54 protein-coding genes and 2 pseudogenes (2 of these 56 running past the window's edge) are annotated in these 57671 nt (G+C 46.7%); 21 read left to right on the top strand and 35 right to left on the bottom strand.

All coding sequences use genetic code 11. The features are described 5' to 3' along the window. The 3 genes in view from ICN49_RS03980 to mpl are tightly spaced (at most 2 nt apart) and all read right to left on the bottom strand, a layout consistent with a single transcriptional unit that may run on beyond the window. On the bottom strand, nucleotides 1–1470 hold the 5' portion of the coding sequence (locus ICN49_RS03980; protein WP_216166022.1) for a ribonuclease catalytic domain-containing protein. 555 nt of this gene lie to the left of the window's left edge; only the first 1470 of its 2025 coding nucleotides appear in the window; its start codon is at nucleotides 1468–1470; its stop codon lies beyond the left edge, outside the window. A 2-nt stretch (nucleotides 1471–1472) separates the two neighbouring features. Further along, on the bottom strand, nucleotides 1473–2207 hold the full coding sequence (gene fabG, locus ICN49_RS03985; protein WP_216166024.1) for a 3-oxoacyl-ACP reductase FabG: 735 nt from the start codon (nucleotides 2205–2207) through the stop codon (nucleotides 1473–1475). Beyond that, entirely contained in the window at nucleotides 2204–3607 is a 1404-nt protein-coding gene (gene mpl / locus ICN49_RS03990) for a UDP-N-acetylmuramate:L-alanyl-gamma-D-glutamyl-meso-diaminopimelate ligase (protein WP_216166026.1), read from the bottom strand. Before mpl ends, fabG begins: the two co-directional genes overlap by 4 nt. Nucleotides 3608–3633: 26 nt before the next feature. Here mpl and ICN49_RS03995 point away from each other — a divergent pair, with 26 nt between their 5' ends. From ICN49_RS03995 to ICN49_RS04020, 7 genes and pseudogenes are all read left to right on the top strand, one after another. Further along, a complete protein-coding gene (locus tag ICN49_RS03995) occupies nucleotides 3634–4161 on the top strand; it encodes a TlpA family protein disulfide reductase (protein WP_216166028.1) in 528 nt (175 codons plus the stop codon). Between the two features lie 270 nt (nucleotides 4162–4431). Beyond that, nucleotides 4432–4881 carry a type II 3-dehydroquinate dehydratase gene (gene aroQ / locus ICN49_RS04000; RefSeq protein ID WP_216166030.1) on the top strand — a complete coding sequence of 150 codons (450 nt, stop codon included), beginning with the start codon at nucleotides 4432–4434 and terminating at the stop codon, nucleotides 4879–4881. A gap of 30 nt (nucleotides 4882–4911) precedes the next feature. Beyond that, the gene (gene accB / locus ICN49_RS04005) at nucleotides 4912–5379 is read left to right on the top strand and encodes an acetyl-CoA carboxylase biotin carboxyl carrier protein (protein WP_216166032.1); all 468 of its coding nucleotides are present in this window, start codon (nucleotides 4912–4914) and stop codon (nucleotides 5377–5379) included. Nucleotides 5380–5429: 50 nt separating this feature from the next. Beyond that, entirely contained in the window at nucleotides 5430–6794 is a 1365-nt protein-coding gene (accC, locus tag ICN49_RS04010; protein ID WP_216166034.1) for an acetyl-CoA carboxylase biotin carboxylase subunit, read from the top strand. A 27-nt stretch (nucleotides 6795–6821) separates the two neighbouring features. After that, a pseudogene (gene prmA, locus ICN49_RS11640) lies at nucleotides 6822–7742 on the top strand (50S ribosomal protein L11 methyltransferase); the annotation flags it as partial. Between the two features lie 258 nt (nucleotides 7743–8000). Further along, nucleotides 8001–8390, top strand: coding sequence for a DUF3426 domain-containing protein (locus ICN49_RS11645; protein WP_500797041.1), 390 nt, complete (start codon nucleotides 8001–8003; stop codon nucleotides 8388–8390). A 3-nt stretch (nucleotides 8391–8393) separates the two neighbouring features. Beyond that, nucleotides 8394–9353, top strand: a complete 960-nt coding sequence (locus tag ICN49_RS04020) for a carbohydrate kinase family protein (RefSeq protein ID WP_216166037.1) — start codon at nucleotides 8394–8396, stop codon at nucleotides 9351–9353. Nucleotides 9354–9573: 220 nt separating this feature from the next. Here the strand turns inward: ICN49_RS04020 and ICN49_RS04025 are convergent, their stop codons facing one another. The 6 genes from ICN49_RS04025 to ICN49_RS04050 form a co-directional block, all read right to left on the bottom strand. After that, entirely contained in the window at nucleotides 9574–9852 is a 279-nt protein-coding gene (locus ICN49_RS04025) for a histone H1-like repetitive region-containing protein (RefSeq protein ID WP_304610256.1), read from the bottom strand. 23 nt (nucleotides 9853–9875) lie between these two features. Beyond that, the gene (locus ICN49_RS04030) at nucleotides 9876–10139 is read right to left on the bottom strand and encodes a hypothetical protein (RefSeq protein WP_216166039.1); all 264 of its coding nucleotides are present in this window, start codon (nucleotides 10137–10139) and stop codon (nucleotides 9876–9878) included. 46 nt (nucleotides 10140–10185) lie between these two features. Further along, nucleotides 10186–11370, bottom strand: coding sequence for a ribonucleotide-diphosphate reductase subunit beta (locus ICN49_RS04035; protein ID WP_216166041.1), 1185 nt, complete (start codon nucleotides 11368–11370; stop codon nucleotides 10186–10188). A gap of 44 nt (nucleotides 11371–11414) precedes the next feature. Next, on the bottom strand, nucleotides 11415–14381 hold the full coding sequence (locus ICN49_RS04040) for a ribonucleoside-diphosphate reductase subunit alpha (RefSeq protein ID WP_216166043.1): 2967 nt from the start codon (nucleotides 14379–14381) through the stop codon (nucleotides 11415–11417). 277 nt (nucleotides 14382–14658) lie between these two features. Continuing rightward, the gene (gene ampD, locus ICN49_RS04045) at nucleotides 14659–15453 is read right to left on the bottom strand and encodes a 1,6-anhydro-N-acetylmuramyl-L-alanine amidase AmpD (protein WP_369411501.1); all 795 of its coding nucleotides are present in this window, start codon (nucleotides 15451–15453) and stop codon (nucleotides 14659–14661) included. A gap of 28 nt (nucleotides 15454–15481) precedes the next feature. After that, entirely contained in the window at nucleotides 15482–16330 is an 849-nt protein-coding gene (locus ICN49_RS04050; protein WP_216166045.1) for a cytochrome C assembly family protein, read from the bottom strand. Between the two features lie 20 nt (nucleotides 16331–16350). On the opposite strand from ICN49_RS04050, the gene ffh reads away from it, so the two are divergent. Then, the gene (gene ffh / locus ICN49_RS04055) at nucleotides 16351–17733 is read left to right on the top strand and encodes a signal recognition particle protein (protein ID WP_216166047.1); all 1383 of its coding nucleotides are present in this window, start codon (nucleotides 16351–16353) and stop codon (nucleotides 17731–17733) included. Between the two features lie 12 nt (nucleotides 17734–17745). Here the strand turns inward: ffh and ICN49_RS04060 are convergent, their stop codons facing one another. Then, on the bottom strand, nucleotides 17746–19488 hold the full coding sequence (locus tag ICN49_RS04060) for a proline--tRNA ligase (protein WP_216166049.1): 1743 nt from the start codon (nucleotides 19486–19488) through the stop codon (nucleotides 17746–17748). 48 nt (nucleotides 19489–19536) lie between these two features. Between ICN49_RS04060 and ICN49_RS04065 the strand changes: the two genes are divergently transcribed. Further along, nucleotides 19537–20136 (top strand): RNA pyrophosphohydrolase, encoded by a 600-nt coding sequence (locus tag ICN49_RS04065; protein WP_216166051.1) that lies wholly within the window; start codon nucleotides 19537–19539, stop codon nucleotides 20134–20136. An 80-nt stretch (nucleotides 20137–20216) separates the two neighbouring features. After that, nucleotides 20217–20696 carry a CNP1-like family protein gene (locus ICN49_RS04070; RefSeq protein WP_255535392.1) on the top strand — a complete coding sequence of 160 codons (480 nt, stop codon included), beginning with the start codon at nucleotides 20217–20219 and terminating at the stop codon, nucleotides 20694–20696. Between the two features lie 24 nt (nucleotides 20697–20720). On the opposite strand, the pseudogene proB reads toward ICN49_RS04070, so the two are convergent. The 4 genes and pseudogenes from proB to rplU all read right to left on the bottom strand — a co-directional run. Then, nucleotides 20721–21503 (bottom strand): annotated as a pseudogene (gene proB / locus ICN49_RS04075) (glutamate 5-kinase); the annotation flags it as partial. A 26-nt stretch (nucleotides 21504–21529) separates the two neighbouring features. After that, nucleotides 21530–22618: a GTPase ObgE gene (gene obgE / locus ICN49_RS04080; RefSeq protein ID WP_216166057.1), complete on the bottom strand. Its 1089-nt coding sequence runs from the start codon at nucleotides 22616–22618 to the stop codon at nucleotides 21530–21532. 88 nt (nucleotides 22619–22706) lie between these two features. Next, nucleotides 22707–22967, bottom strand: coding sequence for a 50S ribosomal protein L27 (gene rpmA, locus ICN49_RS04085; protein ID WP_087908492.1), 261 nt, complete (start codon nucleotides 22965–22967; stop codon nucleotides 22707–22709). 30 nt (nucleotides 22968–22997) lie between these two features. Continuing rightward, nucleotides 22998–23309: a 50S ribosomal protein L21 gene (gene rplU, locus ICN49_RS04090; protein WP_216166058.1), complete on the bottom strand. Its 312-nt coding sequence runs from the start codon at nucleotides 23307–23309 to the stop codon at nucleotides 22998–23000. 75 nt (nucleotides 23310–23384) lie between these two features. On the opposite strand from rplU, the gene ICN49_RS04095 reads away from it, so the two are divergent. After that, complete coding sequence (locus tag ICN49_RS04095) at nucleotides 23385–24389, top strand: polyprenyl synthetase family protein (RefSeq protein ID WP_216166060.1); 1005 nt, start codon at nucleotides 23385–23387, stop codon at nucleotides 24387–24389. A gap of 7 nt (nucleotides 24390–24396) precedes the next feature. On the opposite strand, the gene ICN49_RS04100 is transcribed toward ICN49_RS04095, so the two are convergent. Then, nucleotides 24397–25332, bottom strand: a complete 936-nt coding sequence (locus ICN49_RS04100) for a reductase (RefSeq protein WP_216166062.1) — start codon at nucleotides 25330–25332, stop codon at nucleotides 24397–24399. A gap of 59 nt (nucleotides 25333–25391) precedes the next feature. Between ICN49_RS04100 and ICN49_RS04105 the strand changes: the two genes are divergently transcribed. Continuing rightward, entirely contained in the window at nucleotides 25392–26159 is a 768-nt protein-coding gene (locus ICN49_RS04105) for a fumarylacetoacetate hydrolase family protein (protein ID WP_216166064.1), read from the top strand. 86 nt (nucleotides 26160–26245) lie between these two features. Here the strand turns inward: ICN49_RS04105 and ICN49_RS04110 are convergent, their stop codons facing one another. Together ICN49_RS04110 and ICN49_RS04115 are read right to left on the bottom strand one after the other, a co-directional pair. Beyond that, nucleotides 26246–27265: a 2-dehydropantoate 2-reductase gene (locus tag ICN49_RS04110; RefSeq protein ID WP_216166065.1), complete on the bottom strand. Its 1020-nt coding sequence runs from the start codon at nucleotides 27263–27265 to the stop codon at nucleotides 26246–26248. Nucleotides 27266–27367: 102 nt separating this feature from the next. Beyond that, nucleotides 27368–28780, bottom strand: coding sequence for a high affinity choline transporter 1 (locus ICN49_RS04115; RefSeq protein ID WP_216166067.1), 1413 nt, complete (start codon nucleotides 28778–28780; stop codon nucleotides 27368–27370). A gap of 108 nt (nucleotides 28781–28888) precedes the next feature. Here ICN49_RS04115 and ICN49_RS04120 point away from each other — a divergent pair, with 108 nt between their 5' ends. Then, nucleotides 28889–29866 carry a squalene/phytoene synthase family protein gene (locus tag ICN49_RS04120; RefSeq protein WP_216166069.1) on the top strand — a complete coding sequence of 326 codons (978 nt, stop codon included), beginning with the start codon at nucleotides 28889–28891 and terminating at the stop codon, nucleotides 29864–29866. A 7-nt stretch (nucleotides 29867–29873) separates the two neighbouring features. Here the strand turns inward: ICN49_RS04120 and ICN49_RS04125 are convergent, their stop codons facing one another. After that, on the bottom strand, nucleotides 29874–30386 hold the full coding sequence (locus ICN49_RS04125; RefSeq protein WP_216166071.1) for a methylated-DNA--[protein]-cysteine S-methyltransferase: 513 nt from the start codon (nucleotides 30384–30386) through the stop codon (nucleotides 29874–29876). A 118-nt stretch (nucleotides 30387–30504) separates the two neighbouring features. Here ICN49_RS04125 and ICN49_RS04130 point away from each other — a divergent pair, with 118 nt between their 5' ends. From ICN49_RS04130 to zapD, 6 genes are read left to right on the top strand one after another with little or no spacing between them, the layout of a single operon-like run. After that, nucleotides 30505–31794: an HlyC/CorC family transporter gene (locus ICN49_RS04130; RefSeq protein WP_216166073.1), complete on the top strand. Its 1290-nt coding sequence runs from the start codon at nucleotides 30505–30507 to the stop codon at nucleotides 31792–31794. Beyond that, nucleotides 31791–32864 carry a GspE/PulE family protein gene (locus ICN49_RS04135; protein ID WP_216166075.1) on the top strand — a complete coding sequence of 358 codons (1074 nt, stop codon included), beginning with the start codon at nucleotides 31791–31793 and terminating at the stop codon, nucleotides 32862–32864. The genes ICN49_RS04130 and ICN49_RS04135 overlap by 4 nt, the downstream gene beginning before the upstream one ends. After that, on the top strand, nucleotides 32855–33931 hold the full coding sequence (locus ICN49_RS04140) for a type II secretion system F family protein (RefSeq protein WP_216166077.1): 1077 nt from the start codon (nucleotides 32855–32857) through the stop codon (nucleotides 33929–33931). Before ICN49_RS04135 ends, ICN49_RS04140 begins: the two co-directional genes overlap by 10 nt. Further along, on the top strand, nucleotides 33931–34428 hold the full coding sequence (locus ICN49_RS04145; RefSeq protein ID WP_216166078.1) for a prepilin peptidase: 498 nt from the start codon (nucleotides 33931–33933) through the stop codon (nucleotides 34426–34428). Before ICN49_RS04140 ends, ICN49_RS04145 begins: the two co-directional genes overlap by 1 nt. Next, entirely contained in the window at nucleotides 34383–35069 is a 687-nt protein-coding gene (gene coaE, locus ICN49_RS04150) for a dephospho-CoA kinase (RefSeq protein ID WP_216861111.1), read from the top strand. The genes ICN49_RS04145 and coaE overlap by 46 nt, the downstream gene beginning before the upstream one ends. Nucleotides 35070–35080: 11 nt before the next feature. Further along, entirely contained in the window at nucleotides 35081–35833 is a 753-nt protein-coding gene (gene zapD / locus ICN49_RS04155) for a cell division protein ZapD (RefSeq protein WP_216166081.1), read from the top strand. On the opposite strand, the gene ICN49_RS04160 is transcribed toward zapD, so the two are convergent. The 5 genes from ICN49_RS04160 to exaC all read right to left on the bottom strand — a co-directional run bounded on the left by ICN49_RS04160 (nucleotide 35830) and on the right by exaC (nucleotide 40421). After that, nucleotides 35830–36246: an NUDIX domain-containing protein gene (locus ICN49_RS04160; RefSeq protein WP_216166083.1), complete on the bottom strand. Its 417-nt coding sequence runs from the start codon at nucleotides 36244–36246 to the stop codon at nucleotides 35830–35832. The two genes, zapD and ICN49_RS04160, sit on opposite strands and share 4 nt — an antisense overlap. Before the next feature lie 11 nt (nucleotides 36247–36257). Beyond that, nucleotides 36258–37115, bottom strand: coding sequence for an ATP-binding protein (locus ICN49_RS04165; RefSeq protein ID WP_216166085.1), 858 nt, complete (start codon nucleotides 37113–37115; stop codon nucleotides 36258–36260). Nucleotides 37116–37141: 26 nt separating this feature from the next. Continuing rightward, complete coding sequence (gene argJ, locus ICN49_RS04170) at nucleotides 37142–38377, bottom strand: bifunctional glutamate N-acetyltransferase/amino-acid acetyltransferase ArgJ (RefSeq protein WP_216166087.1); 1236 nt, start codon at nucleotides 38375–38377, stop codon at nucleotides 37142–37144. 68 nt (nucleotides 38378–38445) lie between these two features. After that, the gene (locus tag ICN49_RS04175; protein WP_216166089.1) at nucleotides 38446–38823 is read right to left on the bottom strand and encodes a DUF779 domain-containing protein; all 378 of its coding nucleotides are present in this window, start codon (nucleotides 38821–38823) and stop codon (nucleotides 38446–38448) included. Between the two features lie 77 nt (nucleotides 38824–38900). Beyond that, a complete protein-coding gene (exaC, locus tag ICN49_RS04180; RefSeq protein WP_216166091.1) occupies nucleotides 38901–40421 on the bottom strand; it encodes an acetaldehyde dehydrogenase ExaC in 1521 nt (506 codons plus the stop codon). A 244-nt stretch (nucleotides 40422–40665) separates the two neighbouring features. Here exaC and ICN49_RS04185 point away from each other — a divergent pair, with 244 nt between their 5' ends. Beyond that, a complete protein-coding gene (locus ICN49_RS04185) occupies nucleotides 40666–41814 on the top strand; it encodes a sigma-54-dependent Fis family transcriptional regulator (protein WP_216166093.1) in 1149 nt (382 codons plus the stop codon). Between the two features lie 31 nt (nucleotides 41815–41845). Here ICN49_RS04185 and secA read toward each other — a convergent pair whose 3' ends face one another. Beyond that, nucleotides 41846–44611 (bottom strand): preprotein translocase subunit SecA, encoded by a 2766-nt coding sequence (gene secA / locus ICN49_RS04190; protein ID WP_216166095.1) that lies wholly within the window; start codon nucleotides 44609–44611, stop codon nucleotides 41846–41848. Nucleotides 44612–44665: 54 nt separating this feature from the next. On the opposite strand from secA, the gene ICN49_RS04195 reads away from it, so the two are divergent. Next, nucleotides 44666–45169, top strand: a complete 504-nt coding sequence (locus ICN49_RS04195; RefSeq protein WP_216166097.1) for a hypothetical protein — start codon at nucleotides 44666–44668, stop codon at nucleotides 45167–45169. 12 nt (nucleotides 45170–45181) lie between these two features. Here ICN49_RS04195 and lpxC read toward each other — a convergent pair whose 3' ends face one another. The 11 genes from lpxC to mraY all read right to left on the bottom strand — a co-directional run. Continuing rightward, entirely contained in the window at nucleotides 45182–46096 is a 915-nt protein-coding gene (lpxC, locus tag ICN49_RS04200) for a UDP-3-O-acyl-N-acetylglucosamine deacetylase (protein WP_216166099.1), read from the bottom strand. 24 nt (nucleotides 46097–46120) lie between these two features. Beyond that, nucleotides 46121–46621 carry a peroxiredoxin gene (locus ICN49_RS04205; protein WP_216166100.1) on the bottom strand — a complete coding sequence of 167 codons (501 nt, stop codon included), beginning with the start codon at nucleotides 46619–46621 and terminating at the stop codon, nucleotides 46121–46123. A 113-nt stretch (nucleotides 46622–46734) separates the two neighbouring features. Beyond that, nucleotides 46735–48075, bottom strand: coding sequence for a cell division protein FtsZ (gene ftsZ, locus ICN49_RS04210; RefSeq protein WP_216166102.1), 1341 nt, complete (start codon nucleotides 48073–48075; stop codon nucleotides 46735–46737). A gap of 49 nt (nucleotides 48076–48124) precedes the next feature. Further along, a complete protein-coding gene (ftsA, locus tag ICN49_RS04215; protein ID WP_216166104.1) occupies nucleotides 48125–49354 on the bottom strand; it encodes a cell division protein FtsA in 1230 nt (409 codons plus the stop codon). Beyond that, nucleotides 49351–50217 (bottom strand): cell division protein FtsQ/DivIB, encoded by an 867-nt coding sequence (locus ICN49_RS04220; protein ID WP_216861113.1) that lies wholly within the window; start codon nucleotides 50215–50217, stop codon nucleotides 49351–49353. Before ICN49_RS04220 ends, ftsA begins: the two co-directional genes overlap by 4 nt. Nucleotide 50218: 1 nt before the next feature. Next, nucleotides 50219–51217, bottom strand: coding sequence for a D-alanine--D-alanine ligase (locus ICN49_RS04225; RefSeq protein WP_216166105.1), 999 nt, complete (start codon nucleotides 51215–51217; stop codon nucleotides 50219–50221). Further along, complete coding sequence (murC, locus tag ICN49_RS04230) at nucleotides 51210–52646, bottom strand: UDP-N-acetylmuramate--L-alanine ligase (protein ID WP_216166106.1); 1437 nt, start codon at nucleotides 52644–52646, stop codon at nucleotides 51210–51212. Before murC ends, ICN49_RS04225 begins: the two co-directional genes overlap by 8 nt. After that, entirely contained in the window at nucleotides 52643–53716 is a 1074-nt protein-coding gene (gene murG, locus ICN49_RS04235) for an undecaprenyldiphospho-muramoylpentapeptide beta-N-acetylglucosaminyltransferase (protein WP_216166107.1), read from the bottom strand. Before murG ends, murC begins: the two co-directional genes overlap by 4 nt. Continuing rightward, nucleotides 53713–54984 carry a putative lipid II flippase FtsW gene (ftsW, locus tag ICN49_RS04240; RefSeq protein WP_216166108.1) on the bottom strand — a complete coding sequence of 424 codons (1272 nt, stop codon included), beginning with the start codon at nucleotides 54982–54984 and terminating at the stop codon, nucleotides 53713–53715. Before ftsW ends, murG begins: the two co-directional genes overlap by 4 nt. Continuing rightward, nucleotides 54981–56603, bottom strand: a complete 1623-nt coding sequence (gene murD, locus ICN49_RS04245; RefSeq protein ID WP_216166109.1) for a UDP-N-acetylmuramoyl-L-alanine--D-glutamate ligase — start codon at nucleotides 56601–56603, stop codon at nucleotides 54981–54983. Before murD ends, ftsW begins: the two co-directional genes overlap by 4 nt. Nucleotides 56604–56617: 14 nt before the next feature. After that, nucleotides 56618–57671, bottom strand: the 3' portion of a protein-coding gene (gene mraY / locus ICN49_RS04250) for a phospho-N-acetylmuramoyl-pentapeptide-transferase (protein ID WP_216166110.1). 116 nt of this gene lie beyond the right edge of the window; only the last 1054 of its 1170 coding nucleotides appear in the window; the start codon falls outside the window, past its right edge — the gene reads right to left on this strand; the stop codon is at nucleotides 56618–56620.

A 57671-nucleotide genomic window follows, 5' to 3' on the forward strand; every position in this document is an offset into this window, starting at 1 on the left:
TTTTTGGGTCCGAAACAGTGCAGGCAAGCCATGGTCCGCCAATAAGCGTCCCGAAGCGCTGTTGCAATAAATCATCCACTCAGCAACGATGGTGTCCAAGATCGAACCGCGTTGTCGTGGCGTAATTTGTACCCGCTCCACGCCATCGACCTCTTTAATCTGAAAATGAAAATCTCTTGCCAAAGCATTGGGATCAATCACCCCCAACTGCTCAGCACGCAAGCCATTAGCAATGCGCTTCTCTTGACGTTGTGCGTGCAGATGTTTTGCAGCGCCCCACAAGATCGCTAATTCTTGGCGATAGGGATAGTTGCTTGACTCATCCCTCAAGCTAGCTTCGCTAACCTTGTCTTCAAGATTCTCGAGGCGCAAGTTGGCTCCAATCGGCACCAACTCAGCACGCATCTGGAGTGAACCTTGAAGAATCTGACCTTGTGCATCAATATCCACATAAATCGATAAGGCCGGGCAAGGCTTACCCTCATCCAAAGAGAATTGAGCAATCACCGAATCCGGTAGCATTGTGATCTTATCGCCAGGAAAATACACGGTAGACATGCGGTTACGCGCAAGCTGATCTAAAGCATCATCTCGATTAATGACCAGACCCGGAGCGGCGATGTGCACACCAATACGGTGAACTCCATCAGAAAGCGCCGTTACTGATAAAGCATCATCGATTTCTGTCGTACCAGAATCGTCAATGGAAAAAGCGCTCACCTCAGCCAATGGCAATTCAGCAACGACTGCATCATAAGCAGCGGTATCGACCACATGGCTTTCATGGTGAGCGGCGCCACTAGGGAAATGCGCCTTGAGGAACATGCCTTGGTAATAATCCAAAGGTGAGCTAATTGCTCCACAGCGGATCATCAACTGAGCTGGCGATTCACCCGTTTGCGTACAAGCTGCAATCAAGGCTTTGTAAGCAGAAGTATTTTTATCTGGGGAGAACAGTAATTGCTTCGCTTGAGACTTTAGGGCTTCAGGAAATGCGCCGGCGATTAATTCTTGTTGCCAGATACCCTGTTGATCGAGTTCTTTTTGCTTACGCTCTAAAGCGGCCAATCCAGCTTGTAATTGTTCCAGAGGCGCTCTCTGAAAACGGCCGCGGCCTTTACGCCGAAAAAAGACGGGGGCGCTTTGCAAAGCAATCGCTAGAGATACTTGCTGAGGAATCGCCGCTTGATCTCCAAAATATTCTTTCGAAACATCTACAAGACCAAACTCTTCTTCTGGGGCGCAATCCCATAGGAATTGCAAATCAATTTCCTTAGATAAGGCAGAAGCTTGATCCATTACAGCTTGAGCTTCGGGCTTTTCAAAACGCAACCAAACCTCTTTGGCTTTTAGCTTGATCTTTTTTCCAGACAGGCTAGTTGCCTGCCATGACTCAGCATCCCCTGCACCAGATGCAGACTGGACCGTGGCAATCTTAATGTCGCCACCTTCCTCATATAAAAGATACATGCTTACAGTGAAATCCCGCCGCTGGCCTCAAGTGCAACACCATTGATATAGCTTGCTTCATCGCTCGCCAAGAATAAATACACATTTGCCATCTCTTCTGGCGTACCTAGACGACCAAGCCAACAACGTCTTTCAATATCTTGCAGAATATTTTCCGGCATGGCCTTGACCATTTCGGTGGCAATAAATCCTGGACATACCGCATTGACACGAATGCCTTTCGGGCCCAGTTCACGCGCCCAAGTCTTGGTAAATCCAATCACCCCAAATTTGGTTGCAGAATAATTTGTTTGACCAAAATTACCATACAGACCGACCACACTTGAAGCATTCACAATCGCTCCAGAGCCAGCTTCAAGCATATGCGGCACCACGAGTTGTGTACAGTTGAAAACACCTTTGAGATTCACCTCAATCACTGAATCGAATTGCGCTTCGGTCATTTTGACTAAACGCGCATCTTGTGTAATGCCAGCGTTATTCACCAAAATATCAATACGGCCATGCTGCTGCATGATGTGATCTACCACCGCCTGAATGCTGGCACGGTCGGTGACATTCATAGCATAGGCCTCAGCGCCTGCTATCTGCGCAGCCGCAGCTTTGACAGCATCTAGATTGATATCAGCAATGATCACCTTAGCGCCCTCTTGTGCAAAGCGCTGTGCTGTTGCAAAACCAATGCCTTTAGCCGCACCCGTAATGATGGCTACTTTATCTTGTAATCTCTTGCTCATTTTTTACCTTCTAGTGCTTTTAATATTTTTTGATGGACACCGCCGAAACCACCATTACTCATCACGAGTATGTGGTCGCCTGGTTTAGCTTCTTCAGCAACAGCAAGAACCAAAGCATCTAACTCATCAAATGCTTTTGCCTTATTAAGCTCTTTAGCATTCAGGGGAGACAGTACCTCATTGAGATCCCAGCCCAAAGATTCTTTGCCAGAGCTGGCGCCAAAGGCAAAAACTTTGTCAGCCGCTTGCAAGCTATTTGGTAACTGAGCCTTCATCACACCGAGCTTCATCGTGTTAGAACGTGGCTCCAAGACAGCCAGAATACGAGCCGTCCCCACCCGACGACGTAAACCATCCACCGTAGTAGTGATAGCGGTTGGGTGATGTGCAAAGTCGTCGTAAACAGTGATGTCATTTGCCATACCGATTGTTTCTAGGCGACGCTTCACATTCTTAAATTCCGCCAAGGCGCGTGCTGCATCCACCGGAGCTATACCAACGTGATGTGCTGATGCAATTGCTGCCAAGGCATTGAGTTGATTGTGTGTGCCCATCACGCCTGAGTCAGGAGCCCAGGTGACAGTCGCTACTTCTTTGCCACTCTTAACCACCACAAAACCATCAGCTGCTTGAGAAATAAAAGACCATTCATTTTTAGCGTCTTGGCCAAAGCGCTCTATTGGGGCCCAAGCACCACGAGTGATCACCGTCTCTAGCGCAGGCTCCTCGCCATTCACCACTAATAGACCATCGTTAGGAACGGTACGCACGAGATGGTGGAACTGGGTTTCAATGGCCGCAAGATCGGCAAAAATATCTGCGTGATCAAATTCCAAATTATTTAATAAGGCAGTGCGCGGTCGGTAATGAACAAACTTACTGCGCTTATCAAAAAAAGCTGTGTCATATTCATCTGCCTCGATTACAAAATATTGGCTCTCACCTAAACGGGCTGACACCGTGAAATTGAGTGGCACTCCACCAATTAAATACCCAGGCTTATAGCCATTGAATTCTAAAATCCAAGTAAGCATCGCAGAGGTAGTTGTCTTGCCATGCGTTCCTGCTACCGCCAAAACATGTCTGCCAAATAAGACTTGCTCACCCAACCATTGGGGACCAGATGTATATGGCAAGCCTTGATTCAGAATGGCTTCCATTAATGGATTCCCGCGAGAAACCACATTGCCGATCACAAATAAATCAGGCATGGACTCAAGCTGTAATAATTGATCGGGCGAATACCCCTCGATGAGCTCAATCCCTTGAGATTCAAGCTGCGTGCTCATTGGTGGATACACGTTGGCGTCGCAACCAGTAACGCGATGTCCAGCCTGACGAGCGATTGCGGCAATGCCGCCCATGAATGTGCCGCAAATGCCTAAGATATGAATATGCATTGGCGAATTTTAGCGAAGGACTTGCAGTGAACCGAAGACAATGGATTGTGATCAGCGGAATTAGCCTCTTAGCGCTTCTAGCAGGTATGTTTAGTTCGCCCTGGATTTCCAAAACAGGGTTGGTAAGCGAGCCCGCAGTAAAGGCTTTTTTTGCTAACGAATGGCAATCACCAGACGGAAAAGTGCTCGATAGCAAAGATTGGCAAGGAAAAGTCCTTGTGGTGAACTTTTGGGGGTCCTGGTGCCCCCCTTGCGTTGAAGAAATGCCTGAATTAGAGAAACTTCAATGGGAATTTTCTAATAAAAATGTCTTATTTGTCGGCATCGCCATCGATTCTCCATCTAACGTACGCGAATTTCTGAAAAAGACCCCCGTTTCTTACCCTATTGCCATGGGCGGAATGAATGGCAGTCAAATGTATAAAGCCCTGGGCAATACTCAGTCTGCCCTGCCTTACACAGTTTTGCTATCACCCTCTGGCAAAGTGCTATTTAGTAAATTAGGCAGAATTAACGAAGAAGAGCTCAGAAATAGCATTAAATCTGCTTTATAAGAACTTTTATCATCATTTAATAAAAGATAGTGGGTATTGGAATCCTCCAATCTGCTTAAAAATGAAGCAGATTTTTTACCAAGCTCAGCTTTTGAGGCTACTAATTTCCTTAAATTAGGGTATTTAATCATCCCTTTCGGACTTTTTAAGCTCCCAGAAAGGTATACTTCCCTTGTGCTTGATGAGGTGCAATTGTCATCGAGCAAGCAGTTGTAGCCCAAAAAGCCTAATTCACTTACTGAACCTAACTGCCTCTAAAAATATCGATCTATGTCGAAAAATACTTCAATTCTCGTAATTCAAGGTCCTAATCTCAATCTCTTGGGAAGTCGTGAGCCAGAGGTTTATGGCAAAACAACCATGGATGACATCCACCAAAAGCTTCGTGAGATCGCCAAAGCTCACGCAGTCGACCTGAATACCTATCAAAGCAACCATGAAGGCGAGTTAATTGACCGCATTCAGAAGGCTAAACAGGATGGGGTTGATTTCATCATCATTAACCCAGGCGCCTTTACCCACACCAGCGTTGCCCTGCGCGACGTACTTGCTGGCGTAGCAATTCCCTTTATGGAAGTGCACTTGTCCAACATTCACCAACGTGAAGAGTTCCGTAAGCACTCCTATTTGTCAGACATAGCGACCGGCGTCATTTGCGGTCTTGGTGCTATCGGCTATGAATTAGCCCTGCAAGCAGCTATTACACGTTTACAAAAATAATTTCAGCATCATAAGAGAGGAAGTACTTCCATGGATCTTAGAAAACTCAAAACCCTGATTGATCTCGTTTCTGAATCAGGCATTTCTGAACTCGAAGTCAATGAAGGCGAAGATCGTGTTCGCATCGTGAACGCTGGCTCAGGCGCTCAAGGCATGGGTCAAGTTGTTTACGCGAATCCAACTCACAGCATTCAGGCTGCAGCTCCAGCTAGCGCCGCTCCAGCACAAGCCGCCTCTGTTCCCGACGCGCCGCCTGCTGAAACCGGTTTTGTGGCGCGCTCACCTATGGTGGGCACCTTCTATCGTGCGCCCAACCCAGAATCCCCAGACTTTGTAAAAATTGGCGACACCGTTGCTGTGGGACAAACACTTTGCATTATTGAGGCGATGAAACTTCTCAATGAAATCGAAGCTGAACAAGCGGGTGTCATTAAACAAATTCTGTGTGAAAACGGTCAAGGTATTGAATTTGATCAACCACTTTTCATCATTGCGTAATGCTGACTCCACGCATTCACCCATTTACCTTTACCTAACTCAGAGCCGATATGTTCGATAAGATTCTGATTGCCAATCGGGGAGAAATTGCTCTCCGCATCCAACGAGCGTGCCGCGAGTTGGGGATTAAAACCGTTGTGGTGTATTCGACAGCAGATAAGGAAGCCAAATACGTCAAGCTGGCTGATGAAGCTGTTTGCATCGGGCCAGCTCCTTCTCCACTGAGTTATTTGAATATGCCCGCCATTATTTCAGCGGCTGAAGTCACTGATGCTGAAGCCATCCATCCTGGTTATGGCTTCCTCTCTGAAAATGCTGACTTTGCTGAACGCGTAGAAAAATCAGGTTTCGCATTCATTGGACCTACGGCAGCATCCATTCGAATCATGGGCGATAAAGTTTCAGCGAAACGCGCCATGATTAAAGCTGGGGTGCCTTGTGTTCCAGGATCTGAAGGTGCTTTACCGGATGATCCAAAAGAAATTATTGCCACCGCCAAGAAGGTTGGTTATCCAGTCATCATCAAAGCTGCAGGTGGTGGTGGTGGACGCGGTATGCGCGTTGTCCACACTGAAGCGGCTTTAATTAACGCCGTCAACATGACCAAGGAAGAAGCTGGTCGCGCCTTTGGTAATCCAGAGGTGTACATGGAGAAGTTTCTTGAAAAACCTCGCCACGTAGAGATTCAAATCTTAGCTGACACCCATGGCAATGCGATTTGGTTAGGTGAGCGCGACTGCTCTATGCAGCGTCGTCACCAAAAAGTGATTGAGGAAGCACCAGCCCCTGGCATTGATCGTCGCTTGATCGCCAAAATTGGTGAGCGTTGTGCGGAAGCCTGTAGAAAAATTGGCTATCGCGGCGCCGGTACATTCGAATTTCTATATGAAAACGGTGAGTTCTTTTTCATTGAAATGAATACTCGCGTACAGGTTGAGCATCCCGTCACCGAAATGATCACTGGGGTAGATATCGTTCAAGAACAAATTCGCATTGCTGCAGGCCTCAAGCTGGCATACCGACAAAAAGACATCGTCTTCCGCGGTCACGCCATTGAATGTCGTCTGAATGCTGAAGATCCATTCAAGTTCACTCCTAGCCCTGGCCGAATTGGTTCATGGCATATGCCTGGTGGCCCCGGTATCCGTGTTGATTCGCATGCCTACAGTGGCTATATGGTTCCACCAAACTATGATTCTATGATCGGAAAGTTGATTGCTTACGGCAATACTCGCGAACAAGCGATTCGCCGGATGCAAATTGCCCTTTCTGAGATGGTGATTGATGGCATCACAACCAATGTACCTCTACACCGCGAACTCATGTTCGATCCAAACTTCATAGAAGGCGGCACCAACATTCATTACCTAGAGCATCGCCTAGAAGAACAAGCCGCCAGTCGCGGCAAGTCTTAAGGCACCTCAGATCCATATGGGATGCACATGTCTTACCGTGAACTAGTTTTCACGGTCCCTGCTGAAATTGCAGAACCCTTGGGTGATGTACTGCTCGAGCTCGGCGCGCTTTCCGTAACCGTTGAGGATGATGCTGCTGGTGGCTATGATGAGAACCCGCTTTACGGCGAACCCGGCCTATCTCCAGAAGTACAAGCCTGGGATCGCTCGTCTGTAACAGCCTTGTTCAATCCAGAGATTGATGATTCAGGCGCTACAGAATTCATTCCCAATCTGCTTGCATCTCTGGAGGATGCTGGCTTCAAACTTGCCATTCCTCAAGAAAAGCAGGTTGAAGATCAAGATTGGGTGCGCTTAACGCAAAGTCAATTTGCGCCAATACAGATTGGCAAACGCATTTGGGTGGTGCCCTCTTGGCATGATGCTCCGAGCGACCCCAATGCAATCTGCTTAGCAGTAGACCCAGGATTAGCATTTGGCACCGGCAGCCATCCAACGACGCATCTTTGTTTGCTCTGGTTAGAAGAACACAAAAATCTTCAGAGCCAAAGCTTGCTCGATTACGGGTGTGGATCAGGTATTTTGGCCATTGCTGCTGCAAAACTCGGTTGTGCTCCCGTTGTTGGCACAGATATTGATCCTCAAGCGATGGTAGCTGCCCGCAGTAATGCCGAAATTAATCACACTGTCATCAGCTTCGTTTTGCCCAACGAAAATGCGACGGAACTAGCGGCAGAAGCTAAATACGACATCGTGATGGCGAATATTTTAGCCAATCCACTACAAGTTCTTGCACCTGCACTGGTAAATAAGATGCGTCCAGGCGGTCAAATTGTTTTATCTGGCGTATTGGCTCGGCAAGCGGAAGAGGTGATCGCAACCTATAGCCAGTGGTTAACACTTTCTGTTTGGAAAGAAAGTGAAGGCTGGGTTTGCTTGCACGGAACCCTGAATGCCGACAGCAAGAGCAGCATTTCTGGGCAGGCTCAAAAAAAAAGTTCTAAGCTAAGCCTAAAAGCTATCCTTCTTGGGCTGTTTTTCTTGTTGTTAGTCGCTTTTGGTGAGCACATCTCAAGAAATTCATTGCTACCTATACTTGCACCTCGTGTTGATGGCACATCTAATGCCGTTGCAGTAACCACATTTTCTCTGCTGCAGCAATTTGATGAAAAATTATGTCGTTCACTGGGGTGCATTAATCGGCCTGTGAGCGATTTTGCTGCGTGGAAAATAATCTCGGCCAACCTTGCACTAGAAAACTCGCCAGAGGCGCTTAAAACGCCCGCAAATCAATCCACGCTGCAAGTTGAAATACAAAATCGACTTGCAATCAATATTTTGTGGCCGTATTTGGAAATTTCTCTGACGGATGCAGATGAATCTGAGCTGAAATCGATTCAATTCTCACCAAAAGAGTGGCTGCCAGCAAATTGGCAAGAGTCACATCCCGATTTTTTACGTGAAGGTGCCCCTGCAGGTGAAATCATTCACTCAGATCTACCTATTGCCTTGTCGCAAAATACTGCTGGCTATCGTGTCAGAGTTTTTTATCCTCAATCTACAACCCCATCACCTCATCTCACCAACGGAAACTAATTTATGGCTAGCTTGATCTGTGGCTCTATCGCCTACGACACCATCATGAACTTTGAAGGCAAATTTGCCGATCAAATCCTGCCTGAACAAATTCATATTCTGAATGTGGCCTTCTTAGTCCCCACAATGCGCCGTGAATTCGGTGGCTGCGCTGGCAACATTGCTTATAACCTGAGTCTCTTAGGCGGCGACCCTATCATCATGGCGACTGTCGGTGGTGATGCCGCGCCCTACCTGGATCGTCTACAGCAATTACAGATCGATGCAAGTCATATTCGGCAAATTGAGCAAGCGTTTACTGCGCAAGCAATGATCACAACAGATCAAGCGAATAATCAAATTACTGCTTTTCATCCAGGCGCAATGGGTGAATCGCACCTTAACCAAGTCACGGCAGTGGTTGCAGAGCGTAACAAAAACTCTAAAGGCGCGGCAAAGTTCGGCATTGTGGCACCAGATGGTCGCCAAGGAATGTGGGAGCACTGCCATCAGCTAGCTGAAGCAGGCATTCCATTTGTATTTGACCCAGGCCAAGGTTTGCCAATGTTTAACGGGCCTGAACTGTTGGAATTAATCAATCTCGCCAGCTATTTAGCAGTCAATGATTACGAAGGTGAAATGCTTTCACAAAGAACTGGTCTTGATTTAGCCAAAGTAGCAGAACGTGTCGAGGCATTAATCGTCACCAAGGGTGCCGAAGGGGCAGATATCTACTCAAAAGGTAAATGCCTAGCGATTCCGCCAGTACCAGCCTCAAAAGTGGTTGATCCCACTGGTTGTGGCGACGCATTTCGGGGTGGATTACTGTTTGGTTTGGAAAATGGCATGGATTGGGAGACAACAGGTCGGCTAGCCAGTCTCATGGGTTCAATCAAGATTACCCATCAAGGGCCACAAAATCACCAAATCAGCCAAGATGAAATCGCTGCTCAGTTCAAAACAGCCTTTGGCTTTAGTTTTTAAGTTCTTTAGCCTCCTAAGCTAACTCAATCTGCAACCAGCAATAGAAAAGGGGTCTCGTGAGAGACCCCTTTAAACTTCACCCGTCTATAAGTCGAAACTTAAGGACGTGTGCCAGTTGGGAAGGGCCAGGCAGCAGCTGGATTCAACGTAGTTGAAGTAGCGGCTTTCTTAGCCACGGGCTTTTTTACAGCTTTGCCCGCTTTCTTCGCAGCAGGCTTACTTACTTTTTTTTTGCTACGCGCTTTTTTGCTACTTTTTTAGCAGCTGGCTTCTTTTTAGCTACTTTTTTAGCAGCTGGCTTTTTAGCAGCAGCTTTTTTAGCAGCAGGACGCTTCTTAGCTACTTTTTTAGCAGCTGGCTTTTTAGCAGCAGCTTTTTTAGCAGCAGGACGCTTCTTAGCTACTTTTTTAGCAGCTGGCTTTTTAGCAGCAGGACGCTTCTTAGCTACTTTTTTAGCAGCAGGTTTCTTTGCAGCAGGTTTCTTTTTGGCGATTGCCATAGTAATGCTCCTTCACGTGAAGATTAGTACAAACTACCGATTAAGAAGACCCGACCATTCATTTCCGCCTTGCCTTGCGGCATATTGGAGTAGACGAGCGAGCCATTCATCGGCGCGCGGCTTGATGCTAAGTGCTGCACGCTAATGAATCTTGGAAAAAAAGCCGTGGCCCCAAAGGACAACGGCTTTTTGAATTTGCTGGAAAAAATAGAGAGAGTAGTCCAGAAACCCTTGAGCAAGGGTTTTCGGATTTGCGCCTGGTTTTGCTGACCTTTAAAACTATCCAACCGTCTAATCTCCTATTAAGCCGGCGATACGCTTTTGATTACTGTACTACTCCCAACTTAGCGCACCACCAGTTTGATACTCAATAACGCGTGTCTCAAAAAAGTTTCGTTCTTTTTTCAGATCAATCATTTCTGACATCCATGGGAATGGATTCTCTTCATTTGGGAACATGGCGTCAAGTCCTATTTGCAAACATCTGCGATTACAGATGTATCTTAGGTAGCCTTTGAACATCGGAGCGTTCAATCCGAGCACTCCACGAGGCATCGTATCTTCGGCATAACGGTACTCTAATTCGACTGCTTTTTCGAAGATCGCTTTGATCTCATCTTTGAACGCGGAAGTCCATAACTGCGGGTTCTCCAGCTTAATTTGATTAATCAAATCGATACCAAAATTGCAGTGCATTGACTCATCACGAAGGATGTATTGATACTGCTCAGCAGCACCCGTCATTTTGTTTTGACGACCCATTGCAAGTATTTGCGTAAAACCAACATAAAAGAATAATCCTTCCATTACGCAGGCAAAAACAATGAGCGAACGCAGTAATGTTTGATCCGTTTCTAATGTGCCAGTCTTGAAATTTGGATTGGTCAGCACGTCAATATACGGAATTAAGAACTCATCTTTAGCGCGAATTGAATCAATCTCGTGATACGCATTGAAGATTTCGCTCTGGTCTAAACCCAAAGATTCCACAATATATTGATAGGCATGAGTATGAATCGCCTCCTCAAAAGCCTGACGCAATAGGTATTGGCGGCATTCTGGGGCGGTAATGTGGCGGTAAGTACCCAGAACAATATTGTTTGCAGCCAAAGAATCCGCTGTAGTGAAGAAACCGAGATTACGCTTAATAATCCTGCGTTCATCTTCCGTTAAACCATTTGGATCTTTCCAAAGCGCGATATCGCGATTCATATTGATCTCTTGTGGCATCCAATGGTTTGCACAACCAGCTAAATATTTTTCCCAAGCCCACTTATATTTAAATGGAACCAGTTGATTAACGTCTGTCTTGGCATTAATCACGCGCTTATCAGCAGCATTCACGCGATGTGCAACACCACCTGACAGTGACGCAGCCTCTAATGCTGCAGGTGCAGCAACTTGGGGCGCCATTGCAACTTGGTCTGGCTGTGGACGTTGTGGCTCCGCTGCTACCGGTTGCGGTGCAAGCCCAGCTTTCGCTAACGCTGGAGCAACTTCCTCTTCCCAATTCAACATAACTTTCTCCTAATTCTTCTATTTCAAATCAGTAAGCAAATGGCTTACTGACATGCTTCACATTCTTCAAATCCAGCATCACCTGGACGCATTGTGCAAACTGGGCCATCTGCCTCTTGAGCTGCCGCTGCATCTGTTCCATTGACACCGCCACCACTGGAAACTGAATTCAACTGACCACTAGCAACTGTTGATTTCTCAACGTGCGTTGCAGCCATGGTGCGGAGGTAATAAGTTGTCTTTAAGCCGCGTAACCACGCCAACTTATAGGTGTCATCTAATTTCTTGCCAGATGCACCACCCATGTAGATATTCAGTGACTGCGCTTGGTCAATCCACTTCTGACGACGTGAAGCGGCCTCAACTAACCAACTTGGCTCAACTTCAAATGCAGTTGCATACAAATCGCGTAAATCTTGTGGAATACGATCGATTTTGGATAAGGTGCCATCAAAGTACTTCAAGTCGGCAATCATGACTTCATCCCAGAGGCCGCGATCCTTCAGATCACGCACCAAGTACTCGTTTACTACTGTGAACTCACCAGAAAGGTTGGATTTCACAAACAAGTTCTGGAATGTAGGCTCGATACAAGCAGATACACCAATAATGTTAGAAATCGTTGCAGTTGGCGCAATGGCGACGCAATTGGAGTTGCGCATACCGTGTTGCTTAATGCGCGCCCGCAAACCATCCCAATTCATGGTGGAAGAGCTATCCACCTCAAGATAACCACCGCGCTCTTGCGCTAGCAAAGCAACCGAATCCTGTGGCAGGATGCCACGATCCCACAATGAACCCTTATAAGTGCTGTACACGCCACGCTCTTCAGCCAACTCGTTAGACGCTTGATAAGCGTAGTAGCACACTGCTTCCATGGAAGAATCAGCAAACTTCACAGCCTCATCACTTGCATAAGGAATCCGTTGCATATGCAAGCAATCCTGGAAGCCCATGATGCCCATACCAACTGGGCGGTGCTTCAAGTTTGAATTACGCGCCTTAGCTACTGCATAGTAATTAATATCAATCACGTTATCCAACATGCGCATTGCAGTACGAATGGTTTTTTGGAGCTTCTCGTGATCCAAAATCATCTTGCCTGAAGCATCGGTAGTCATGTGAGCAGTTAAGTTCACAGAACCCAAGTTACATACGGCAATTTCGCTCTCGTTGGTATTGAGGGTGATCTCAGTACATAAGTTAGATGAGTGAACAACGCCAATATGCTGCTGTGGGCTACGAATGTTGCAAGGATCTTTGAAAGTAATCCATGGATGACCAGTTTCAAACAACATTCCCAACATCTTGCGCCACAATTGTTGCGCTGGAATTCTGCGGAAAGGCTTCAATTCACCACGATCAGCTTTTTGCTCATAAGCAACGTAAGCCTCTTCAAATGCTTTGCCGTATTTGTCATGCAAATCAGGCGTGTTGGATGGCGAGAACAAAGTCCAATCGCCATTCTCCATCACGCGCTTCATGAACAGGTCAGGAATCCAGTTGGAGGTATTCATGTCATGCGTACGGCGACGATCATCACCAGTGTTCTTACGCAATTCCAAGAACTCTTCAATATCTAAATGCCATGTTTCTAAATAGGCACAAACAGCGCCTTTACGCTTACCGCCCTGGTTCACCGCAACTGCTGTGTCATTCACCACCTTCAAGAACGGCACAACACCTTGTGACTTGCCGTTAGTGCCCTTGATATGACTTCCCAAGGCGCGAACGTTTGTCCAGTCATTACCTAAACCGCCGGCAAACTTAGACAGCAATGCATTCTCTTTCAATGCTTCGTAGATGCCATCAAGATCGTCATCAACAGTAGTCAAGTAGCAGCTTGAGAGTTGTGGACGAGTAGTTGCTGAGTTGAACAAAGTAGGCGTACTGGACATGAAATCAAATGTAGATAGAATTTCATAAAACTCAATCGCACGGCGTTCACGATCTAACTCATTCAAAGACAAGCCCATCGCGACGCGCATAAAGAAAGCCTGTGGCATTTCAATACGACGCTCTTCGATGTGCAAGAAATAACGGTCATACAAAGTTTGCAAACCGAGGTAGTTGAACTGCAAGTCGCGGCTAGCATTCAATGCTGCAGCCAGTCTTGGCAGGTCAAACTCGCGCATACGTGGATCTAGCAACTCTGCAGCAATACCTTCGTTAATGTATTTCGCAAAATAAGTGCCATACTCCGCCTGCATATCGCCCTGCAATACTTCGTGACCCAAAATCTCTTTACGAATCACGTGCATCAAAATGCGAGCAGTTACTTGGCTATAAGCCGGATCGTTTTCGATTAAAGTACGTGAAGCCAAAATGGCTGAGTCATAAACCTGCGCGATTGGTACACCGTCGTACAAATTCTTAATCGTCTCAGTGATGATTGGAGTTGCATCAATTTGGTTGCCCAAACCTTCGCACGCAGCCTCAATAATGGTACGCAAAGCAGCCATATCAAGCCACTTCTCAACGCCGTTATCCGTCACCTTGATGCCGGACTCACCAGCTTGGTTCGCAGCTTGAGCATCTTGTGTGACTTCTTGCTGAGCAGCGCGCTCTTGATTGCGCTTTTCGCGATAAAGAACGTAAGCACGGGCTACGTTGTGCTCACCACTACGCATCAAGGCCAATTCGACTTGATCTTGGATATCTTCAATATGGAAAGTGCCACCATTTGGTCGGCTACGCAATAAAGCGCGGACAACTGCATGGGTTAATTGTTCAACTTGCTCACGCACACGGGCAGAGGCGGCGCCCTGACCACCATTTACTGCCAAAAATGCTTTCGTTACGGCAATAGCAATTTTTGATGGCTCGAAAGCTACGACAGAACCGTTACGGCGAATAATTTTGTAATCGGACAACTGGGTTGCCTGGCTGCCTCCAACACCTCCGGCAACAAATCCTGCCGAGGGGGTTTGGCTCAATGCCCCAGCAGGGTTCAAACCGGGATTATTCGTTCCAGCCGGTTGGCCTGCTGTTTGTGGATTGGCGTATGTCATGTAGCTCCTGCTTATATATATAGTTATTTGGTCAAAAAAATCGTTAAAAAACAATGGGGTACTGCTGTATTCAAACACTACATCTAGTGTTTTGAAGTGCATTTGGTACTAAGTATAGGGAATTATTCCTACTTTAGTAATACTTTTTTAATAAATTCTTATAAGTATTTTTACTAAGTTTTATGCTGAATTTAGTGCCATCTTGGTGCTAAATTTCGAGCCCTTTTTAGATAAAGGGTATAAAAGTGAGCGTGTGCTCACATACTAAAAATGAACCCTAGCGGGAATGTAAGCCGTAGGGAAATTTTTCATCTGAAATACCAGCCTTCAACTGCATTTTTTTCCAGTCAAATTGGACTCCAGGGTCAGTTTTACGTTCTGGGGCGATGTCGCTATGCCCAGCAAATTGGAGATCTGGAAAAGTCAGTTGTAAATCTGCCACTAATCTTGAAAGTGCACTGTATTGCACTTCTTCAAACGCAGTCTCCCCATCTCCTTCTAATTCGATGCCAATCGAAAAATCGTTGCATCTCTCCCTACCTAAAAATGAAGAAACGCCAGCATGCCAAGCCTTACTCTTGGTGGAAACGAACTGAAAGACTTCTCCAGCTCGAGAAATCAAGAAATGGCTAGATACTTTTTGGTTGGCAATCTCTGCAAAGTAAGGATGCAAAGAAAAATTGAGTCTATTTTGGAAAAAATCCACAATGAATTGAGTGGAAGAGCGATTCTTGAACTCTCCAGGCGGCAAGCTAATGTGATGAATGACTGCTAAGTCAGGCACACACGCTTCTGGCCTTAAGTCATGATTAGGCGAAGCGCGCCAAGCAGCGTAACCGAGCCAGCCTTCGGAATCCAAGGCATTGAGATGGTCTCCAGAGCAATAAAAACGATCCTCTAGAGCAATTGCATCTGCCTGCGGAAGATGAACTTTGCAACATTGGCACTGAACCATCGCTTGAGGCTTTAGGGTCTCAGCTTTTTTTTGGGCGCCCGTTTTGAGGTTTTCAGTGGCGCGGAGCTCGGCCTGTTTTTTACCTTTAAGCCACAGATAAAAAAGGCTTGCGCCCACAAATAGGAGTAACCACTTGATCAAAACATCACGCTCTCTGGAGAATGACTTCCATTACAAAACGACTGCCGATATAGGCTAGCAGCAAAGCAGTATATGCACTCAGGACCCAACGTACTGCCGCCCTTCCGCGTAGGCCGACTCTCCAGCGCGCCACTATTAGCCCACCAAATAAAAACCAAGAGACAAGTGCAAAGATAGTTTTGTGGTCAAAAACCAAAGGTTTTCCAAATAAGGTCTGGGAAAAAAGTAGGCCTGAGAAGACGGTTAAGCTCAGGAGAGCAAAGCCTACATATAGCAGGTTGAAGAGCAAGCCTTCCATCATCATCAAGGGTGGAAGGTCTTCAAGCCAATGGCCCACCCGACTATTAGGGGAAACGGCTAGCTCACGATGCAAGGCGCGATCTTGCACGCTCATCAACATGGCGTGCATTGCCGCCAGGCTGAGAAGGCCGACTGAAATCGTCGCCACAATGAAGTGCCCCTTAAACCAAGGGTCCGAGACTGCACGAGGCGAAATTAAGGTCCCCGGAAAAATCGACGGCAGAAATGCATAAATCATGGCAAATAAGATTGCCATCCAACGCAAACTAGCAATAGGCGTGAACCAAGACTGGAACCAATAAAAAGCCAAGCCCACCCAAGCAATTAAAGATAAATCTTGGGCAAAGCCAAATACAAAACCTTCTGGGGTGAATACCGAATCATGCAGTTCAATTCCATGAATCAACAAAATCACAAAAATTGCAGCCTGCACCAGACCAGAAAACAGAGGAGAATCCGCTGCAGCCTTTGATCTAAAGCTTAAAACAAGCAAAAGAATCAAATAAAGCGCAGATGGGAGACATCCGTAACTTGAGTAACCTAAAATATCCATCTGGAAAGTCTAATCGATAAATGCTAGAAAACCTCACCGATCGTCTATCACGCGTTGTTAAAACAATGCGGGGGCAAGCGCGCCTCACCGAAAGCAACACTACTGACATGCTGCGGGAGATCCGCCTGGCCTTGTTGGAGGCTGACGTAGCCCTGCCAGTCGTCAAGTCCTTGCTAGAGCAAATTAAATTTAAAGCCCTTGGGGAAGAAGTGGTTGGTAGCCTGAGTCCTGGACAAGCCTTAGTCGGGGTAGTACAGCGCGAGCTTGCCCAAGTCATGATGGGTGACACCAATCAAAGCGGCGAACTCAATTTAGCCACCCAACCACCCGCCGTGATTCTGATGGCCGGATTACAAGGTGCCGGTAAAACCACTTCCGTTGGGAAGCTTGCTAAGTATCTGCAAGAAAAGAAGAAAAAGAAGGTTCTGACCGTTTCTTGCGACGTTTATCGCCCTGCTGCGATCGAGCAATTAGAAACTGTGACCAAGCAAGTGGGTGCCGAGTTCTTCCCCAGCAGCGTAGATCAAAAGCCAAACGATATTGCCATCGCTGCTCTGGACTGGGCGCGTCGTCATTACTTTGATGTCTTACTGGTGGATACCGCCGGTCGATTGGGTATTGATGAAGCGCTCATGCAAGAGATTAAAGCCTTGCACGCCACCCTTAACCCGATTGAAACACTCTTCGTGGTTGATGCGATGTTAGGCCAAGATGCTGTTAATACTGCCAAGGCTTTCCATGAGGCACTCCCACTAACGGGTGTCATCCTCACTAAGCTTGATGGTGATTCTCGTGGTGGTGCCGCCCTATCTGTTCGTCAAGTCACTGGTGTGCCACTAAAGTTCATTGGCGTGGCTGAAAAAATGGATGGCCTGGAAGCCTTCGATGCCGAACGTATGGCCAGCCGCATTTTGGGTATGGGCGACATTCTTGCCTTAGTTGAACAAGCACAGCAAAACGTTGACGTTGCTAAAGCAGAAAAGTTAGCAAGCAAGATTTCTAAAGGCGGCTTTGATCTTGGTGATTTCAGAGATCAACTCGCACAGATGCAGCAAATGGGTGGCATGGCCAGTCTAATGGATAAATTACCGAGTCATATGGCGCAAGCGGCATCCAAAACAAATATGAGTGCTGCCGATAAACAAACCAAGCGCATGCGCGGCATCATTGATAGCATGACGCCAAAAGAGCGTGCCAAACCTGAATTACTTAAAGCGACTCGTAAGCGCCGCATTGCAGCCGGCGCAGGCGTTGAAGTTCAAGAAGTCAATCGTCTGCTTGCACAGTTCGATCAAATGCAAACCATGATGAAGCAATTCAAGGGTGGCAAGATGGCGCGTACGATGGCAACCATGGCTGCAAAAGGAGCCGCCAAAGGTATTGGCGGACTCTTTAAAAAATAAACAGTTACAAGCTTAAGAAATGAATTGTTTAGCTGCTTGCACAGCTGCAATGACTTTTTCTTTAATCTCAGTTAGTGGAATATTTTGGGACTCAGCATCCGTGCGGCCTTTAAATTCCACTTGAGCATCAGCAAGCCCACGATCGCCGATCACAATGCGGAAAGGCGCACCAATCAATTCCCAATCTGCAAACATTGCCCCTGGACGTTCACCACGATCATCTAGGATGACATCAATACCAGCAGACATGAGTTCATCATGCAATTGATCTGCGGCGACTTTAACCCCTTCAGATCTGTCGTAATTCATAGGGCAAATGACCACCTCAAATGGCGCCATAGAAATCGGCCAAATAATGCCGCGTTCATCGTGACCCTGCTCAATTGCTGCACCAAGTAAACGCGTAACGCCAATGCCGTAACAACCCATCACCATCGGCTGTGCCTTACCTTGTTGATCAAGATAGGTGCAACCCATCGCTTCAGAGTAGCGTGTACCCAATTGGAATACATGACCCACCTCGATGCCTCGACAAATATCCACTACGCCTTTGCCATCGGGCGAAGGATCACCAACCACTGCATTGCGAATATCTAAAACGAGTGGCTCTGGTAGATCACGCGCCCAGTTCACGCCAACCAAATGATGACCTGCTTCATTAGCGCCGCAAATAAAATCCGACATATTGGCAACGGTACGATCGGCCACGACTGTAACTGCAGCACTTACGCCTACCGGACCCAAATAGCCAGCAGGTGCATTGCAGGCCTGCTTAATTTCTGCTTCTGTAGCAAAACGTGACTCAGCCATGCCAGGTATCTTGCTAGCCTTCACCTCATTGAGTTCATGATCGCCACGAACCAACAGCATAAATAATTTAGCGGGGCCATTCTCTTGATCAGCGGCAAACAAAAGTGATTTGACCGTTTTCTCGAGCGGCAAGTTCAAAAACTTTGCCACGTCAGCGCAATTGGTTTTTTCTGGAGTGGGAACTTTTTGCATCGCTTGGGTTGCGGCAGCACGCACTGCAATCAAAGCAATGGATTCTGCAGCCTCTAAATTTGCGGCGTAATCAGAACTTGGGCAATACACAATCGCATCTTCACCAGTATCGGCAATGACATGAAACTCTTGACTGCCTGACCCACCAATGGCGCCATTATCTGCAGTCACAGCGCGGAACTTAAGGCCCATGCGTTTAAAGATACGGGTATATGCGTCAAACATGATTTGATAGGATTTTTTTAATCCCTCAGCATCGCGATCAAATGAATATGCATCCTTCATACTGAACTCACGACCACGCATGATTCCAAAACGTGGGCGACGCTCATCGCGAAACTTAGTTTGAATTTGATAAAAATTAATTGGGAGCTGTTTGTAGCTTTTGATTTCATTACGCGCCAAATCGGTAATTACTTCTTCCGAAGTTGGCTGAATTAGAAAATCACGATCATGTCGATCTTTTATGCGTAGCAACTCTGGTCCCATTTTTTCCCAGCGACCCGTCTCTTGCCATAACTCAGCAGGCTGAATCATTGGCATCAACAATTCAATGGCGCCTGCTCGATTCATTTCTTCGCGGATGATATTTTCCACTTTGCGAATGGACCTTAAACCCAATGGCAAATAGTTATAAACGCCAGCACTGAGCTTGCGAATGAGGCCTGCACGCACCATGAGTTTGTGCGAAACCACCTCAGCGTCAGAGGGGGCTTCTTTTAGCGTGGCGAGAAATGACTGTGATGCTTTCATGAATGGATATAATCAAATCATTGATTTTAAAGGATTTGAGGCACGATCATGCTTGACCGTGAAGGGTATAGAGCCAATGTTGGCATTGTCCTCCTCAATAGCCGTAACGAGGTTTTCTGGGGAAAACGCGTTGGGCAGCATTCGTGGCAGTTCCCGCAGGGCGGGATTCAACATGGTGAAAGCCCTGAGCAGGCCATGTACCGCGAATTGCATGAGGAAGTGGGTTTATTGCCAGAACACGTCCAAATTGTTGGGCGAACTAGGGATTGGCTTCGTTATGACGTCCCTGAGGAATACCTACGCCGCCAACACGCCACGCGCATTCACCGAGCAGCTTACCGTGGTCAAAAGCAAATTTGGTTTCTCTTGCGTTTAGTCGGCCTAGATAGCGATATTGACCTACGCGTCTCTGAACACCCTGAATTTGATGCTTGGCGCTGGGTTCCCTTCTGGATCCAGCTTGATGCAGTGATTGACTTCAAGCGTGAGGTTTACCAGTTAGCCCTTTCTGAATTAGCTCGCTACCTCTCCCGAGGCATGAGAATGCAACAGCTCGCGTGGGGATCCCCACTTGAAATCTTTCAATCCCTTTATTCTGGCAGCGAAGAGCATTCACAAAATCCCAACCCTACGGATAAACCGAAATGACCCTTACATTACGCCGCACTTCGATCTACTTTTGCAGCGCAATAATAAGCCTTAGCTTGATTGCTTGTGCAGGCGATCCCATGGAAAGCGGTTTAGATCCTTTTGCACCTATGGTGTTTAAAGAGGGTGCTACGGCAATGCCACTCAATCCACCCAACAAAGCTACCTTAGTGCCATTCTATGTATCTCAGCACACTATTTTCAAGTTTGCGGTGGATACGGATTCCATTTTGATTGGGGCCGATGGGGTTACTCGCTACATTGTTGTGCTCACTAATCCTAGCGGTGGCCAACAAGCGCAATATGAGGGAATTCGTTGTGACTCATTTCAATGGCGCCTATACGGAACATTTGAAAATCAAGCCTGGAAAGAAAATCCACTCTCTACCTGGAGAGGCATTCAGAGCAATGTACCCAATCGTTACCAAGCTTCTTTAGCCCAAGGTGCATTTTGTAACTTCAACTCACAAGAGAAGAACATCAAGACAATTATTCGGGCACTAAATCCAAATGGCTTTACTGGTGGCACTAAGCCTACCAATTCATTTGGGGTGCAGTAACTAGAGTTAGATGTATCTCTAGTTTGATTTGGAACTTAGATAAGTTCCAATTTTCTCGCCAGACAATAGGCGAGTTAATACCTTAGGCTCATGACCAGAAGCGATCACCGTTGCAGCGCCTGTTTGAGCTGCAACTTTGGCAGCCAATACCTTAGTCAACATGCCACCTTTACTGAGCTCGCTACCAGCGCCACCCGCCATTTTTTCTAAAGCAGGATCTCCAGCCACAGCATCACTTAATAAAGTTGCGCTGGCATCCCGTCTTGGGTCTGCTGTAAATAAGCCACCTTGATCAGTCAAGATCACCAGCAAATCTGCATGAATCAGATTGGCAACTAGTGCTGCAAGATTATCGTTATCACCGAACTTAATTTCATCGGTAACCACTGTGTCATTTTCATTAATGATCGGAACCACGCCCAACTTCAGTAAAGTTTCTAGAGTGGCCTTAGCATTTGCGTTACGTTCAGGGTGTGCCAAGTCAGCATTCGTTAATAAGATTTGCGCACTGCGTAAATCAAAACGTGCAAAACAACTCTCATAAACCTGCACTAAACCCATTTGCCCAACCGCAGCTGCAGCTTGTAGTTGATGGATCTCTTGTGGACGCTTCGTCCAACCTAGACGCTGCATGCCCTCAGCAATTGCACCTGAGCTCACCATCAATACCTCGTGGCCGCTAGCTAACAACGCAGCCATTTGTTCTGCCCACATCGCAATGGCGGCATGATCTAAGCCCTCACCGTTATTGGTAACAAGGCTGGATCCTACTTTGACAACAATTCGTTTTGCTTTTTGCACTGTCATATCAATTGAGCTTATCAAATGAGTATTTAATCTGGGGCTTTATCTTCAGCGTGATCTTGATATCGCGGATCTGCAGCGCGCTCTTCAGCATCATCACGATCGCGACGCACAGAATCCAAATAATCCTGTAAGGAATAGCAAAGCTTGTCGCAACCTAAGCCAGTTAAAGCGGAGATCTCAAATACAGGACCCTTCCACTTAAACTTCTTCACAAAGTCAGCCACTACTTTTTTACGATCCCCTTCAGGAATCATATCGACTTTATTGAGGACTAACCAGCGCGGTTTCTCTACCAATGCCTCGTCATACTTGCGCAACTCGTTCACGATAGCCTTGGCATCTGCCACAGGATCTACGTTTTCATCAAATGGCGCGATATCAACCAAGTGTAAGAGCACGCCCGTACGTTGCAAATGTCGCAAGAAGCGATGGCCCAAGCCAGCGCCTTCAGCGGCACCTTCAATCAATCCAGGGATATCTGCAATGACAAAGCTACGCTCAGCACCCACTCGAACTACGCCCAAATTTGGATGTAATGTTGTAAATGGGTAGTCGGCAATTTTTGGACGCGCATTGGAGACTGCAGTAATCAACGTCGACTTACCTGCATTGGGCATTCCCAATAAACCAACGTCAGCCAATACTTTTAATTCGAGTTTGAGCTTGCGGCGTTCACCATCTTTACCGTTGGTCTTCTGGCGTGGTGCGCGATTGGTACTGCTTTTAAAGTGAATATTGCCCCAGCCACCAACACCACCCTGCGCCAAGCAAAGACGCTCACCGTGAGTCGTTAAGTCAGCGATTGGCTCACCAGTATCGTAATCAGCAATGATGGTACCAACTGGCATGCGCAACTCAATATCATCGCCTGCGCGACCATAACAATCAGCGCCACGACCAGGCTCACCATTTTTAGCTGTGTGTGTTTTAGCGTAGCGATAGTCCACCAAAGTATTGATGTTGCGATCAGCTATAGCCCAAACGCTACCGCCTTTGCCACCATCACCACCATCGGGTCCACCGAACTCAATAAACTTTTCGCGGCGCATGGAAGCACTCCCGGCGCCACCTTGGCCAGCTATGACTTCAATACGTGCTTCGTCTATAAATTTCATGAATAAAAAAGGCCTCGCACTAGCGAGGCCTGTTCCTAAGAGTTAAATTCGGAATAAATCTGAATCAAACGTGTCTCAGTCAGGCGCCTTATGAACGCGGAAGAACTGAAACCTGGGCCTTCTTCAAAGCACCCTTAACGCCGAATTCCACTTGCCCGTCAATTAAGGCAAACAAAGTGTGATCCTTACCAATACCAACGTTTGCACCAGGATGAACTCGTGTGCCGCGTTGACGAATGATGATGCTGCCAGCATTGATCTGCTCGCCGCCAAATACTTTAACGCCTAAGCGTTTCGATTCTGAGTCGCGGCCATTTCGTGTCGAGCCGCCGCCTTTTTTCTGTGCCATATCTTTCTCCTGCTATGTACCGTTGCCTTATTAGGCTTTAATCGTGTTGATCAAAATTTCAGTGAAATTCTGACGATGGCCTTGGTGCTTTTGGTAATGCTTGCGACGGCGCATCTTAAAGATTGTCACTTTATCGTGACGTCCCTGGGAGATGACAGTGGCCATCACAGCGGCACCATTAACCAATGGATCACCCAATTTGAGTGAAGCGCCTTCGCCAACGGCGAGGACTTGGTCAAGAGTGATTTCGCTGCCGATTTCCGCTGGTATCTGTTCTATTTTCAATTTTTCGCCTGCAGCAACTTTATACTGTTTGCCACCGGTTTTTATGACCGCGTACATGGTGTGAAACCTCAAATTAATTCTACGTTTAAGCTAATCCACCCTGGATGAGCTAAGCCCATTATTATATCTTGCATGACGAGCACTGTCAAAACCAATGAATTAAGCCAAATTTTGGCCCCAATTGCCTTAGATTTCAAGGCTTTAGATGGGGTTATTCGCCTTCGCTTAGCCTCAAAAGTGGCCTTAATCGACCAAATCTCCGGTTATATCATCCAGGCTGGCGGAAAACGGGTTAGACCTGCGCTATTACTGCTAGTGGCTAAAGCCCTGGCAAATGGCAAAGAAACTCCACACACCCTAGAGATGGCAGCTGTTGTGGAATTTATACACACAGCCACCCTCCTGCATGACGATGTTGTAGATGAATCCACCCTCAGAAGGGGCAGAGAAACGGCTAATGCTGCTTTTGGAAATGCCGCTAGCGTCCTTGTTGGCGACTTCCTCTATTCCAGAGCCTTCCAAATGATGGTGGCGCCAAATGACTTACGCGTTATGCAAATCCTGTCAGATGCTACTAATACGATCGCTGAAGGCGAAGTTTTGCAACTGCTCAATATGCACGATCCTGAAGTCAATGAAGAGAGTTACCTGCAGGTAATTCGCTACAAGACTGCAAAATTATTTGAAGCCTCCTCTGAGCTTGGCGCTATTTTGGCCAAAGCAAGTGATGCTGAAAGAGAACAGGCTGCTGCCTTTGGTCGTCATATTGGTACCGCATTTCAATTGATGGATGATTTGCTCGATTACACAGCTAGCGCAGCACAGATGGGCAAAAATGCCGGCGATGATTTACGCGAAGGCAAGCCAACACTCCCATTAATTTATCTTCTAGAAAATGGCAGTGCGGAAGAGCGTCTATTAGTGCGTGCAGCAATTGAACAAAACCAAGATTTACCAGAAGATATTTTTGAGCAAATTTTATTGGCAGTGCAAAATTCAGGCGCTCTAGATTACACACAAGCGGCTGCGCAGCGTGAAGCTAAGCTAGCCTTGGATTGCATCGCTGCATTTCCACAAAATGAAGCAACTGATGCTTTATTGGCCCTTTGCGACTACTCCATTACAAGACAAACCTAAAAGCAATCTACGCTCCAACGCTTTTCATTCTTAGTTCACGTGCTGTAATGCGTGCTTTCTCCGCCTCATCCCGCAAGCGCGAGATTTCATCAGCGGATAATTTTTCCAGATTTGAATAATCCAGTTTCCAAGCGGGATCTGTAGACCACCTTAAGGGCGACTGCACGGTAGTTCTTGGGGCCGGAGCGCTTTCTAAAAGACGTAGCGCCAACTCAAAATTGAGTGCTTGTGAATCTGGGTCATTGGGCTTTGCGGCTGCATTGCCCAAAGGGAAGTCACTAAATAAGAAACGCGGGACACCGCAGTACTCAACAATATCTTTCGCAGCACCCATGATGACCGTTGGAATCCCAGCGTCCTCTAAATAGCGGGCCAATAAACTCTGACTTTGGTGACAAATCGGGCAATTGGGAATCAATGCAGCAACATTGACTTTGTCAGCTCGCAGCATTTCCAAAATGATAGGGGCGTCAATTTCTAAAGTATGGCGCTGACTCCGATTGGTCGGTAAACCATAAAAATGAGGCGATAGCGCCTGAATGCGCCCTTCCTTAACTGCATTTGTTGCCGCCACTAATGGAAACCAACAAGCGCTGTCTTCCATATTGGCATTACGCCTATCAATCCCAACGTGCGCAATTCGAAGATCAATATCCCCATCAACCGAATCACAATAGGGCTGATAAAACTTTGCTGCCGAGTTGTAAGGCGCGCCTGTACCCTGAGGGCCCTTACTAGCGTCATAGGGAACGGCGGTCGTAATGAGTCCCAAGACTGACTGATTAAGTGGCTTGCTCAGGGGTGTGAAGGGTGTCTCAATATAGTGCGCCCAGACATACGGCGTGTCGTAACCCAAACCAAGATAGTAGTTACGCGTCCGCTCCATATACCGAACTGGCTGATCCAGCTCTGCCGCAAAAGTAAGTTCAGGGGCCTTGCCCATCAATACATCCTTGTAAGATGTTACTTATCTAAATATTTAATACTCTATAGGAATTCATTATGGCTCAATGGCTTAGATTTCAATACCAGGGGAAAAGTGGTTTCGGTCAAGTGCAAGGCGAGCACATTGCCGTTTACTCAGGAAATCTCTTTGACCAACCCAAAGCAACGGGCGAAACACTCAAACTTGCCGATGTTGTAATAGATATTCCCTGCACCCCATCGAAGATGGTAGCCATGGTGGATAATTTTCATGCCCTCGTTACCAAACTAGAGCATGCAGTGCCCGTAGAGCCTTTGTACTTCTTAAAAGGGAATAATTCTTTCTTGGCGGCTAATCAAACTATTCGCACTCCAAAGTCTTATTCTGGAAAAGTAGTCTACGAAGGTGAGCTTGGCATTGTGATTGGCAAACCCTGTCATGAGGCTAATGAAACTGAAGCTGCTAGAGCGATCTTTGGTTACACCTGCATCAATGATGTCACTGCCATTGAAATTCTCAATCGTGACCCCGGATATGCGCAGTGGACTCGCTCTAAGAGCTTTAATACCTTCGGTGTATTTGGTCCGTATATCACTACCGATGTTGACCCCAGCAAGCTTCATATCAAAACTATTCTGAACGATCAGGAGCGTCAAAACTATCCAGTGGCCGACATGATCTTCCCGCCCGCAAAATTAGTGAGCCTGATTTCTCAAGATGTTCCGCTGCAAGCGGGTGACATCATTGCCTGCGGAACTTCAGTTGGTGTCGGCTCTATGAAACCTGGCAGCAATGTCAGCATCATCATTGAAGGTGTTGGTCGCTTAGATAATCGCTTCGAATAAAAGCAGTCAGTCATTAAAACAAAAACCCTTGCTATGTTCAGTAGCAAGGGTTTTTTAATACTTACAATGTACTAATACTGAAGATCTTAGTAACCCGATACCGATGGCAAAGCCAAACTACCTTTAGAGGTTTGCACGTTTTCATCTAAATATTTGGTTAAAGCAAATACTGTGTTGAGGCAAGGGGTTGGAGTATTGGTAATTTTCCCAAGCTCAATGACTGAGCCCAACAAAGCATCGATCTCCAAACTGCGGCCAGCCTCTAGATCTTGCAGCATGGATGTTTTATGTTTGCCAACTTTTTCAGCGCCAGCAATACGACGCTCAATATCTACGCGGAAAGTAACGCCAAGCTTTTCAGCAATGGTTTGCGCTTCAGCCATCATGTTGCGCGCCAACTCTTTCGTCAATGGATATTGGCAAATGCCTTCTAAGGTTCCATGAGTTAAAGAGCTAATTGGATTGAAGGTCATATTGCCCCAAAGCTTGAGCCAAATCTCAGAGCGAATGTCTTCCAGAATGGGTGACTTAAATCCAGCGGCACCCATCATGTCTGAGATCTTCTGAATACGCTCAGTCACTTTGCCATCTAACTCGCCCAATGGAAAACGATTGCCTTCAACGTGACGAATCACGCCAGGCGCTTGAGTAAAGGTTGCTGGATACACTACGCAACCAATAATGTTGTCAGGATTAATAGCGGCCTTAGCAACGCCACCAGCATCCACGGTTTCTACAGAATGGTCTTTGTATTCACCGGATAGTTTTTGGAAGTACCACCAAGGAATGCCGTTTTGCATCGGAATCAAAATCGTTTCTGGGCCCATGATGGCAGCAAGATCTTGAATAATCGGCTCAACTTGGTGAGCCTTCACTGCCAAAATCACGACGTCTGGCGTTTCGGCATCCGTAATTTTTTCTACCGCTTTAACTTCGGCTACCAATGGCTCCGGTTGATCGTCCATGATCAAGGCCAGACCACGTTCCTTGATCGCTGCCAAAGTAGCCCCACGTGCAACAACAGTTACCTCGTTGCCCGCTCGCGCCAACATCACAGCCAGGTAGCCGCCAATGGCGCCACCCCCACCGATCACACAAATTTTCATAGGAACCCCACAAGAACAAAAAATATTGAATTAATACAATATTAGAGGAGATTATTTTGCGGTGCAACAAAATAATCTCTGCCTCATTTTTAGGCAGAGCCTTCAGATAGCCTTTAGTAAGCCCTTAGGCACTAAACCCCCTATCAGCATCCCAACAATGCTGGCGCATAGGCCCGCCAATTGAGGGGGCATGATGGCATTCGGAGCCAAGATCTCACAACTAATCCACATGGTGAGACCAAAAACGACTGACAACAATCCGCCCAAAGAATTAGCTCGAGACCAATAGACGCCGAAAGCTAAGGGAACAAATGCTGCAACCAGGGTCACCTTATATGCACTCTCGACCATCTTAAAAATCGACAACTGGGAATTAATCGCAAAGAAAGTGACCACTACGGTAAAACAGAGTACGGTAATCCGCATGATCTTCAGAAGATCTTGATCGGAGAGATGCTTAAAGAAGCCGCGCACAATATTTTCCGCAAAGGTCACTGACGGCGCCAATAGAGTGGCACTCGCACAGCTCTTAATTGCCGATAACAATGCACCAAAAAACATGACTTGAGCAATGAGTGGCGCATGGTTCATGATCAACTTCGGCAAGATCATCTGAGGATCGGTATCTAAATATTGATTGACTAATCCGGGATTAATAATGGTTGCGGAGTATGCCAAGTACAGCGGTACAAAAGCAAAAATGAAATACAGCACACCTCCAAGGAGTGCTGCCTGAACTGCAATATTCACATTCTTTGAAGAGGTAATACGTTGGAATACGTCTTGCTGTGGAATGGAGCCCAGCATCATTGTGCACAAGGCAGCTACGAACCCTAGAATGGAGGCCAAGTTCATCTCTGGCCAGAAATTAAATTTACCTGCTGCAGAGGCCCGCTCAATCACCACTCCAATGCCGCCGGTCTGCGCCGTCATCTCACCACCGATATAAAGCATCCCGACAACAATAATGATCATCTGGATAAAGTCGGTAATGGCAACCGCCCACATACCGCCAAAAAGTGTATAAATTAAGACGCTACCGGCACCAATTAACATGCCACCAGTTTGAGTAATGGCTCCCTCAGACACTACATTGAATACCAAACCAAGTGCTTTGATTTGAGCTGCTACCCACCCTAGATAAGAAACGACGATACAAAGAGTGACCAAGACCTCTACTGTTCGACCATATTTCTCACGAAAGAAATCGCCAATCGTGAGCATGCGGCGGTTATACAAATGGCGAGCAAAAAAGAGGCCAACCAAAATTAAGCAAAGTGATGAGCCAAAAGGATCGGCAACTATTCCGCCAAAACCATCCTTCAAAAAAGTAGCCGGAATACCCAATACGGTCTCAGACCCAAACCAGGTTGCAAATACCGTGGCAGTAACTATAGGTAAAGGCAGGCTATGGCCTGCTGCTGCAAAGTCGGCAGTATTTTTTACGCGCAATGCAGCCCACAAGCCAATGCCGACTGACACTACCCAATAGATGATGACAAACCAAATCAACATCGCCCAAGATCTCCTACATGAATTTGCTCAAATTATATGACCTTGTCATTTCTGGCAGTTAAGGAATTTGAATCGCTTTGGGGCATAGAGGTCTGACATAATTGCCCTGTGAATCTGCTAATTGAGAACTCCCAAACCGACTTGGCTTATCAAAAAGCCATCTTATCTTCGGTATCTCGCACCTTTGCACTCACTATCCCCCTGCTGCCTCCAATCATTGAAAAGGTAGTGGGTAACACGTATCTGCTGTGTCGCATTGTGGACACCATAGAAGATGCTGCAGAACTCACGCCAGAAGCCAAAAAAAATCTATCAGCATTATTTCTTGATGTGGTGCTTGAAAGAGCCCCAGTTGAATCTTTTGTAGAGCCCTGTCTTGACGCTCTCAAAAATTACTCCAATCATGATGAGTTGGATTTGATCGACCATACCCCAACCGTATTACGCATTCTGCATACTTGCTCCAGTCATGATCAAGGGGCAGTGAGTCGCTGCGTTTCCATTATGTCCGAAGGGATGTCTCGTTTTCATGGGCGGCAAACTGAGGCAGGCTTAAAAGACTTATCTGAATTTGAAGACTACTGCTATGTAGTCGCTGGAGTAGTCGGGGAACTTCTCACTAGCATCTTTCGCCACTACTCTCCCCAATTTTCAAAAAACATTCAGGGGCATGAGAATCTAGCAATCGCCTTTGGTCAAGCACTGCAAATGACCAATATCCTGAAAGACTCTCCCGAGGATCGCGCCAGAGGCGTGTCTTGGAAGCCAGCTAACTTGAGTCAGCTTGACCTGCTTCAGATTGCCTATCAAAAACTATCGGATTCTTTAACGTACATCCTCCTGATCCCTAAAGAGGAAGTAGGTATGCGCCGTTTTTGCCTCTTGGCATTTGGGCTTGCGGTGCTAACCCTAGACAAGCTTGCTGCAGGAGACCATTTCGAGCGGCAAGAAGATATCAAGCTTTCCAGAAATACTGTCTGGCTTTTCTACGGCTTTACAAAAATAGCCGCCGGTAGCAATGGGCTCATTAAAAGTTTTTTCTATTTATGGGGTAGCCCTTTAAGAAAGCTGAAGGCAAAGCAGTAGATCGAGACTAAAGAACGCCCTCATGTTTTAAAAGCCAAATTTTGATTTGGCGATACAGTCCAGGCGAATCTTCTTTCATATAACCACCGATACCTTGAGCCGAAACCACACGATGGCATGGGGCGATTAAAGGATAAGGGTTGGCGCCACATGCTGTACCAACTGCTCTGGGGCCACTGTGGATTTTCTTAGCAATACCACCGTAGGTTGCAGTGCTGCCAAGTGGAATATCTTGAGTAGCTCTCCAAACCTTTTTCTGATGCTCTGTGCCAGCAGGCTTTAAGGGAAGGTCAAATTGGTGCCAGGGGTTCTTGAAGTAACTTGCACACTGCTTTGCCACCTCTTTTGCCAACTGATTGCTGGGTAGACTTAGGCGAGTCTTGGAGGATAAATAATCAATCTTAGACAACATCAAACTGCCGTCCACCATCTCAGTCAAAATCCCCAAATGCCCAAAAGGGGCCTCAATAACGCAATATTGGGCATTTTGTGACGGAGATTTCTTTGCTTGCGAGGCCATAAGGACGATTCTTACACAACTATAAGAGTTACAGCAGCGGGGCGAACGACAAAACCGCTAGCCTCTGAAATGGCACTTTGCTATATTGAATCCTCCATATTCTTTGCAGGCATAACCGATGGACACCTTTTTTGACGACTGGCCTTTTATTGCTCAGGTCTCTCTCGTCTTATTTTTACTAGCGCTTTCCGGCTTTTTTTCCATGGCCGAAACCAGCATGCTGTCTTCCAATCGCCACCGACTTCGCGCCATGGCAAATGGAGGCAACCCAGGAGCAGCTTTAGCAGAAAGACTCTTAAAGCGAATTGATTCGCTGCTCTCGGTATTGTTAATTTCTAATAACCTTATCAATACCATCCTGCCAATCTTGGTCACTGGGATTGCGCTGCATATTTTTGGTGAGAGCGGCTTAGTCCTCACTATCGCAACCTTAGTTGTTGCATTGCTGATTATTGTTTTTAGTGAAATTACTCCGAAGGTCATTGGTGCTGCATTCCCAGAGAAAATTGCTTCTAATGTTGGCTGGCTCATTCTTCCTCTCACCTACATTCTCAAGCCCTTGCTATGGTTCATTAATAGCTTTGTATCAGGACTCATGAAGGTATCTGGACTGCAAGCCTCTACTGAAAATAGAGCCATGAGCAAAGAAGAGCTTCGTAGCCTTGTGCTCGAGTCCAACCGCTTTGTATCAAACCATCATCGTAATATTCTTCTCAATCTATTTAATCTCGAAAATATTTTGGTTGATGATGTGATGACACCAAGATCGAAGATTGAAATTCTCGATCTCTCCAGGCCAATCGACGAAGTAGTCCAACAACTAGAAACCTGTTACCACAACAAGTTACCAGTATGTGATGGGGATTCCGAACGCATCATTGGCATTCTGTCAGTCAAAAAGGCACTGTCTTTACTGGGCCATGCTCAACTAAAACATCAAGACTTTAAACTCTTGGTAAACGAGCCTTACTTCATTCCCAGTGGCACCCCTGTCTTGCAACAGATGCAATTCTTTCAAGATAATCAACAGCGCCTAAGCTTGGTGGTAAATGAATATGGCGAAGTCCTTGGGCTGGTGACATTTGAAGATATTGTTGAAGAGTTAATCGGTGAATTCACCACCTCGTTCTCCAACCTCTCCAATGACCCCCGCTGGCTGCCGGATGGAACTTATCTTGCCAGCGGCAGTTCTTCCCTGCGCGATCTCAATCGTCTATTGAATCTAGATCTGCCTTTGGATGGCCCGCGCACTCTTAATGGGCTAATTCTAGAAAAGCTAGAAGCAATTCCTGACCACGATGTCAGCATTCGTATTGCCGGCATCGTGATGGAAATTGTGCAGTTTGATGATCAAGGCGTTAGAACCGTAAAGCTTTATCGACCAACACTTACAACCGATAAAGATTGAGCACCCATCAAGATGACTCTCTTATCATTCGCACCTGGCATGAAATCATCGTTAATGCGCTTCATTCCAGGGCGACTGATATTCACATTGAGGCCGGCCCACAAGAAACTTTAGTACGCATTCGGGTTGATGGGCTCTTAGAGCTTCAATCACGCTACCCCATTGATCTTCACGAGCGCTTAATCACTCGCATCAAAATATTGGCACGCTTAGATATTGCCGAAAAACGTCTCCCACAAGATGGACGACTCTGCGTTGGTCATGACTTCAGTAAGCCCAATACCGATTGCCGTGTATCGATACTGCCAACGCTCTATGGCGAAAAGGCCGTAGTTCGGATTCTGCCAAGTCACATTGAGAACCTTAGTCTTGATCGGCTCGGCTTACTACCAGAACAGCTAGAAATTTTTCGTAGCGCGATTCAGCAATCAAACGGCCTTATTTTAGTAACAGGCCCGACGGGTAGCGGCAAAACCCGCACGCTGTATAGCTGCCTAAGAGAATTAAATCTGATTCACCGCAATCTTTGCTCGATCGAAGACCCCATTGAAATTCGCCTTCCTGGTGTTAACCAAGTGGCTTATCACCCCCGCGCTGGACTAGATTTTGCAAGCATCATTCGAGCCCTACTCAGACAGGATCCAGATGTCATCATGATCGGTGAGATTCGAGATGCAGCAACAGCGCAGCTTGCTATCCAGGCCGCGCAAACTGGTCACTTGGTGCTCAGTACCTTGCATACCCGCAATGCTAGAGGCGCATTGTCCCGTCTCAAAAGCCTGGGAATCGATCAGGAGTCGATTGACTCTTGCTTGCGTTGCGTGAGCTCCCAACGATTAATTCGCACCCTCTGCCAACACTGCCTCCATGAGTCTGATCAGACGACTTGTAAGGCCTGCAAGGGATCTGGTTACTTGGGCCGAATAGGTGTACATGAAATACTCAACACCACATTGCTGGCAGACAAAAATATCAAGCATCTAGATATGTATGAAGCTGGCATTCGTCATGTCAAATCTGGACTCATCAACGAGGCTTCTCTTGTATCTGAGATTGGCACATGGCATTAAGAGATCATCCCCTGCTCCAGAAAAGATTGACCAAACAAGAGCAACTCCATTTTGCTCAGCATCTGTTGGCTTTACTTCATGCTGGCTTGCCGCTTTTAAATGCTATTGAACTACTTTATCAATCCGCTCCGAAACCTTGGCTCGGCTGGCTAATGCGCATTCACACCCTTCTCAAAAAAGGATATAGCCTCTCCCATTGCCTAAGAGAGCAAGGCGGTCAATTTTCCATGGAGTTTATTAACCTTATTCGCGTTAGCGAACGATCTGGTGATTTGTCTTTAGCCCTTAAAACCATTAGCCAACAACTTACTGAGCAGATTGAACTACGCCGAAAAATACAGCAAGCGCTCAGCTATCCCATCATTACCCTTTCCACCTCTTTTGGTCTCGTGATTGTGATGATGGTCTGGGTTGTCCCTGTCTTTAAAGATGTATTTGGGCATTTTCAGGCTGAGCTACCTGCGCCTACCCGTGCATTAATAGCAGTCTCCACCCTGATCGAACATTTTTATATAGAGCTCCTTCTTGGGATGGCAGTGTTGCTTGGGATATTTATTGCCGCTTGGTTAAAGTCCCCGCGCCTACAAAAAGGCTGTGATCGCATGACGCTCCGCATTCCGGTATTGGGGAATTTATTTAGACTTGCCACGCTGACGCATTGGTGCAGAACTCTTGGGCATTTACTATCCTCCGGATTACCGCTTCCAGATGCATTACGCATCACAGCACAATCTTCCAATCACTGGCTCAGTCATGACTTTAGCGCTGAGGTCTTTAAGCACCTCACCCGAGGTTGGCCACTGGGTGAGTCACTCAAAAAAGCAGATCCAACTGGAGCCTTGTGCGATGTAGAAACATTGCAGTTACTTCGTATTGGCGCAGAAAGTGGCTCACTCCCAGAAATGCTCAATAAACGCGCGGATATTCTGGGTGCTCAACTTAGCAATCAACTCAACACCCTCAGCCAAAGTCTCGAGCCCTTGCTAATCATTTTGGTTGGCGCCATCATTGGAGGATTAGTCATCATTCTCTATCTACCAATTTTTAATCTCGGGCAAATCGTCTAATGCTTTCTGTTGAATCAAGCTACTTACAAGTAATACTGATTGGAGTATTGCTGTATTTAGCTTATGTTGATTTCCGGACCTTTCGCTTGCCCAATAGCATTACCTTGCCCCTCCTCATTACTGGTCTTGGTCTGAGTATATTTACAAGCTGGGGCTTTACAAATGCCCAGTCTGCGTTGATCGGGGCTGGCCTGGGCTATGTTGTACTTTGGCTCCCAAACTATGTATATCGCCTCATCAAAAAACAAGACGGCATTGGGATGGGAGATGCCAAATTACTCGCCGCTCTCGGGGCCTGGCTAGGCTGGAGTTCTTTGCCAGGCATTTTGCTAATAGCCTCAGTCTCAGGACTCATTGGCGGAATAGTCTGGCTTAAATGGAATCAGCGTGGCTATGGTCACGCTTTTCCTTTTGGGCCATTTCTTGCTATTGCTGGCATCATTCAATTGTTATGGCCTCAACTCCTCACCAGAATCCTACCGATCAATCTGATTTAACGGCCCTGAAGGGACGCATTCCCTTGCTCGGCCTCACTGGCGGAATCGGTTCTGGCAAAACCGCGGTAAGCGATTTATTGGGGCAATTGGGAGCTGGAGTAATCGATACCGATCTCATTGCCCATCAAATCACTGCCCCTGGCGGAACAGCCATTCCCTTCATCCGAGAGCAGTTCGGGGCTGAATTTCTCGACCCCTCAGGTGCTCTGGATCGAGGAAAAATGCGCTCCCTAGTATTTGAGCAGCCAGAAGCAAGAAGGGCATTGGAGCTCATTACCCACCCCCTTATTCGTCAAGAAACTATTCGGCAAGGCCTCGAATTAAGCAAAGCTGGAAAGCCCTACCTGGTGTTTGTCATTCCGCTTCTCGTGGAGTCGGGTAATTGGCATGGCCTTCTTAACCATATTGCAGTTGTGGACTGCCCTGAAAAAACCCAAATCAAAAGGGTTATGGAGCGCAACAAGCTCACCCTGGAGGAGGTCGAAAAAATCCTTAAAGCTCAAGCAAGCAGAGATGAGCGCCTATCTCAAGCAGACTCGATTCTTCATAACGCAGGGGGCTTTGCAGAATTAAATTCGCAGATACAGGATTTGCACCAAAAAATGATGGGATTTAAGACGGATCAATCCACTTCGTCATAGAATATGGGCTTGTGATCGTATACGAATACCCCTTCAATGAATTAGTTCGAAGCATGCTTCGGCTGGAGTATTTATTCGCCCGTTTTAATCACTTTTTGAGGTCTGATGACCCAGAGCTACACCACAACGCTGTCGCTACATTATTTGACTTAGGCGACATCGGGTCACGTGGTGATATCAAATCTCTTTTACTAAAAGAATTTGAGCGTCAAAAATATACGCTCAATGGTTTAAAGTCCTCGCAAAAAGTGGATCAAGAGGCGCTTTCTCAAACGCTTGCAGAAATTGATTCTGCATCTGTCAAGATTAATCAGTCAGTCGGCAGACCTAATGCTGTCATCTCTGAAAGCGAATGGCTCAATGCGATTCGTACGCGTTTAAATATTCCAGGTGGAACCAGTCCAATTGATTTGCCTAGCTACCACGCTTGGAAAAATAGTCCAACAAGTCAACGTCGTGAGTTATTAGAAAATTTTGTCACACCACTTTTGCCATGGCATGAAGCATGTCAAGTATTTCTGAAGCTACTGCGTCAGTCAGGCGAAGCTAAGGAAGTGGTTGCGCATCAAGGATCATTTCAGCAAGCCCCATCAGGCAAGGTTTACCAACTGATGCGCATTGCAGTTGAGGATGATTCCATCTACTCCGAAATCAGTGCAAATAAATATTTGCTATCGATTCGTTTCTTAAAAGCAGATCGCGATAAAAAGGCGCAACTGATAAACGTTGATGTGCCTTTTAGACTGACACTCTGTCAGCTCTAAACTAAAAACTCTTTTAATTTCTCTAGCATTGGCAGGGCTGCAGGCAATAGTGGTCCTACTGTTGGGCCTTTTGCGGAAATCGTCTGCCAAGATAATTGCTGGCCCTCGCAACCTTGAGGTGTCCCCAGCCAATCGCGAATGATGCTGACATGAAGTCTGACATAAGCATGTGGGTAATCGTGTTCAAGGACAGTCAACTCTTCGCTCGATGCAATCTCAATCCCAAGCTCTTCATGTAGCTCACGCTTGAGCGCTTCAAATACAGATTCACCCTGCTCAATCTTGCCTCCGGGGACTTCCCAGTAACCAGCATAAGGCTTGCCCTCTGGCCTCTGGCCTAGCAGATAGCGGCCACCTGAATCTAGCAAGATACCTGCGGCTACTTCTGTAACCGGGCGATTATTTTCATTCATTGGGGGTTGGTCTAGGCGTGTGAACCAGCCCAGTGCTTAGCAAATTGCCAAGCCACACGACCTGAACGTGAGCCACGCTCCAATGCCCAAACTAAGGCTTCTGCACGAGCAGCCTCCACTTGAGCATCATTCAATCCAAAGTGACGCAACCAATGGCCAACGATCCCGAGGTACTCATCTTGTTTTGGCGGATAAAAAGATAGCCACAAACCAAAGCGCTCAGAAAGAGAGATTTTTTCCTCTACGACTTCACCTGGATGGATCTCGCCATCATCGCCATGCACATATGCTTCGTTATCCTTCATATATTCAGGCAATAGATGGCGGCGATTAGAGGTTGCATAAATCAACACGTTGTCGACTTGAGCAGAAACCGATCCGTCCAAGGCGGATTTCATAGCCTTATAACCAGACTCACCGTCCTCAAATGAGAGGTCATCACAAAAGATGATGAAGCGTTCTGGGCGATCTGCCAAGATTTCAGTAATGTCAGCCAAATCAGCCAAATGCTCTTTTTCTACCTCAACCAAGCGCAGACCCTGAGAAGCAAACTCATGCAAACTTGCCTTAATTAAAGAAGACTTTCCTGTGCCCCTGGCACCAGTTAGCAAAATATTATTAGCTGGTTTTTTGAGGATGAAGTTTTTAGTATTGTCACGAATGGCATCGCGTTGGCGATCGATATTCTGCAGATCTTCGAAAGTAATATCGGATATATGCTTAACAGGTTGCAAGAATCCGATGCTGCCAAAGATACTATCGCGGCGGCGCCATCTAAAGGCAGTAGAAGATTTCCACTGCTCTGCTGTTAGTGGTTTTGGTAAAAAAGTCTCGAGATGACTTAATAAGTTTTCTAATTTTTCGTTCATTTGTTTTTGTGTTTTGCCCTGCGTTCTTACGAACGGTAATCGGCATTAATAGAAACATACTCATGGGATAGGTCGCAAGTCCACATAGTTTGAGATGCTGAACCGCGACCCAAATCGATCTTGACGGTAATTTCCGCTTCTTTCATCACCCGTTGGCCATCGGCCTCCTGGTAACTAGGATTGCGGCCGCCATCCTTAGCAACCCAAACATCCCCAAGCCACATCTGAACTCGACTAACATCCAGATCAACGATGCCCGCATAACCAATTGCCGCCAAGATGCGACCTAAATTAGGGTCGCTAGCAAAGAAAGCCGTCTTGACCAAAGGCGAATGCGCCACTGCTTTCGCTACCAAGCGGCATTCTTCAGGAGTCTTGCCTCCAAGTACTTCAATGGTCATAAATTTAGTAGCGCCCTCGCCATCGCGCACAATCATTTGCGCCAGCTTTCGGGCCAATGTAATGAGCGCATCACGAACTACTCCATAACTAGGGTCGGCAATCGAGGCAATCTGTACTGCTGACTGCCCAGTCGCCATGATGATGAATGAGTCGTTGGTTGAAGTATCGCCATCAATCGTGATGGCATTAAATGACAGGTCAGCAATTTCACAGGTGAGATTACCCAACAAGCCAGGTGCAAAACCAGCATCAGTAGCAATAAAACCAAGCATAGTAGCCATGTTTGGATGAATCATGCCAGCGCCCTTGCAGATCCCAGTAATGACAACTGGACCCGCTGGAGTCTGCACCGTTACCGATGTTGCCTTGGGTTGCGTATCCGTGGTCATGATGGCTTCCGCCGCATCAAACCAATGGTCTTCACCCAAATTAGCGACAGCAGCTGGAAGCGCAGAAATAATTTTTCCAATTGGCAAAGGCTCCAGAATGACACCCGTAGAGAATGGCAGAATCTGAGCAGGATGAAGTTTGAGATCCTTAGCTAGGGCGTCACACGTTTCCAAGGCATGCTTCATACCTTCTTCACCTGTCCCTGCATTGGCATTACCAGTATTGACCACCAGCGCACGGATTTCTCCATTGCGTCCATCTTGTGCCAAGTGTTCGCGGCAAACCTGAACTGGGGCTGCACAGAATCGATTGAGCGTAAATACACCGGCCACTTGAGATCCAGGCGCTAAAGTCATCACCAATAAATCTTTGCGATTGGCCTTCTTAATGCCGGCCTGCGCAATACCCATCTGAAAACCCTTCACAGGCTTGAGTTGGTCTTTTTGGGGGAGTGGGAGGTTAACTGTCATGATCCGACAATTGTAGAGGGGAATTTTAGGGATGTCAGAGGAAGCTCAACCCCAGCAGCGGCTACGTTCTAAGCTAGATCGGCCAATACCTGGGCCTCAATTGAACTCCATTCAGCATCAGTAAAGAGGCGTGAGCGGGTATGAAAAGCTTTGCCAGTCGAACCCTCAAGAGAAAAGGTTCCGCCCTGCCCTTCGATCACATCCAAAATCAGCTGGGTATGCTTCCAGTACTCATATTGCAATTTGCCAATATAAAACGGCACGCCTCCGACCTCGCCCAACTTGACGTCATATTTACCAATCGTTAAATCGGTTGGTAAATAGCAATTAGCAGCGCTGTTATCACAGCACCCACCAGATTGATGAAACATGATTTCACCATGCTCAGTCTTGAGTTGGTCAATCAGAGCAAGCGCCTCATCAGTAGCAATAACGCGTTCAACCATATCCGTTTCCTATCACTCCTACTAGAGCAAAAAAGGGCGGATCGCTCCACCCTTTGATTTAGCAACCAACCTCCTAATCAGAAGAATCCTAGCTTGCTCTCACTGTAGCTGACTAATAAGTTTTTAGTTTGCTGGTAGTGATCGAGCATGACTTTATGGGTCTCTCTACCAATGCCAGATTCTTTGTAGCCACCAAAGGCTGCATGAGCAGGATAGGCATGGTAGCAATTCGTCCAAACGCGACCGGCCTTAATTGCACGACCCATACGATAAGCGACATTGCCATTGCGACTCCATATGCCAGCACCCAAGCCATAAAGTGTGTCATTCGCAATTTCTAAAGCTTCTGCTTCATCTTTAAAAGTCGTTACTGCTAGGACTGGCCCAAAAATTTCTTCTTGGAAAATACGCATCCTATTATTACCCTTGAACATCGTTGGCTGAACATAGTAGCCGCCCTCAAGGTCGCCACCTAAATTAGCTTGTCCACCGCCAATCAATACCTCTGCTCCCTCTTGTTTGCCAATATCTAAGTAAGAAAGAATTTTTGTCAGTTGCTCTTTAGAGGCTTGTGCACCCATCATGCTATCGGTATCTAGTGGGTTCATATGCTTAATTGCAGCAACCCGTTTGAGTACCTTCTCCATGAACTTGTCATAAATACTTTCTTGGATCAGCGCTCTAGATGGGCAAGTACAAACTTCGCCTTGATTAAATGCGAATAGAACCAAACCTTCAATTGCCTTGTCCAAGAAACCATCATCTTTATCCATGACATCTGCAAAGAAGATATTTGGGGATTTTCCGCCTAACTCTAGGGTGGCTGGAATCAAGTTGTTCGCCGCAGCTTGAGCAATGACTCGACCAGTAGACGTAGACCCAGTAAAGGCAATCTTTGCAATACGCTTGCTGGTGGCTAATGGCATCCCGGCTTCACGACCATAACCATTGACGATGTTCAGAACGCCAGCAGGCACTATATCGGCAATCAGCTCAGCTAATATCAAAATAGAGATTGGCGTAGATTCTGCTGGTTTGAGAACAACACAATTACCAGCTGCAATGGCTGGAGCTAACTTCCAAGCGGCCATCAAAATGGGGAAATTCCAAGGAATAATCTGACCAACTACACCCAAAGGCTCATGGTAATGATAAGCAACGGTGCTCTCGTCGATTTGAGATAAGGCTCCCTCTTGAGCGCGGATGCAACCTGCAAAATAACGGAAGTGATCGACTGTAAGGGGGATATCTGCGTTGAGGGTTTCACGAATGGCCTTGCCGTTATCAACAGTCTCAGCATAAGCAAGCAACTCTAAGTTTGCCTCAATGCGATCAGCAATTTTTAACAAGATATTCGCGCGATCTGCGGCTGCTGTTTTGCCCCAAGCATCAGCTGCTTTGTGGGCTGCATCTAAAGCTAAATCGATATCCTCAGCCCCTGAGCGAGCGGCCTTTGTGTATACCTTGCCACTAATTGGGGTAATCACGTCAAAGTACTGACCCTTCACTGGCGCAGTCCATTTGCCACCAATGAAGTTGTCATACTGAGATTTATATTGAATTTTTGCGCCTGAGGCGCCTGGAGCAGCGTAGATCAAGATTTTCTCCTATAAGTGTTCTATCAAAATGCCTCTTTTCTCTTTCGATAAATGGCAATAGAGTGGAATTTCTTACAAGCAGAAAATTTAAGCAATCGGATGCACTGCAGCAAATTTTTAAAAATTCAAAAATGCCAAAAAACAAGGGTATTTCCTGATCAATGAAATAAGCAAGTGTTCATTTATGTGACAACCTAGCGGTATAAATTAACCGCGATAGACTTAACCCAATAGTGAACTCAAAATGAAAGTTTCCAATCTCCGTGATATCCGAAGAAGCTGGCTTCTTCACGGGGATGCGCCTGCGGATAGCTTGCAATCCCAATTAGGGTTAACGGTTTTCCGATCTTGGCAAAGATGCTTACAGTCTGGTCTGGAAGCATTTCAAAAGCGGTTGCCGGACAACATTCTCAGCGGGCAAATCTTGCAGTCCCGCATTGATCAAAGACGCGATTTAATTGCCGTGGCTAAACCAACCATGAACTATTTACACGGGTTAATGTCTGGTAGTGGTGGGGTGATTATTTTGTCGGATCATCAAGGTGTCATTGTTCACTCTGTTGGAGATCCGCAATTTGTATCTAAAGCTGATCGGGTATTGCTCAAGACGGGAGCCTCGTGGCAAGAAAAACACCGGGGAACGAACGCTATTGGCACTGCCTTGGTTGAGCGAACCGCAGTTTCCATTAATGGGTCTGAGCATTTTTTAGAAAACAATGGTTTTTTAAGCTGCACTGCGGCGCCCATCTTTGCGCCCGATGGAAAAATCAGTGGCGTTTTAGATATCTCCACAGATAAGAGTGCTTATCACCCGCATACCATTGGCCTAGTCAAAGCAACCGTTCATTCTCTAGAGAAGCAATTGTTTTACTCTAATGAGTCTCAATACGCTCTCATACTTAAAATACACAGCAGCCCAGAAGGCTTAGGTTCGATGGGGGAAGGTCTCATTGGGCTTCATGAAGATGGCACCATTGCTGGAGCTGACCGTGCCGCCCTTACTTTTATAGAAATCAATGCGCTCGACATTGGAGCAGTAAAGATTCTGCAACTCTTGGATACTTCCTTAGATCGTATATTTGACTACGCGAAAAAAGATCAAGGTAAGGTCTATGAATTCAGAACCCACTCTGCCAAATCTTTATTTTTGAAAATATCCTTGGGCCAATCTTATAGGCGTTCTTCTCACACTGAGGACTTGGGTGTAGCAGTGGATTTATCTGTCGATCTTGTAGAAGCTTCTCCCCATGAAGAATTTGAATCAGGGGCTCTAAAGCAATTTTCTAGAATTGCTATTCAGAAAACATTAGAGAAGACGAATGGTAATGTCAGTCTTGCAGCAAAACTTTTAAGAATTAGCAGAAATACTTTATATCGACATCTGAAGAACTAGTCAGAAAGAGGAAATCTGCCTCTCATCCCAGTTAAGCCAAGGCACCGCAGCAGTTCTTATATTTCTTACCGCTACCGCAAGTACATGGATCGTTACGGCCAACCTTTGGTCCAGCTCGAACTGGCGCAGGCGAAATGTCAATGGCTGCACCACGATCACCGGTTGAGCCAGCTACCTCTTTATCAGGATCAGCGTGTTGATATTGAACATCCGAAATCTTGGCCAAATCTTCATTCATAGCCTCAGCAGCTTCATCGAGTTCACTGGCACTACGAATCTGGACAGTCATGATGCTTTTCACAACATCATTCTTAATCACATTCAATAACTCACCATATAGCTCAAATGCTTCACGGCGATATTCTTGTTTTGGATCTTTCTGAGCATAACCACGCAAATGGATACCTTGACGTAAATGATCCAATGCAGCCAAATGCTCACGCCAATGACTATCTAAGCTATACAAAAGCACAGAGCGCTCAAACCCAGCAAAAGACTCGCGTCCAGAAAGTTCAACCTTAGCGTCGTAAGCCTCTTTTGCGGCCTGCAGAACCCGTTCTACGATTTCTGAATCCTCTACTGATGCAGCGGCTTCGACCCAATTTTTGAGATCAACTGTCAGACCCCAATCACTTGCAAGCGCATTTTCTAAACCGACTAAATCCCACTGCTCTTCCATGGATTCCAGTGGAACATAGAGCGAACAAATTGTGCGCAGAACATCTTCACGCAAGTTGGCAATCAAATCACCAACATCTTTACTCTCTAATACTTCATTTCTTAAGCGGTACGTTTCTTTGCGTTGATCATTCGCTACGTCGTCATACTCCAACAACTGCTTACGAATATCAAAGTTACGGCCCTCGACCTTGCGCTGTGCAGACTCAATGGATCGCGTCACCATGCCTGCTTCGATCGGCTCACCATCTGGCATCTTCAAACGTTCCATCACAGCGCGTAAACGATCGCCGGCAAAAATACGCAGTAGTGGATCATCCAAAGAAAGATAAAAACGGGATGAGCCTGGATCGCCTTGACGACCGGAACGACCTCTTAATTGATTATCGATACGGCGACTCTCGTGGCGCTCAGTACCAATAATATGTAGACCGCCAGCTGCTAAAACCTGATCGTGCAGACCCTGCCACTCGTCCTGTAAAGTTTTAATCTTGTCGGCCTTATCTGCATCTGAAATTGCTTCATCAGCCTCAAGCAAAGAAGACTGCTTGACAACGTTTCCGCCCAATACGATATCTGTTCCACGGCCAGCCATATTGGTGGCAATCGTAATCATCTTTGGTCGACCCGCTTGAGCAATGATTTCTGCTTCGCGTTCATGTTGTTTTGCATTTAATACCTGATGCGGCAATGTACGCTTATCTAGCAAGCCAGAAATCAACTCTGAATTTTCAATCGAGGTGGTGCCAACCAAGACTGGTTGACCACGTTGATAGCAATCTTCAATATCTTTAATCACAGCGTCATAACGCTCGCGCGAAGACTTATAGATCTGATCTTGCTTGTCTTTTCTTTGGCTCAGACGGTTTGGAGGAATCACTACCGTCTCAAGGTTATAAATTTCCTTGAACTCGTAAGCCTCAGTATCAGCAGTACCAGTCATACCAGACAGCTTGCCGTACATGCGGAAATAATTCTGGAAAGTAATGGTTGCTAAGGTTTGATTCTCATTCTGAATCGGCACACCTTCTTTAGCTTCAACCGCTTGATGCAAACCATCTGACCAGCGACGACCTTGCATGAGTCGTCCAGTGAACTCATCAACAATAATGACTTCTTTATTTTGAACGACATACTGTTGGTCGCGGTGATACAAAGAATGTGCACGCAAAGCTGCGTACACGTGATGCATCAAAGTAATATTTTGTGGTGCATATAAAGAGTCACCATCATTTAATGCGCCCAACTGCACTAATATCGTCTCAGCTTTATCGTGACCTTGTTCAGTCAAATACACCTGCTGTGATTTTTCATCGACCCAATAGTCGCCAGCTTTTATCACACCAGTACCATCGGCCTTCTCTTCGCCAATTTGTAGCTCTAAGTAGGATGGCAATGCATTGATCTTGATATATAGATCGGTGTGATCTTCAGCCTGCCCAGAAATAATGAGTGGCGTACGCGCTTCATCAATCAGAATCGAATCGACCTCGTCAACGATGGCATAAGCTAAACCACGCTGAACGCGCTGATCTAAATCCTGCACCATGTTATCGCGCAGGTAGTCAAAACCAAATTCGTTATTGGTGCCGTAGGTGATGTCAGCAGCATAAGCGGCTTGCTTGGTTGTGTGATCCATCTGAGAGAGATTCACGCCAACCTTCATGCCCAAGAAGTTATAAAGCTTGGACATCCACTCAGCATCGCGCTGAGCCAAGTAATCGTTTACGGTGACAACGTGAACGCCCTTACCTGTTAAAGCATTTAAATAAACTGGGAGCGTAGCGGTCAACGTTTTACCTTCGCCAGTTCCCATTTCTGCAATCTTGCCTTGGTGAAGAGCAAGAGCACCCATAATCTGCGCATCAAAATGACGCATCTTCATCGCTCGTGTACTAGCCTCGCGCACGACCGCAAAAGCCTCAGGCGCAATGTCATCCAGCGCTTCGCCAGCACTCAAGCGTGACTTGAATTCAGCGGTTTTCGCTTGAAGGGCGGCATCATCCAAAGTCTGCAGGCTAGCTTCGAAAGCATTAACCTTAGCAACGACTTTGCGATACTGTTTTAAGAGGCGGTCGTTACGACTGCCGACCAGGGTTTTAAGAAGACCGATTACCATGGGATATTGAAGAAAATGTAGTCCTTGAGTTTATCACCCGCACCCTCTTTTTTTATGAACTTTGCCCCTAAGCCCTCCCGTAACAAGGTAGCCCATGAATGGCTCGATTACCTACGAGACTCAGACGGTCTTGGGGGGATCCTTGCCAAGACAGAAGATCTAGCCAAACTCAAGGCCAGCCTTAACCTTGCATTAATCGAGCTTGAGCTCGGGCATCTGGCATCTAAAATTGAGGCTGGGTGGCGTACCAATGGCCAAAATGAGCTCTTTTTGCTAGTGGGCAGTGCCAGCATTGCCAGCCGTCTTCAGCAAGTTTTACCTAGCTTAATCAATGAGTTAGCTAAAAAAGGTTATGCTTGCAGTGCCATCAAGGTTCGCTTAAAGCCCGCCACCCCCACTTGGGAAGTGAAGCCTAGGGATGGCGATAAAAATAGTAGGCCACGTGGCTTTAATCAAGTCGCAAGAAGTTCTTGGGAAGGTCTGCTGGATAAATTGGCGCCTGATTCAGACTTACGCAAAGCGGTCGAACGATTACTTCAAAGCAAACCCAAACAGTAAGAAAGAAGCCCTTTAGAAAAAGAGGGGCTGACTTTCTTGGGAATAAGCCTGCGGAGCTTTATTTTCAGAAAAAGAGCTGATTTCGTAGGCACTTGGATCTTCCAGGAGCTTACGTAAGAGCGCATTATTTAAGGCATGGCCTGATTTCACAGCCACATACGCGCCAACAATGGGATGCCCAACTAAGTAGAGATCACCAATCGCGTCTAGGATTTTGTGACGCACAAACTCATCTTCGTAGCGCAGTTCTTCGTTGTTTAAGATACGGTGCTCATCCAACACAATGGCGTTATCCAAACTACCGCCTCGCGCTAAACCCATCTCTCGCAAAGCCTCAACTTCATGAGCAAAACCAAAAGTGCGGGCGCGCCCAATTTCACTGCGATAGGCATGCTCAGCAAAATCCACAACAAAACGTTGGCCTGTTTTATCCACTGCTGGATGTTTAAAGTCGATTGTGAAATCCAACTTAAATCCGAAGAATGGTTCGAGACGCGCAAGCTTATCGCCCTCACGAACCTCGATCGGTTTTTTAATCACAACAAATTGACGTGGTGCATTTTGTTCTGCAATGCCAGCAGACTCAATTAAAAATAAGAATGAAGCGGCGCTTCCATCCATGATGGGAACTTCTTCACCATCCAACTCAATCAACAAATTATCCAGGCCTAAGCCTGCGCACGCTGAGAGCAAATGCTCAACCGTTGATATGCGCACACCATCTTTTTGTATTACGGATGCCAAGCGGGTATCGCATACAGCCAGAGCAGTGGCCGGAACGACCGATTGCTCTGGAGTATCAACTCGCACAAACTGAACTCCTGAATTTACTGGCGCAGGCTTAATCGATATCGTTACCTTGCGCCCTGAGTGCAAGCCAATCCCCACGGTTTTCACCGGAGTAGCGATTGTGCGTTGCTTCATCATCAGTTTATAAATTCAGGAGAGTAATTACAGCTTTTTCAATATAGAAGCAGCATCACTCACTTCAAACTTACCTGGAGCTTCACGGTCTAAAGTTTTTACTACGCCATCTTCAACAATCATGGCATAGCGGTCTGAACGAACACCCAAGCCACGCGCAGTTAAATCAAGTTCAATACCCATCTTCTTTGTGAACTCAGCACTACCGTCGCCCAACATGCGGATCTTCTTGCCTACCTTTAGATCACGGCCCCAAGCACCCATAACAAACGGGTCATTTACAGAGATGCACCAAATTTCATCAACACCTTTGGCTTTAATAGCATCGAAGTGCTCAACGTAACCAGGAACATGCTTTGCAGAACAAGTAGGTGTAAATGCACCAGGCAATGCAAAGATCACAATTTTTTTACCGGCAGTTTCTTTTTCAACTTCAAAAGCATTTGGTCCGATAGCGCAACCCTCAGTCGCTTCGTCATAAAACTCGTAGAGAGTAGCGTTTGGTAATTTTTGTCCGACTGCAATCATGGGATCTCCAATGAAATAGTTGTTAGTAAGTATGCCAACGCTAGCGCGGGATTCGTCGTCCGGAGGGGCGCCGCGCTGGCATTTCGCAACTATCTATTGTATTGAGCAGTTTATTAATCTGCTTGTTTACGTAAAAAGGCTGGAATCTCGTAATAATCAGCCCCTTTGTCCAGCATGGTCTTTGCCTGTGGAGAGCTATCTGCACCTAATGTAGGGGCAGGTGTAGCCTCACGCGAACTACGGAATACTCTTGGCAAGTCATATTGGCTGTAATCAACACCGCTTGGAGCTGGCTGAGCTGCCACTGAAGGCATACCGCCAGAACCAGTCAAGGCCATGCCTGCGCTGGCGCTTAATGCTGAGTCCAAGCCAGCTTTACTCATCGCAGCAGATGGGCTTGCTGGAGCAAAGCTATTGAGGTCAGCCATCGTTGGCATTGCATCATGAGTACCCGTTGCTTGTCTCCAAACCACTTCTGGCTGACTATTCTGACGAGCCTGAGGGTTATTTAGACCAGTAGCAACCACGGTTACGCGTAAAGCATCGCCCAAACTGTCGTCATACACGGTACCAAAGATCACAGTCGCATCATCAGCAGCATAACCACGGATTGCAGCCATCACTTCGCGAGTTTCTGACAATTTCAACGAGCGGCTTGCGGTAATGTTTACCAATACGCCACGGGCGCCAGAAAGATCAACACCTTCAAGCAATGGGGAGGCAACTGCAGCTTCAGCAGCTAAGCGCGCACGATCCATGCCAGAAACAGTTGCCGTTCCCATCATGGCTTTACCTTGTTCGCCCATGACTGTCTTCACATCTTCAAAGTCGACGTTGATCAAGCCTTGAACATTAATGATTTCTGCAATGCCAGAAACTGCATTGTGTAAAACGTCATCAGCACAAGCAAAGGCTTTATCAAACTCAGCATCTTCACCCATCACTTCAAATAGTTTTTCATTGAGAACAACGATGAGCGAGTCAACATAACTCTCTAATTCAGCGGCGCCATTTTCAGCAACCTTCAAGCGCTTCACGCCCTCGAAATCAAATGGCTTACTGATAACGCCAACCGTCAAGATGCCCATTTCTTTGGCAACTTGGGCAACGATTGGAGCTGCACCAGTTCCAGTGCCACCACCCATACCAGCAGTAATGAACACCATATGCGCGCCTTGCAAAGTATCCGCAATACGTGCACGCGCTTCTTCCGCAGCGGCCGCACCGATTTCTGGCTTAGCGCCAGCTCCCAGCCCGCTAGAGCCTAGTTGCAAATTCACAGATGCCTCAGAACGCTGTAAAGCGCCAGCATCGGTGTTCATGCAAATAAACTCTACGCCGTTTACACCGCGTTTAATCATATGCTGGACAGCATTGCCACCAGCGCCACCGACTCCAACCACTTTAATGATGGTTTTCCCGGCTGTTTCTTGATCTAACATTTCAAATTCCATATACCCTCCTAGGTAAAAAACGAACTACGTTGACGACGACGAAAAAAACTTAAAAATTTCCTGCAAACCATTCCTTCATACGTGACATCACACCCTGGAAAGGACCAGATTGAGACACACGACGACCGCGCAATAACTGCGCTTGACCTTCCATCAACAAGCCAATGCTGGTTGAAAATCTTGGGCTACGTAATACTTCATGCAGATGGCCGCGATACTCTGGGGTACCGATGCGCGCAGGACGTAAAAATACTTGCTCTGCAAGCTCAACCATTCCAGGCATCAAGGCTGTACCACCCGTTAAGACGATTCCTGAAGAAACCATGTCTTCATATCCGGAGTCCCGAACCACGCCTCTGACTAACGTGAACAACTCTTCAACACGCGGCTCGATCACTGCTGATAAAGCCTGTTTCGACATTGGGCGTGGCTCACGGTCGCCAACGCCAGGCACATCGATCATGGCAGTAGGGTCAGCCATATCTTGGCGCGCAATGCCGTATTGAATTTTCAAATCTTCCGCATCAATGGTTGGGGTACGCAATGCCATAGCAATGTCATTAGTGATTTGATCGCCAGCAATCGGGATCACTGCTGTATGACGAATAGATCCTTGGCAATAAATGGCAATGTCGGTTGTTCCGCCACCGATATCGACCAATACAACACCAAGCTCTTTTTCATCTTCAGTTAAGACCGCCAAGCTAGACGCCAATGGCTGCAAAATCAAATCATTTACCTCAAGGCCGCAACGGCGTACGCACTTCACAATATTTTGTGCGGCGCTCACAGCGCCAGTAACGATATGCACTTTTACCTCAAGACGTAAACCACTCATACCAATGGGTTCACGCACATCTTCTTGTCCATCAATAATGAATTCCTGCACGAGGATATGCAAAATTTGTTGGTCGGTCGGAATATTGATTGCCTTGGCAGTCTCCAATACGCGCTCTACGTCGCCAGCACTGACTTCTTTATCCCGAATAGCAACCATACCGCTAGAGTTAAAGCTCACAATATGATTACCAGCAATGCCAGTAAATACTTGGGCAATCTGACGATCAGCCATCACTTCAGCCTCTTCCAGTGCTTTCTGAATAGACTGAACAGTCGCCTCAATATTGACCACGACACCCTTCTTTAATCCTTTGGATGCAGTCTGGCCAACGCCAACCACATTGAATTGACCATCTGCTGCCAACTCAGCAACCAAGGCAACCACCTTGGAAGTGCCAATATCTAATCCCACTAATAAATCGCGGTTGTCTTTACTCATTGCTTACGCTCACTTTTTTTATCATCGACTTCATTCTTCTTAATGCTTGCAGAGGCGAGATGAACTGCAAAACCATTGGCATAACGCAAGTCCACAGCATCAACTCGGTTAGCCCATCTTTCTTGAACTTGTGGCCAGTACTTAAAGAGACGCGATACGCGTTCCTCTGTAAGCGTTTTATCGGAGCTCTCTTCATCCCGACCAAACTCCAATTTCATACCATTGGATAACTTCACATGCCATGCATATCGATCTGACAGGGTTAAGCTCTTTACTTCGGCATCCCATGGTTTAAACCAGGCATTGGCTTTTTCATAGAGACGCATCACTTCCTTGCCTGCATCATCTGGCCCATTGAAATCAACTAACTTAGTGTCGTCCGGTACATCTGCTACTCGACCACTAAAAATTTCTCCATAGTTATTCATGAGTTTTTGGCTATCAGCACCATCCCAGGTAGCAAATGCCTTTTGCTCTTCAATGCTGACTACTAAACCATTGGGCCAAACTCGCCGAACATTGGCATGACGAACCCAAGGGAGCGACTCAAAACCACGCTTCACATCTTCTAATCTGACGCTAAAGAAGTTGCCTTGAACTGTTTCTAAAACCTGCTGCTTCACAGTGGGCTTATTGATGTGTTTTAAGGTTTGACCTGCAACAGGCTCAATCACCACTTGACGCAAAGTAAATACAGGTCGCTGGCTTAACCACACTAAAATTCCGACGAGCATCATGATGGCAAAGCAACGCATCAAAAAGCGACTTACCTTCTGCATACGATCCGAATGATTCCATAGGGGCGCCATGATGAAGGCGCATGTATCACCAAACCAGTTCAAGATAGCGCCGATGGTATGCATGCTATGCGCCCACCTTTTTTACAAGCGTTTGACTTAGTAGCCAGAGCACTAAATCTGCATACTCAATACCAGCAGCCTTTGCCGCCATTGGCACCAATGAATGTGACGTCATGCCTGGAGAAGTGTTCATTTCAAGGAGATAGGGCTTACCTGTCTTCTCATCCAACATCACATCAGCGCGACCCCACGTACTGCAACCCAGTGCACGATAAGCTGCTAAGGCCAATTTCTGAACGGCTGTATTGACTTCATCAGCCAAGCCAGTTGGACATAAATACTGCGTCTCATCGGAGAAGTACTTGTTATGAAAATCGTAATTTGCTTGAGGTGGAATGATTTTGATGACTGGCAATGCTTCAGCATTTACACCATCGCCAACTAAGGGGCAAGTCAACTCATCGCCAATAATGCAAGTCTCAGCAATCACCTTTTTATCTAGTCCGGCCGCTAGTTGATAAGCAGCAGGTAATTCATCTACTGATTTCACCTTGGTTAAGCCAAGCGAAGACCCTTCATTCGCAGGTTTCACGATGAGTGGCAAGCCTAAATGCTTCGCTACTGCATTCCAATCGCTATTGGCAGTCAGCTCTTCAAAATCGGGGGTAGTCAAGCCATTGCTTAACCAAATTTGCTTGGTTGCAATTTTGTCTATCGACAAAGCAGAGGCTAATACGCCACTGCCGGTATAAGGTAGGTTCAATAATTCCAATAAACCTTGAATCGTGCCATCTTCACCGTAACGACCATGCAAAGAAATAAAGACCCGATCAAATTTTTCTTTAGCTAATTCAGTTGGGCAACGCAGGCCTGGGTCAAACGCGTGCGCGTCGACTCCTTTGTTAAGTAAGGCTTCCAATACACCACTACCCGACATCAAGGAAATCTCACGCTCGCCAGAGCGGCCGCCCATTAAAACACCCACTCGACCGAGTGCTTGAATATCTAGCTTAGCTAGATCTGTCTTCACGCGATCACCCCACGAAGTGATTAGCTTAGGCATTCTTTACCTCGGCTAGGGTGTGGGGTAGAGCCGAAATAGAGCCCGCGCCCATGGTAATGAGAACATCACCATCTCTCAGGATGACGCTGAGTTTTTCAGGCATCTCAGCAACGCTGGCTGCAAAAGCAGCATCAGAAGATTTAAGCATGGCTTTGATGTTTTTATCTTCAGCAATTGCTGCTTTAAGCAAACTCTTACCATCGGCGCCCGGAATCTTTGCCTCGCCTGCTGGATAAACTTCAGTCAGCACTAAAGCATCAAAGTTTTTCAAAACCTGAACAAATTCACCGAAGCAATCTCTTGTTCTAGTAAATCGATGTGGTTGAAACGCCAACACGAGACGACGGTCAGGATATGCCCCACGAGCAGCAGCCAAAGTAGCAGCCATCTCCACTGGATGGTGCCCATAATCATCAATCAAGGTATAGCTACCACCTGCAGCCAGCGGAATATCACCATAGCGCTGGAAGCGACGGCCTACACCATCAAACTCAGATAAGGCCTTAATAATTGCTTGATCACTTACACCCAATTCCGTGGCGATACCAATGGCCGCTAGCGCATTGCGCACGTTATGCAAGCCTGGCAAATTCAATTCAATTTGGAGTCGTCCTGGGACGCTTCCATGTCTACGCACAGTGCGGCGCTCTACCGTGAAGTGCATGCGTGTTCCAACTGCCTTCACATTGCTTGCCCGAATATCCGCATCTTCAGATGTGCCATAGCGTAAAACTGGCTGAGATACAAACGGCATGATGTCGCGTACATTGGCATCATCAACACATAACACTGCCACACCATAAAATGGCATGCGCTGAATAAACTGCACAAAGGCCTGCTTCAAGCGGGCCATATCATGCTGATAAGTGTCCATATGATCAGCATCAATATTGGTGACAACTTCCATCGCCGGGAATAATTGCAAGAAAGAGGCATCAGATTCATCAGCCTCAACCACAATGAAATCGCCTTGCCCCAGGCGTGCATTCGCACCAGCTGAATTGAGTTTTCCACCAATCACAAAGGTTGGATCTAAACCGCCCTCAGCTAATACAGATGCAACCAAGCTAGTGGTGGTGGTTTTGCCATGTGTACCAGCAATTGCAATACCCTGCTTCAAACGCATTAACTCACCAAGCATCACTGCACGCTGAATCACCGGAATTTTTGCCGCACGAGCCGCCAAGACCTCGGGATTGTTTCCGGCTACAGCCGTGGAAATGACTACCGCTTCAGCAGTGCCAATATTTTTTGGATCATGCCCAATATGAATTATTGCGCCCAATTCTTTTAAACGCTTGGTAGCTACACCTTCAGCCAAATCAGAACCAGAGACTTGGTAGCCTAGATTGAGTAAGACCTCAGCAATGCCACTCATACCAGCACCACCAATACCTACAAAATGAATTTGCTGAACAATATGTTTCATTGACCGACCCCCGCACAATCTGCACATACCTCAGCTACACGCTGAGTTGCATTTGGCTTAGCTAGCGCATGCGCACGCTCAGCCATCGCTTTTAAATCTTCACGACTAAAGTTCTGAATCATTAGTGCCAAGTCTTGTGCGTTGAGATCTTGCTGTGGTAACAACACGGCTGCATTCGCATCTGATAAAAATCTTGCATTTGCAGTTTGATGATCATCAATCGCATGCGGAAATGGAATTAAGCAAGCGGCAACGCCACATGCCGCCAACTCAGAAACGGTCATTGCTCCAGAACGACAAATCACTAAGTCCGCCTGCGCATAGGCGTTAGGCATATCGTTAATGAATGGACGGATATCGGCTTGCACACCTAAATCTGCATACCGCTTTTGAAGATCTGCTAAATGCTTATCACCGGCCTGGTGAATCACGCTTGGACGAGACTCTTTCGGAATCAATGCCAGAGCAGCGGGGACATTTTCATTTAAGGCGGCAGCTCCTAAACTTCCGCCCACCACCAGAATCGATAAATTGCCTTGCCGTTCTTCATACCTCTGAGCGGGTGTAGTCATACGATCGAACTCTTCACGAATAGGATTACCAACCCACTCAGCATGGGACATCGTATTCGGGAAACCCGTCAAGGTACGCATGGCAATCTTTGCCAATGCGCGATTGGCGCTCCCAGCAACTGAATTTGATTCATGCAAGACTAGGGGGCGCTTCAATATTTTGGTAACCAAGCCGCCAGGAAAGGTGATGTATCCACCCATACCTAAAACCACGCTTGGTTTAATGCGGCGCATGATGTGCCAACTCTGAATACCGGCACGCAATAAGTTAAATGGCAGCATCAGTTTGGCTTTAATGCCCTTACCGCGCAAGCCGCCGAATTCCACCGCCTCAAATGGGAAGTCGCATGCTTTCACTAAACGATATTCCATGCCATTTTTATTACCCAGCCAAGAAACCTTCCAGCCACAAATACGTAAATACTCTGCAACAGCAAGACCTGGGAAGATGTGCCCACCAGTACCACCAGCCATCACCAGAATGGAAGGTTGCGTCATAACTTCCCTCCGCGCATCAAAATACGATTCTCATAATCAATGCGCAATAACATTGCTATCGCAATAGCATTCATCAGAATGCCTGAGCCACCGTAACTTACCAAAGGCAGCGTTAAACCCTTGGTAGGCAATAAGCCTAAGTTCACGCCCATATTGATGAAGGACTGCCAGCCAATCCAGATGGCAACACCTTTTGCTGCCAAGCCTGCAAAACTTCGGTCTAACTGCAAAGCAGTACGGCCAATCATGAATGCGCGGCGTACAACCCAATAGAATAAGAAGAGCATCACCACTACACCGAAGAAACCTAGCTCTTCGCCGATCACCGCCAAAATAAAGTCGGTATGCGCTTCAGGTAAGTAATGTAATTTCTCAACGCTACCACCTAGGCCAGTGCCGAACCATTCGCCGCGACCAAAAGCCATGAGTGAATGCGTCAATTGATAGCCTTTATTTGCAGCATTGTCGACTTGCCACGGATCCATAAACGCCATAATTCTTCCGCGACGGAATGGGGAAAGCGCAATGATGGTGGAAGCGCTCAATATGCCCACTGCAATCAATCCACCAAATAACTTGGCATTGATGCCGCCCAAAAATAGAATTCCAAATGCAATTAAAGCGACCACTACAAACGCACCCATATCAGGCTCTAACATCAAGAGTCCGCCAACCAGTGCAACTGCCACACCCATTGGCAACATCCCCTTCACGAACGAATGCAGATATTCCTGACGCTGCACGGTATAGGTGGCAGCAAAAATCACGGCTGCAAATTTCATTAACTCGGATGGCTGAAAATTCATCAAGCCAAGAGGAATCCAACGTTTTGCGCCATTCACGCCTTTTCCAAGGCCTGGAATTAAAACGGCAATTAAAAGCAATACGGTGAAACCAAAAATAATCGGCGAATAACGATCCCAGACCTTGGTAGGGATCTTGAAGGCCCAGAAGCCAACGCCAATGGCAATTCCCAAAGAAATGACATGGCGTATTAAAAAGTGATTGCTACTGTAATTAGCGTACTTAGGGCCGTCGGCTAAAGTGATTGAAGCGGAGTACACCATCACCAAACCAATCAAGGCTAAAGATAAAACTGCCCAAACCAAGAGTTGGTCATATTCCATCATGCGTGAACGTGTTTGCTCAACCCCGGAGACTGCATCACGAAGACCGCTGCGGAAATTATCAATGCCACCTCTAGAGAAATTCCAGAAGCGATTGAAGCCCAATCGATTTTCTGGAAATAGTTTTTCTCTTAAGCTCATACCTGAGCTCCATCAAATTGCATTTCTAATTCCTGAACTTCGGAAACAAATGCTTCAGCACGCGCAACGTAATTACTAAACTGATCGAAGCTTGCGCAAGCGGGTGACAACAGCACAATATCTCCAGACCGCGCCTGCTTAGCAGCCTCTTGAACTGCATTTGCTAATGTTCCGCTGGCGACACACTGAATATCTGACCCTAAGGCATCAGAAATAAGCTGTGCATCTTTGCCAATTAAAAATGCGCCTTTTACATAACGTAATGCGGGCTCACGTAAAGGACTGAAATCTTGTCCTTTGCCCTCCCCGCCAGCAATCAACCAAATACGCTTACCAAATTCGCTGTTACCAAGACCATTTAAGGCGGCGACTGTTGCTCCCACATTAGTGCCTTTGCTGTCATCGACATACTCAACATCTGCAACGATTGCAACGCTTTGTACCCGATGTGGCTCCCCGTGATAATCACGCAAACCATGCAAGAGCACATTCATAGGTAATCCAGCGGACCTCGCTAGTGCCAGTGCTGCCAGCGCATTCAAAGCATTGTGACGACCCCGAATGCGTAATGCATCCGCAGGAATCAAACGCTTCAGTCTTAATTCTTCAGGCTCTGTCACTGCCGCAGCTTTACGACGACGTTTTGGCTTTGGCTCAAGATCTTCATCTACCTCTGCCCATACCAACCAATCAATACCGCCGGCGCGCAAATCATGCTCGATCCCAAATGCGCCCTGCTCGTCGGGACGACCAGTACCAAATGTAATGACCGTTTTCTCGAGCCTCTGCTCTTGATTCATCAAGCCCATGACTAAAGAATCGTCGCGGTTCAGTATGCAAGTAGTGTCAACGCCAAAAATTTTGGCTTTTGCGCCCGCATAAGCCTGCATATCACCATGCCAATCCAAATGATCTTGAGTAATGTTCAGTACTGTTGCCGCTGTAGCGTTTAAGGTGTGGGTATAAACCAACTGGAAGCTTGAGAGCTCTAGCACCCATATGTCTGGCATATCTGAAATCTGGTCTGCTTGCTCTAAGCAAGAAACCAATTTGTCTAATGCGGCTGGACTGATGTTGCCCGCAACCGCGACTTTCTTACCTGCACGCTCACACAGTTGACCTGTTAAGGCTGTGGTGGTGGTCTTACCATTCGTACCAGTAACCGCCAAAATACTCGGCTTATATTGAACCTCATCAGCTTGAGACATGCGCTCCATCGCAGCAATGGCTCTCGCAAAAAACTCGATCTCACTCCAGATATCGATCTGGGATTCTTGTGCTTTAGCTAATAATGATTGCGCCGGCTCTTGCAGCGGTGATAGGCCTGGACTAATGCCAATCACCTCTACATCTTTTAATAGATCGTCGTCTAGTGGTCCAAAGTGTGAGCTCTTTAGCCCAGCAAACTCTAATTCACTCAACCAAGCATTTTGAATCTCACTCAATGCGTTAGTGTCGCGAGTGTCCGCAAGTTTTACAGATACCCCATGACGAAGACACCACTTAGCCATAGCAAAGCCTGATTCGCCAAGGCCCAGAATTAAAAAATGCTCAGGAGCTTGGTAAGCCTCATCCGTAATGAGAGTTGGATTTGCGAAGGCGTTATTTAAATTCTGCATTTTTATACTTTGGCTCACCGTAATTTCAGACTAGACAAGCCTATTAAGACCAATAAAATGGTGATAATCCAGAAGCGCACTACAACCTGTGTCTCTCTCCATCCACCCAACTCAAAATGGTGATGCAGAGGCGCCATGCGGAAAATGCGACGGCCCTCTCCGTAACGTTTCTTGGTGTACTTAAACCAGAAAACTTGCAACATAACCGAAACAGTCTCTGCGACAAAAATGCCACCCATCACAAACAACACAATCTCTTGTCGCACAATGACTGCAATCGTTCCTAAAGCGCCGCCCAGCGCAAGAGCACCAACATCCCCCATAAATACTTGGGCAGGATGAGTGTTGTACCAAAGGAAAGCTAATCCAGCTCCGCCCATGGCTCCACAGAAAATCATTAACTCACCAGCCCCAGGGATGTAAGGGAAGAGTAAATATTTCGCATAAATTGCGTTACCCATGACATAAGCAAATGCACCAAGAGCAGCACCAACCAAAATGACAGGCATGATCACTAAGCCATCAAGGCCATCAGTCAAGTTCACGGCATTGCTACTACCCACAATCACCAAGTAGCTCAAAATGATGAAGCCTAAAACACCCAGCGGGTAACTAACTTCTTTTATGAATGGGATCAGTAAATTTGACTTGGCTGGAAGATTTAAAGCAAAACCACTTCTCAACCAATCAAAAAATAATTGCAGCACTTTGAGGTTATTTACCTCAGAAACAGAGAAGGCTAAATAGATAGCGGCAAACAAACCAATTAAAGTCTGCCAAAAAAATTTCTCTCTAGACGCCATGCCCTTAGGGTCTTTATAGGCAACCTTGCGGTAATCATCAACCCAGCCGATCAAGCCAAAACCAAAGGTAACAATCATCACAATCCAAATAAAGCGATTACTGAGATCTGCCCAGAGGATGCAAGAAACAAAGATGCCAATCAGAATCAATACGCCCCCCATGGTTGGCGTGCCTGATTTCACTAAATGCGTTTGCGGACCATCAGTGCGAACCGCCTGCCCCATCTTTAAGGCCGTTAATTTACGAATGACCCAAGGTCCAGCA

This window comes from Polynucleobacter finlandensis (assembly GCF_018881755.1).
Classification (GTDB): Bacteria; Pseudomonadota; Gammaproteobacteria; order Burkholderiales; family Burkholderiaceae; genus Polynucleobacter; species Polynucleobacter finlandensis.

Coding starts and splice junctions, on each gene's coding strand:
- argJ (WP_216166087.1), bottom strand. CDS start 38,377: ATGACAGTTAACCTCCCACTCCCCCAAAAAGACCAACTCAAGCCTGTG.
- ICN49_RS04105 (WP_216166064.1), top strand. CDS start 25,392: ATGGCTCAATGGCTTAGATTTCAATACCAGGGGAAAAGTGGTTTCGGT.
- ICN49_RS04160 (WP_216166083.1), bottom strand. CDS start 36,246: ATGAATGAAAATAATCGCCCGGTTACAGAAGTAGCCGCAGGTATCTTG.
- ICN49_RS04060 (WP_216166049.1), bottom strand. CDS start 19,488: ATGAAAGCATCACAGTCATTTCTCGCCACGCTAAAAGAAGCCCCCTCT.
- accB (WP_216166032.1), top strand. CDS start 4,912: ATGGATCTTAGAAAACTCAAAACCCTGATTGATCTCGTTTCTGAATCA.
- ftsZ (WP_216166102.1), bottom strand. CDS start 48,075: ATGGAATTTGAAATGTTAGATCAAGAAACAGCCGGGAAAACCATCATT.
- fabG (WP_216166024.1), bottom strand. CDS start 2,207: ATGAGCAAGAGATTACAAGATAAAGTAGCCATCATTACGGGTGCGGCT.
- ICN49_RS04050 (WP_216166045.1), bottom strand. CDS start 16,330: ATGGATATTTTAGGTTACTCAAGTTACGGATGTCTCCCATCTGCGCTT.
- ICN49_RS04035 (WP_216166041.1), bottom strand. CDS start 11,370: ATGTTGAATTGGGAAGAGGAAGTTGCTCCAGCGTTAGCGAAAGCTGGG.
- rpmA (WP_087908492.1), bottom strand. CDS start 22,967: ATGGCACAGAAAAAAGGCGGCGGCTCGACACGAAATGGCCGCGACTCA.
- ICN49_RS04195 (WP_216166097.1), top strand. CDS start 44,666: ATGAACTTTGCCCCTAAGCCCTCCCGTAACAAGGTAGCCCATGAATGG.
- ICN49_RS04165 (WP_216166085.1), bottom strand. CDS start 37,115: ATGAACGAAAAATTAGAAAACTTATTAAGTCATCTCGAGACTTTTTTA.
- ICN49_RS04130 (WP_216166073.1), top strand. CDS start 30,505: ATGGACACCTTTTTTGACGACTGGCCTTTTATTGCTCAGGTCTCTCTC.
- ICN49_RS04095 (WP_216166060.1), top strand. CDS start 23,385: ATGACGAGCACTGTCAAAACCAATGAATTAAGCCAAATTTTGGCCCCA.
- ICN49_RS04225 (WP_216166105.1), bottom strand. CDS start 51,217: ATGCCTAAGCTAATCACTTCGTGGGGTGATCGCGTGAAGACAGATCTA.
- ICN49_RS04025 (WP_304610256.1), bottom strand. CDS start 9,852: ATGGCAATCGCCAAAAAGAAACCTGCTGCAAAGAAACCTGCTGCTAAA.
- ftsW (WP_216166108.1), bottom strand. CDS start 54,984: ATGAGCTTAAGAGAAAAACTATTTCCAGAAAATCGATTGGGCTTCAAT.
- ICN49_RS04205 (WP_216166100.1), bottom strand. CDS start 46,621: ATGATTGCAGTCGGACAAAAATTACCAAACGCTACTCTCTACGAGTTT.
- ICN49_RS04115 (WP_216166067.1), bottom strand. CDS start 28,780: ATGTTGATTTGGTTTGTCATCATCTATTGGGTAGTGTCAGTCGGCATT.
- ICN49_RS04070 (WP_255535392.1), top strand. CDS start 20,217: ATGGAAAGCGGTTTAGATCCTTTTGCACCTATGGTGTTTAAAGAGGGT.
- accC (WP_216166034.1), top strand. CDS start 5,430: ATGTTCGATAAGATTCTGATTGCCAATCGGGGAGAAATTGCTCTCCGC.
- obgE (WP_216166057.1), bottom strand. CDS start 22,618: ATGAAATTTATAGACGAAGCACGTATTGAAGTCATAGCTGGCCAAGGT.
- ICN49_RS04220 (WP_216861113.1), bottom strand. CDS start 50,217: ATGCATACCATCGGCGCTATCTTGAACTGGTTTGGTGATACATGCGCC.
- ICN49_RS04020 (WP_216166037.1), top strand. CDS start 8,394: ATGGCTAGCTTGATCTGTGGCTCTATCGCCTACGACACCATCATGAAC.
- aroQ (WP_216166030.1), top strand. CDS start 4,432: ATGTCGAAAAATACTTCAATTCTCGTAATTCAAGGTCCTAATCTCAAT.
- murD (WP_216166109.1), bottom strand. CDS start 56,603: ATGCAGAATTTAAATAACGCCTTCGCAAATCCAACTCTCATTACGGAT.
- ICN49_RS04110 (WP_216166065.1), bottom strand. CDS start 27,265: ATGAAAATTTGTGTGATCGGTGGGGGTGGCGCCATTGGCGGCTACCTG.
- ICN49_RS04125 (WP_216166071.1), bottom strand. CDS start 30,386: ATGGCCTCGCAAGCAAAGAAATCTCCGTCACAAAATGCCCAATATTGC.
- ICN49_RS04185 (WP_216166093.1), top strand. CDS start 40,666: ATGAAAGTTTCCAATCTCCGTGATATCCGAAGAAGCTGGCTTCTTCAC.
- ffh (WP_216166047.1), top strand. CDS start 16,351: ATGCTAGAAAACCTCACCGATCGTCTATCACGCGTTGTTAAAACAATG.
- ICN49_RS04065 (WP_216166051.1), top strand. CDS start 19,537: ATGCTTGACCGTGAAGGGTATAGAGCCAATGTTGGCATTGTCCTCCTC.
- ftsA (WP_216166104.1), bottom strand. CDS start 49,354: ATGAGTAAAGACAACCGCGATTTATTAGTGGGATTAGATATTGGCACT.
- secA (WP_216166095.1), bottom strand. CDS start 44,611: ATGGTAATCGGTCTTCTTAAAACCCTGGTCGGCAGTCGTAACGACCGC.
- ICN49_RS04140 (WP_216166077.1), top strand. CDS start 32,855: ATGGCATTAAGAGATCATCCCCTGCTCCAGAAAAGATTGACCAAACAA.
- coaE (WP_216861111.1), top strand. CDS start 34,383: ATGGCCTCAACTCCTCACCAGAATCCTACCGATCAATCTGATTTAACG.
- murG (WP_216166107.1), bottom strand. CDS start 53,716: ATGACGCAACCTTCCATTCTGGTGATGGCTGGTGGTACTGGTGGGCAC.
- rplU (WP_216166058.1), bottom strand. CDS start 23,309: ATGTACGCGGTCATAAAAACCGGTGGCAAACAGTATAAAGTTGCTGCA.
- lpxC (WP_216166099.1), bottom strand. CDS start 46,096: ATGATGAAGCAACGCACAATCGCTACTCCGGTGAAAACCGTGGGGATT.
- ICN49_RS04040 (WP_216166043.1), bottom strand. CDS start 14,381: ATGACATACGCCAATCCACAAACAGCAGGCCAACCGGCTGGAACGAAT.
- ICN49_RS04145 (WP_216166078.1), top strand. CDS start 33,931: ATGCTTTCTGTTGAATCAAGCTACTTACAAGTAATACTGATTGGAGTA.
- ICN49_RS04175 (WP_216166089.1), bottom strand. CDS start 38,823: ATGGTTGAACGCGTTATTGCTACTGATGAGGCGCTTGCTCTGATTGAC.
- mpl (WP_216166026.1), bottom strand. CDS start 3,607: ATGCATATTCATATCTTAGGCATTTGCGGCACATTCATGGGCGGCATT.
- ICN49_RS04100 (WP_216166062.1), bottom strand. CDS start 25,332: ATGGGCAAGGCCCCTGAACTTACTTTTGCGGCAGAGCTGGATCAGCCA.
- murC (WP_216166106.1), bottom strand. CDS start 52,646: ATGAAACATATTGTTCAGCAAATTCATTTTGTAGGTATTGGTGGTGCT.